General features: G+C 38.6%; 43 protein-coding genes, 2 pseudogenes and 1 riboswitch (1 of these 46 cut by a window edge). Of the genes and pseudogenes, 14 read left to right on the top strand and 31 right to left on the bottom strand.

The window, feature by feature from the left end; translation table 11 throughout:
* Positions 1 to 183: 183 nt before the first annotated feature.
* Positions 184 to 540, bottom strand: a complete 357-nt coding sequence (gene acpS, locus NC797_RS11890) for a holo-ACP synthase (RefSeq protein WP_272437001.1) — start codon at positions 538 to 540, stop codon at positions 184 to 186.
* A 199-nt stretch (positions 541 to 739) separates the two neighbouring features.
* Here acpS and NC797_RS11885 point away from each other — a divergent pair, with 199 nt between their 5' ends.
* Positions 740 to 1,501: a rhomboid family intramembrane serine protease gene (locus NC797_RS11885; RefSeq protein WP_272437000.1), complete on the top strand. Its 762-nt coding sequence runs from the start codon at positions 740 to 742 to the stop codon at positions 1,499 to 1,501.
* Between the two features lie 120 nt (positions 1,502 to 1,621).
* Here the strand turns inward: NC797_RS11885 and NC797_RS11880 are convergent, their stop codons facing one another.
* Entirely contained in the window at positions 1,622 to 3,094 is a 1,473-nt protein-coding gene (locus NC797_RS11880) for a degradosome RNA helicase CshA (protein WP_272436999.1), read from the bottom strand.
* 510 nt (positions 3,095 to 3,604) lie between these two features.
* On the opposite strand from NC797_RS11880, the gene NC797_RS11875 reads away from it, so the two are divergent.
* The gene (locus NC797_RS11875; RefSeq protein WP_272436998.1) at positions 3,605 to 4,528 is read left to right on the top strand and encodes a DMT family transporter; all 924 of its coding nucleotides are present in this window, start codon (positions 3,605 to 3,607) and stop codon (positions 4,526 to 4,528) included.
* 90 nt (positions 4,529 to 4,618) lie between these two features.
* Here the strand turns inward: NC797_RS11875 and NC797_RS11870 are convergent, their stop codons facing one another.
* From NC797_RS11870 to cax, 5 genes are all read right to left on the bottom strand, one after another.
* Positions 4,619 to 5,332, bottom strand: a complete 714-nt coding sequence (locus tag NC797_RS11870; protein ID WP_272436997.1) for an alpha/beta hydrolase — start codon at positions 5,330 to 5,332, stop codon at positions 4,619 to 4,621.
* An 83-nt stretch (positions 5,333 to 5,415) separates the two neighbouring features.
* Complete coding sequence (locus NC797_RS11865) at positions 5,416 to 5,976, bottom strand: YppG family protein (RefSeq protein ID WP_272436996.1); 561 nt, start codon at positions 5,974 to 5,976, stop codon at positions 5,416 to 5,418.
* A gap of 109 nt (positions 5,977 to 6,085) precedes the next feature.
* Entirely contained in the window at positions 6,086 to 6,376 is a 291-nt protein-coding gene (locus NC797_RS11860; RefSeq protein WP_272436995.1) for a glutaredoxin family protein, read from the bottom strand.
* A gap of 275 nt (positions 6,377 to 6,651) precedes the next feature.
* A complete protein-coding gene (locus NC797_RS11855) occupies positions 6,652 to 7,113 on the bottom strand; it encodes a MarR family winged helix-turn-helix transcriptional regulator (RefSeq protein WP_272436994.1) in 462 nt (153 codons plus the stop codon).
* Positions 7,114 to 7,301: 188 nt separating this feature from the next.
* Positions 7,302 to 8,354: a calcium/proton exchanger gene (cax, locus tag NC797_RS11850; RefSeq protein ID WP_272436993.1), complete on the bottom strand. Its 1,053-nt coding sequence runs from the start codon at positions 8,352 to 8,354 to the stop codon at positions 7,302 to 7,304.
* 924 nt (positions 8,355 to 9,278) lie between these two features.
* Here cax and NC797_RS11845 point away from each other — a divergent pair.
* From NC797_RS11845 to NC797_RS11835, 3 genes are read left to right on the top strand one after another with little or no spacing between them, the layout of a single operon-like run.
* Positions 9,279 to 9,809 carry a GNAT family N-acetyltransferase gene (locus NC797_RS11845; RefSeq protein WP_272436992.1) on the top strand — a complete coding sequence of 177 codons (531 nt, stop codon included), beginning with the start codon at positions 9,279 to 9,281 and terminating at the stop codon, positions 9,807 to 9,809.
* Between the two features lie 32 nt (positions 9,810 to 9,841).
* Positions 9,842 to 10,846 carry an LLM class flavin-dependent oxidoreductase gene (locus tag NC797_RS11840; RefSeq protein WP_272436991.1) on the top strand — a complete coding sequence of 335 codons (1,005 nt, stop codon included), beginning with the start codon at positions 9,842 to 9,844 and terminating at the stop codon, positions 10,844 to 10,846.
* A 2-nt stretch (positions 10,847 to 10,848) separates the two neighbouring features.
* Entirely contained in the window at positions 10,849 to 11,505 is a 657-nt protein-coding gene (locus NC797_RS11835) for a VOC family protein (protein WP_272436990.1), read from the top strand.
* A gap of 96 nt (positions 11,506 to 11,601) precedes the next feature.
* On the opposite strand, the gene NC797_RS11830 is transcribed toward NC797_RS11835, so the two are convergent.
* The 3 genes from NC797_RS11830 to NC797_RS11820 all read right to left on the bottom strand — a co-directional run bounded on the left by NC797_RS11830 (position 11,602) and on the right by NC797_RS11820 (position 13,853).
* Positions 11,602 to 12,276 (bottom strand): lysozyme family protein, encoded by a 675-nt coding sequence (locus tag NC797_RS11830; protein WP_272436989.1) that lies wholly within the window; start codon positions 12,274 to 12,276, stop codon positions 11,602 to 11,604.
* Between the two features lie 153 nt (positions 12,277 to 12,429).
* The gene (locus tag NC797_RS11825) at positions 12,430 to 12,750 is read right to left on the bottom strand and encodes a thioredoxin family protein (RefSeq protein ID WP_272436988.1); all 321 of its coding nucleotides are present in this window, start codon (positions 12,748 to 12,750) and stop codon (positions 12,430 to 12,432) included.
* A gap of 290 nt (positions 12,751 to 13,040) precedes the next feature.
* Positions 13,041 to 13,853, bottom strand: a complete 813-nt coding sequence (locus tag NC797_RS11820) for a DUF368 domain-containing protein (RefSeq protein ID WP_272436987.1) — start codon at positions 13,851 to 13,853, stop codon at positions 13,041 to 13,043.
* Positions 13,854 to 14,523: 670 nt separating this feature from the next.
* Here NC797_RS11820 and treP point away from each other — a divergent pair.
* Complete coding sequence (treP, locus tag NC797_RS11815; RefSeq protein WP_272436986.1) at positions 14,524 to 15,930, top strand: PTS system trehalose-specific EIIBC component; 1,407 nt, start codon at positions 14,524 to 14,526, stop codon at positions 15,928 to 15,930.
* A gap of 158 nt (positions 15,931 to 16,088) precedes the next feature.
* Here treP and NC797_RS11810 read toward each other — a convergent pair whose 3' ends face one another.
* Positions 16,089 to 17,267 carry a CapA family protein gene (locus NC797_RS11810; protein ID WP_272436985.1) on the bottom strand — a complete coding sequence of 393 codons (1,179 nt, stop codon included), beginning with the start codon at positions 17,265 to 17,267 and terminating at the stop codon, positions 16,089 to 16,091.
* 267 nt (positions 17,268 to 17,534) lie between these two features.
* Here NC797_RS11810 and NC797_RS11805 point away from each other — a divergent pair, with 267 nt between their 5' ends.
* Entirely contained in the window at positions 17,535 to 18,224 is a 690-nt protein-coding gene (locus NC797_RS11805) for an ABC transporter ATP-binding protein (RefSeq protein WP_272436984.1), read from the top strand.
* Positions 18,224 to 19,570, top strand: coding sequence for an ABC transporter permease (locus NC797_RS11800; RefSeq protein WP_272436983.1), 1,347 nt, complete (start codon positions 18,224 to 18,226; stop codon positions 19,568 to 19,570). The genes NC797_RS11805 and NC797_RS11800 overlap by 1 nt, the downstream gene beginning before the upstream one ends.
* A 124-nt stretch (positions 19,571 to 19,694) precedes the next feature.
* Here NC797_RS11800 and typA read toward each other — a convergent pair whose 3' ends face one another.
* The 3 genes from typA to NC797_RS11785 form a co-directional block, all read right to left on the bottom strand.
* Positions 19,695 to 21,521 carry a translational GTPase TypA gene (gene typA / locus NC797_RS11795; protein ID WP_272437008.1) on the bottom strand — a complete coding sequence of 609 codons (1,827 nt, stop codon included), beginning with the start codon at positions 21,519 to 21,521 and terminating at the stop codon, positions 19,695 to 19,697.
* Between the two features lie 132 nt (positions 21,522 to 21,653).
* Positions 21,654 to 22,982 (bottom strand): sensor histidine kinase, encoded by a 1,329-nt coding sequence (locus tag NC797_RS11790; RefSeq protein ID WP_272436982.1) that lies wholly within the window; start codon positions 22,980 to 22,982, stop codon positions 21,654 to 21,656.
* Positions 22,979 to 23,677, bottom strand: coding sequence for a response regulator transcription factor (locus NC797_RS11785; protein ID WP_272436981.1), 699 nt, complete (start codon positions 23,675 to 23,677; stop codon positions 22,979 to 22,981). The genes NC797_RS11790 and NC797_RS11785 overlap by 4 nt, the downstream gene beginning before the upstream one ends.
* 488 nt (positions 23,678 to 24,165) lie before the next feature.
* Here NC797_RS11785 and NC797_RS11780 point away from each other — a divergent pair, with 488 nt between their 5' ends.
* Positions 24,166 to 25,458 (top strand): S1C family serine protease, encoded by a 1,293-nt coding sequence (locus tag NC797_RS11780; RefSeq protein WP_272436980.1) that lies wholly within the window; start codon positions 24,166 to 24,168, stop codon positions 25,456 to 25,458.
* A 54-nt stretch (positions 25,459 to 25,512) separates the two neighbouring features.
* Here NC797_RS11780 and NC797_RS11775 read toward each other — a convergent pair whose 3' ends face one another.
* From NC797_RS11775 to NC797_RS11755, 5 genes are all read right to left on the bottom strand, one after another.
* Positions 25,513 to 25,755, bottom strand: a complete 243-nt coding sequence (locus NC797_RS11775; protein ID WP_272437007.1) for a zinc ribbon domain-containing protein — start codon at positions 25,753 to 25,755, stop codon at positions 25,513 to 25,515.
* 88 nt (positions 25,756 to 25,843) lie between these two features.
* Positions 25,844 to 26,545 carry a TraR/DksA C4-type zinc finger protein gene (locus NC797_RS11770; protein WP_272436979.1) on the bottom strand — a complete coding sequence of 234 codons (702 nt, stop codon included), beginning with the start codon at positions 26,543 to 26,545 and terminating at the stop codon, positions 25,844 to 25,846.
* 182 nt (positions 26,546 to 26,727) lie between these two features.
* Positions 26,728 to 27,171 (bottom strand): GNAT family N-acetyltransferase, encoded by a 444-nt coding sequence (locus NC797_RS11765; protein ID WP_272436978.1) that lies wholly within the window; start codon positions 27,169 to 27,171, stop codon positions 26,728 to 26,730.
* A gap of 184 nt (positions 27,172 to 27,355) precedes the next feature.
* On the bottom strand, positions 27,356 to 28,399 hold the full coding sequence (locus NC797_RS11760) for a ribonucleotide-diphosphate reductase subunit beta (protein ID WP_272437006.1): 1,044 nt from the start codon (positions 28,397 to 28,399) through the stop codon (positions 27,356 to 27,358).
* A gap of 63 nt (positions 28,400 to 28,462) precedes the next feature.
* Positions 28,463 to 30,727: a ribonucleoside-diphosphate reductase subunit alpha gene (locus NC797_RS11755; protein WP_417168710.1), complete on the bottom strand. Its 2,265-nt coding sequence runs from the start codon at positions 30,725 to 30,727 to the stop codon at positions 28,463 to 28,465.
* A gap of 342 nt (positions 30,728 to 31,069) precedes the next feature.
* A riboswitch (cobalamin riboswitch) is annotated at positions 31,070 to 31,270 on the bottom strand.
* A 356-nt stretch (positions 31,271 to 31,626) separates the two neighbouring features.
* Between NC797_RS11755 and NC797_RS11750 the strand changes: the two genes are divergently transcribed.
* Positions 31,627 to 32,505: an NAD(P)-dependent oxidoreductase gene (locus NC797_RS11750; protein WP_272436976.1), complete on the top strand. Its 879-nt coding sequence runs from the start codon at positions 31,627 to 31,629 to the stop codon at positions 32,503 to 32,505.
* A 35-nt stretch (positions 32,506 to 32,540) separates the two neighbouring features.
* Here NC797_RS11750 and NC797_RS11745 read toward each other — a convergent pair whose 3' ends face one another.
* Positions 32,541 to 32,843, bottom strand: a complete 303-nt coding sequence (locus NC797_RS11745; protein ID WP_272436975.1) for a hypothetical protein — start codon at positions 32,841 to 32,843, stop codon at positions 32,541 to 32,543.
* Positions 32,844 to 33,184: 341 nt separating this feature from the next.
* Here NC797_RS11745 and trhO point away from each other — a divergent pair, with 341 nt between their 5' ends.
* Positions 33,185 to 34,156: an oxygen-dependent tRNA uridine(34) hydroxylase TrhO gene (gene trhO / locus NC797_RS11740; RefSeq protein ID WP_272436974.1), complete on the top strand. Its 972-nt coding sequence runs from the start codon at positions 33,185 to 33,187 to the stop codon at positions 34,154 to 34,156.
* A 123-nt stretch (positions 34,157 to 34,279) separates the two neighbouring features.
* Complete coding sequence (locus NC797_RS11735; protein ID WP_272437005.1) at positions 34,280 to 34,759, top strand: glutathione peroxidase; 480 nt, start codon at positions 34,280 to 34,282, stop codon at positions 34,757 to 34,759.
* 108 nt (positions 34,760 to 34,867) lie between these two features.
* On the opposite strand, the gene NC797_RS11730 is transcribed toward NC797_RS11735, so the two are convergent.
* From NC797_RS11730 to NC797_RS11720, 3 genes are all read right to left on the bottom strand, one after another.
* The gene (locus tag NC797_RS11730) at positions 34,868 to 37,252 is read right to left on the bottom strand and encodes an immune inhibitor A domain-containing protein (RefSeq protein ID WP_272436973.1); all 2,385 of its coding nucleotides are present in this window, start codon (positions 37,250 to 37,252) and stop codon (positions 34,868 to 34,870) included.
* A gap of 368 nt (positions 37,253 to 37,620) precedes the next feature.
* Complete coding sequence (locus tag NC797_RS11725; RefSeq protein WP_272436972.1) at positions 37,621 to 37,941, bottom strand: DMT family transporter; 321 nt, start codon at positions 37,939 to 37,941, stop codon at positions 37,621 to 37,623.
* 92 nt (positions 37,942 to 38,033) lie between these two features.
* The gene (locus NC797_RS11720) at positions 38,034 to 38,600 is read right to left on the bottom strand and encodes a TetR/AcrR family transcriptional regulator (protein ID WP_272436971.1); all 567 of its coding nucleotides are present in this window, start codon (positions 38,598 to 38,600) and stop codon (positions 38,034 to 38,036) included.
* A 178-nt stretch (positions 38,601 to 38,778) separates the two neighbouring features.
* On the opposite strand from NC797_RS11720, the gene NC797_RS11715 reads away from it, so the two are divergent.
* Positions 38,779 to 39,318 carry an RNA polymerase sigma factor gene (locus tag NC797_RS11715; protein WP_272436970.1) on the top strand — a complete coding sequence of 180 codons (540 nt, stop codon included), beginning with the start codon at positions 38,779 to 38,781 and terminating at the stop codon, positions 39,316 to 39,318.
* Positions 39,291 to 40,499 carry a hypothetical protein gene (locus NC797_RS11710; protein ID WP_272436969.1) on the top strand — a complete coding sequence of 403 codons (1,209 nt, stop codon included), beginning with the start codon at positions 39,291 to 39,293 and terminating at the stop codon, positions 40,497 to 40,499. Before NC797_RS11715 ends, NC797_RS11710 begins: the two co-directional genes overlap by 28 nt.
* Positions 40,500 to 40,685: 186 nt before the next feature.
* Here the strand turns inward: NC797_RS11710 and NC797_RS11705 are convergent.
* The 8 genes and pseudogenes from NC797_RS11705 to NC797_RS11670 form a co-directional block, all read right to left on the bottom strand.
* Positions 40,686 to 40,856, bottom strand: a pseudogene (locus NC797_RS11705) (GNAT family N-acetyltransferase); the annotation flags it as partial.
* 138 nt (positions 40,857 to 40,994) lie between these two features.
* Positions 40,995 to 41,381: an aspartyl protease family protein gene (locus NC797_RS11700; protein WP_272436968.1), complete on the bottom strand. Its 387-nt coding sequence runs from the start codon at positions 41,379 to 41,381 to the stop codon at positions 40,995 to 40,997.
* Complete coding sequence (locus tag NC797_RS11695) at positions 41,378 to 41,641, bottom strand: hypothetical protein (protein WP_272436967.1); 264 nt, start codon at positions 41,639 to 41,641, stop codon at positions 41,378 to 41,380. The genes NC797_RS11700 and NC797_RS11695 overlap by 4 nt, the downstream gene beginning before the upstream one ends.
* 265 nt (positions 41,642 to 41,906) lie before the next feature.
* The gene (locus NC797_RS11690) at positions 41,907 to 42,164 is read right to left on the bottom strand and encodes a hypothetical protein (RefSeq protein WP_272436966.1); all 258 of its coding nucleotides are present in this window, start codon (positions 42,162 to 42,164) and stop codon (positions 41,907 to 41,909) included.
* Positions 42,165 to 42,498: 334 nt separating this feature from the next.
* Positions 42,499 to 42,768, bottom strand: coding sequence for a hypothetical protein (locus NC797_RS11685; protein ID WP_272436965.1), 270 nt, complete (start codon positions 42,766 to 42,768; stop codon positions 42,499 to 42,501).
* Positions 42,769 to 42,950: 182 nt separating this feature from the next.
* Positions 42,951 to 43,508 carry a GNAT family N-acetyltransferase gene (locus NC797_RS11680; protein WP_272436964.1) on the bottom strand — a complete coding sequence of 186 codons (558 nt, stop codon included), beginning with the start codon at positions 43,506 to 43,508 and terminating at the stop codon, positions 42,951 to 42,953.
* Positions 43,509 to 44,510: 1,002 nt separating this feature from the next.
* Positions 44,511 to 45,068 (bottom strand): AAA family ATPase, encoded by a 558-nt coding sequence (locus NC797_RS11675; RefSeq protein WP_272436963.1) that lies wholly within the window; start codon positions 45,066 to 45,068, stop codon positions 44,511 to 44,513.
* A gap of 105 nt (positions 45,069 to 45,173) precedes the next feature.
* Positions 45,174 to 45,318 (bottom strand): annotated as a pseudogene (locus NC797_RS11670) (DUF3885 domain-containing protein) (its annotated part continues 188 nt past the right edge of the window); the annotation flags it as partial.

Here is a 45,318-nt window from a genome sequence, read left to right as displayed (position 1 = left end):
AGGACATGATACGATAAACAAGTAGCAGCACCTCACTTTTTGGTTTGTTTTTTGTGGTAAATTAACAATACCTTATATTTGAGTGTGCTGCTATATTAAATTAGCTGAAATGTTTGGGAAAGATGGGGTTAAAAGCCCTCGCGATAGCGATTTTGTTCAATTTAGGTCATAAATTGCTGATTTCTATGAATCAATAACAACTTGTGCAACAGCATATTCCTTGCTATGAGAAATGGATACTGCGATTTTTTCATCCTCACTGTTCACTACTGTAATTATTGGTGCTCCTTTTTCATTAGGCAAAATTTCGATATCAATAAACCTTAATTTGCCTATTCCGGTTCCAACTGCTTTCGCATAAGCTTCCTTTGCAGTAAAGCGACCTGCGAGAAATTCTAATTTCCTGGTAGGTGAGGACAACTGATCAAAAAGCTCCCGTTCTTTTTCCGTTAAAACTCGTTCAAGGAAACGTGTATGCCTTTCCATATTTTGTTTTATTCTATCTAACTCAATAATGTCTATCCCAATTCCTTTTATCATAATCCGTATTTCCTACTTTCATCATTTTTTAAATAGTTTATAATAGAGGTTGTTTAAATGCGTGTTTAAAAATTACAAATAACAGAACGATCATATCCATTGTTGTTCTTATTATAACGAATCAATACCAAATAGAGAAAATAAACTGAATAAAGAGAATCATGAAGATTTGCGAATTGATTAAAAAAGGAGTATGGCTATGTTTTTTAGAACGGAAAGCTTTCAACAATTTGTGCGAACATACCCAATTGTGACGACACTTGTCTCGATTCATTTGTTTCTTTGGGTAATAATTGATTTATTCCAATTAAATATTGGCATGCAAATCTACCAGTGGGGAGCAGGCGTAAACCTCATGATCGATAATGGGGAATATTGGCGACTTATCACTCCTATTGTACTACACGCAGGACTTATGCACGCATTGTTCAATTCCTTTTCACTTGTTTTATTTGGTCCTGCTCTAGAACAAATGCTAGGTAAATTTAAATTTATTGTCGCTTATTTTTTCGCTGGTATAGTAGGTAATTTGTTTACCTATGTGATGGATCCAACTGCATTTTACCCCTACGTTGGAGCTTCAGGTGCCATTTACGGGTTATTTGGAATATATCTGTTTATGACCATTTTTCGAAAACATCTTATTGATCAGGCAAACGGACAGATTATATTAACGATTTTCATCATTGGGATGATCATGTCTTTTCTGCGTACTAATATTAATATTTATGCACACATTTTTGGGTTTATCGGCGGATTCGCCATTGCACCTGTTGTGTTACGAAATGCCCGTCCCTTTAACATATGGAGTAACAGAAGTGTTCACCAAGGCGGGGGCGTCAACTTTAATCCAAACCGTTGGAAAGGCAATCGTTGGAGAAACAAGCAGCGCCTAAACAAAGTTGTTTGGGTATTACTTGGCGCACTCGTTCTTTTGGGGCTTTTTAACCGATTGTTTTAATTAGATTCTCCACATATATAACAGAGAAAAGGAGCATGCTTGGTAAAATGCATGCTCCTCTTTATATCCTACTGAAAGAATCGATTGTTCACTATCAATTATACCGGTAGAAAAATTTGACTATGATTGATTTCCACGGTTTTTATTAAATGAACCTCTTTTATTTTGAAACTTTCTATTACGGGATGGCTTGTTATTGTTTCGAGAAAAGTTACGCTTATCATTTCCTCTATATGGCTTTTTCTTTCCCTTTTCTTTGTATGCTTGCTTGACACTAACTGGTGCGATGGATGTCAAACGAACAGGCGTGTTTTGTCTTTCCTTGGTCATCATTTTTAGAGCTGCAGAAACAATGGTAACGGAATCGTATTTACTTAACAACTCATTGGCTGTTTCACGATAGGATTTTAAGTCATTTTTTTCAATCGTTTCAACGAGCTTTTCTACTGTTACCTCTTGTTGTCCGCGGAGTGCTTCATCCGTACTCGGAACAGGCAGACGTTTCACTTTTCCTTTTGTAACCTTTTCAATTAGGTGAAGATGAGGAATTTCTCTAGGCGTAATAAATGATACCGCTTCTCCGCCTTTTCCAGCTCTTCCCGTACGACCTATTCGATGTACATAGCTTTCAGGATCTTGTGGAACATCAAAGTTGTAAACGTGTGTGACACCTGAGATGTCTAACCCTCTTGCAGCTACATCTGTTGCAACTAGAATTTCAATACGTCCGCCTTTAAACTTGTTTAACACAGACATTCTTTTTCCTTGTGTTAAATCTCCATGAATCCCTTCTGCACTAAAACCACGAGCTTGAAGTCCTTCAGAAATTTCATCTACTCGCTTCTTTGTACGGCCAAATATAATCGCAAGCTCTGGTCCGTGGATATCAAGTAAGTTCGTTAATGTGTCAAATTTTTGCTTTTCATGCACCTCAACAAAATACTGGTCAATGTTTGAGACTGTCATTTCTTTTGTCTTCACTTTTACTTCTTCAGGGTCTTTCATTAGCTTCGTACCAATTTCTCTAATTTCTTTTGGCATAGTTGCTGAAAAAAGTAAAGTTTGTCTTTGTTGTGGAATTGCTTTTAATATATCCCGGATGTCATCGATGAACCCCATGTTGAGCATTTCATCTGCTTCATCAAGAACTGCCGTATGCACATTACCTATTTGGATCGTTCTTCTACGAATGTGGTCTAATAGTCGTCCAGGAGTGGCAACAACAATATGTGGCCCATCTTTCAATGCTCTAATTTGACGATCCATATGTTGTCCGCCATATACCGGGAGTGTCCTTACCCCTTTAAATTGACCTAAACGATGCAATTCCTCCGATACTTGAATAGCCAACTCCCTTGTCGGCGCGACAACTAAACCTTGGATTTTTTTTAAGTCCTTGTCGATTTTTTCTATCATTGGAATACCAAAAGCAGCAGTCTTTCCAGTGCCTGTTTGTGCTTGCCCTATTACATCTTTCCCTTGCAAGCCTAAGGGAATCGTTTGTTCTTGAATCGGTGTCGCTTCTTCAAACCCCATCTTTTCTAAAGATTTCAGGATTGGATTTGAAATACCTAATGAATTAAATGTTGTCACTATCTTTTTCTACTCCTTTAACAAAAATATATATTTTGCCACGTTACATCATACCTCATTAAGAACCCGGCTTCACAAATATTTTTGGGCACTCTGGAACCTATTAAAACCGGCGAATATCACCGAGAACTAACATGAACTATTATTCATAACGTGATTTGAAAACTCGGCGTATTGCCAAGCCTATTACTGTAAGCCTTCGTCTGCAAGGATGACACAAGGCCCATTTACTTTGACTATCCATTCATTCAGATCGTTTCGAAAAACACAAGCTTCCCAAAAGTAAATATGGATTCGTTGTCTTTTCTAATTACTTTAATCCGATGAAAATCCACACTTTCTTAAAGTAAAAAAAAGCCTAGCTCCGAGCAGGAAGAGGCCTTTTCGCTACATTCAATGGATTAGTACATCTTACCATACTACTTGTTTAAATTCTACCGATATGGTTAGTGATTTTTAATTCATTGAATGATAAAATGGGTAAAAACCTGTTTGCAGGAGGAATATAAAATGAGAATACCTCCATTCAACCCCTACGCAGCTATTACAGTTGGGGTGATTTCGGTCTCCACCGCCGCGATTTTAGTGAAGCTTGCACCCGAAGCTCCTGCCTCTATTATTGCGAATTATCGATTGCTACTTGCAGTAATTATTATGATTCCCTTTATGGTGAAGACGAAACATGAATTTCGATTTATTACAAAAAACGACTGGATTTTATGTTCATTAGCAGGGGTATTTCTCGCATTTCATTTTATTTTTTGGTTTGAATCGTTAAATTATACATCTGTTGCAAGTTCCGTAGTGTTGGTAACACTTCAACCGATTTTCGCTTTTCTAGGCACCTTTCTTTTTTACCAAGAACGTTTTTCAGCGGGAACTTTAATCAGTATGATCATTGCATTAACTGGCAGTGTTATTATCAGTTGGGGAGATTTTAAAATAAGTGGTATAGCTTTTTACGGGGACATTCTTGCGATTATCGGTGCGATCATGGTCACTGGCTACTTTTTATTAGGACAAAACGCAAGAAAGCGACTTTCATTAATGACGTACACATTTGTCGTATATGGAGTCAGTTCGATTACCCTTATCGCTTATAATCTGATTCTAGGCAATGCTTTTTTTGGTTATCCAATCGGTAATTGGATGGTTTTTATTGGTTTAGCCATCATTCCCACTTTTTTGGGCCATACACTTTTTAATTGGGCATTAAAGTGGGTCAGTACGGCTACCATATCGATGGCAATCGTATTTGAGCCAATAGGCGCTTCACTACTTGCTTACTTGATATTAGGTGAAGCCATTTCTGCGACACAGTGGCTTGGAGGTTCTATCATCCTATTCGGGCTATCTTTGTTTATCGTCAGTACATCAAGGAAGTCTATTTTGACCATTTCAAATAAAAGCAAAAGATCAAATTCTGAATCTTAGCAGGCGAATGAAAAAAGCCTTATTTCCGTCATTGAGCAGACACAGATGCCGTTATTTCAGAATATCCATGCTTATCTTTGTGAAAAAATGTTAAACTTTGCTTCCCTTCTTTTCCTTTGTTAAGAACTCCAGCACCATCTGATTAAGAACATCTTTTTCCCTACTATGACAAATAAGATGTCTCGCTTGATCAAAAAACACAACTTTTTTATCATCTGCTGGTATTTGTTTTTCCAAATAACATGCTGTCTTATAAGGAACGATACAATCCCTCATTCCGTGTGCTATGAACACAGGACAGGTTATATTTGATAAATATTGGCCCGTGAATTTTACACACTTCCTAAACTCCATAGTTGCCTTAAATGGGACTTTACCACTTTTTCTTTTTTCTAGAAATCGATGAACAAATGTATAATCCACAACTTGTCCTTTTACCTTGTTAACCAGCCCTTCCCCTATCTCCATTAGCATCCGTTTAGGAGAAATGTATTTTCCAGATGCAGATAATAAGACCAACTTTTCAATGTCATAATTAGCAGCAAGATAGGTTGCAATCATACCACCCATGGAAAATCCGATAAGATAAACTTTATCACATTCCTTATATAGTTCAACCAGTGCATTTTCTGAGGCTTCTAACCACTGATCGCATGTTGTGTCATGTAAGGATAATGTAGTGCCATGCCCTGGTAGCTCTGGTGCAACGACTTTCCAATTTGAGTTGTTTTTCAAGTAATGTATAATTGGCTTTATTTCGTAAATGCCACCTGTAAATCCATGTAAGCATAAACACCCGATCATCATATTCACTCCTTAACATATAACCATTCCCATTTCGTTATAAAAAATCCTTGTCATAGCACTAGAACAAGGATTTTTTATCTTTACTTTGGTTTTATGAACGTTCCCAATCCTTTAACCATTGGTGAAACCTGTTTTACCGTGTCGGCAACTTTTCCAAAAGTAGATAACATTTTATCAATATCTAGTTGACCATCTTCATCATGAAAGTAATTCATGAACCCCTTTGGCATATTCCCTTGCTGCGGAAATGGAGCCGATTGATATGGTATCCACTGATCCATCCATCCATTATTTTTCGGACCCATACCTGGAGTGCCATAATTCGAAAGATAAGAAGGCTGAGACGGCTTCGAGTACTTTTGGAAAGGTGTAACAGGTATCGTTGGTGAATGGTTGAATGATGCATTTGAATAATACGGTTGCATCCCATTTTGTGATGGCACAGCTTTATTCGGTGGTGCCCCGCCTTTTGCTGGAAAAGGTCCCTGCATGAAAGGATTTCCATTAGATTGAGCAACACCATATGGTGGAATGATTCCTGGAGATGGACGCCGTCGATGATGTTGGTGTATAGGTGGTGAATACTGTATATGGCTTTGATAAGGATAAAACGGTTGGTGCGAAGGATTTTGACGGTTCATGGACATACACCTCTTTTTAAACTCATTTTTATTAGTAGCCTATGAAGGAGCACTGAAATGAGTTCATAAAAAAAATAACAGACAAGTGAGACTGATTCCCCCTCGTCTGTTAAAATCGCTTATAAAAATGATCATCGTTTATCTTTTCTCTGTCTACCCCTGTCAACATTCCCAACGCCTGCTTAATCTTGTATTTTTGATAACCCAAAATAACTTGATTGTTAATGAAGGTCGCAGGTGTGCCATAGATTTGATGCTGCTGCAATTCACGAACTACTTTCTTTTCCTCGGAAATATTTTTCTTTTCATACGGAACGTTGACATATTCCAACAAAGACAACACCTTTTCAGAATGTGAACAGTTGTCACTAACATAGACGACAACATGAGGTTTTTCCACTGCTGTTTGTCCCCCCAGAGATATTCTTAGTTAATCGAACCGAAAATGTATCGCACAAAATCGGTCACTAATTACTTTATACCCACTAACAAGGTTGTTCAAACATACATACAGAATTTCCTGCTTCTATTGTCCTATTTTTTAAATTAGCTGAAATAGATTCAAACAATACAACACTATAAAAAAAATAAGTGCTCTTTTTTTAAAGATCGTTAAATACGCAATTTTTTGTTTCTTCCTATTTGCAAGACCCAATTTCTTTTTACGCGTGTCCTTTAATCTTTTTCACTAGCATAAAAGCCTAACTTTTTAAGTAGCTTTATCGCCGATTCTTTTTCTTCTTTGTCTAAACCATCCGTAATTTCCTCAATCCTGCTCCAATGGTCTGGAAAAATGTCGTTCAAAAGTTCCTTCCCCTTATCTGTAATCGACGCATAGGTAATTCTTCTATCCTCTGGGCAAGGCTTTCTTTTTATATATTTCTTTTCTTCAAGTTTGTCAACTACATACGTAATACTGCCACTCGCAAGTAGAATTTTCTCACCAATTTTTTGCAATGGTTGATCTCCTCGGTGAAAAAGTAGTTCTAGCACCCCAAACTCTGTTGGATTCAGCCCTTTTTTTCGAATATCAGCTTCTACCTTATCTGTGATGGAACGGTATGCTTTTGATAACACGACAAACAATTTTAATGAAGGATCCTGTTTCTTTTCCAAGTACTGTTCTGTTTGATCCATTGTATCACCTCTCCGTACAGGTAAAAATCACTCATGATTCATCCTATTATAACATATAAAAACAAAGCACTGTACGGGCTGTAAAATAACGGATAATTTATCTTGTATGAACATACCTATAATAGAAAACATCACCATTTACAAAACACGATGACAGGCTATGCCTTGCCAACAGGGGTAAGCAACCACTATAGTAGGTAAAAGCCGACGACCATAATAGCGTATGTTGCAAGTAATGTAGCACCTTCAAACCAATTGGTGTCCCCATCGTTGGTCACTTGAATCGTCAATAAAACCCCTAAAACCATAGATACTAGCTCTGGCATTGAGAAGATAAGGGGCATGGACTCTTCGAATAGGTAAGATATCAATACAAGCAAAGGTGCGACAAACATAGCAATTTGCAAGGTGGAACCAACAGCTATTTCAACAGCGACACTCATGCGATTTTTGTATGCCATTATAATCGCTGCCCCATGCTCAGCTGCATTCCCCACAATAGCAACAATGATTACCCCGATAAATATCTCACTCCAACCAAATGTTTCACCAACTGTCTCAAACGTTTGGACAAGGCTTTCACTAATGTAGGCTACTGCAATGGTTGCTAGGAATAAAACAATCATCGCCTTCCCTTTACTCCATTCTGGTTTTTCATTCTGCTCTCCTTCCTCCACACTAGGATAAACACCGCGATGCGTTACTAATTTGAAAAAAAGTGCAGCAATGTATAGCAAAATCATAATAATCGCCACAGAAGTACTCAAAAACATTGCATCGTCTTCACTGAGTCGGTAAGAAAAGGCAATAGGGAAAATAAACGCAACGATAACAGCAAACATGAGTAATGCTGAATTATGCCTTGCATCGTATACATTGTATTTTTGTCGTTTAAACCGAACCCCCCCAACTAAAAAGGATAACCCCGCTACTAGAAGTAAGTTTCCTATTACAGAACCAGTCAAGGATGCAAGAACGACCTCCCTTAACCCTGCTCGTAATGCAAAAATTGCAATAATCATTTCAACAGCATTTCCGAACGTTGCATTCAAAAGCCCACCAACTGCTGGCCCTGAAATAATGGCCAAACTTTCCGTTGCTCGACCCATATAAGCAGCAAGGGCAACAATGGTTAAACAATAAAAGATAAACATCAAAATTTGTGACCAGGACATTAGACTGCCAATCACAGAAACAGGAACACCAACAAATACTAGTGTCGACATGATTTTATTGTACATTCCTCGCACTCCTCTCTTTAGATCATAGACCGTCTTAATTTTCGCTGATCCAGTTAAATTTATTCGAAAAATTTCACAGGTTTACATATTAGAGCGTGTTTAAAAAGTGCCAAACGATAAGCTGTGCACCTGGGCATGAGAACGCATATAGAGCCAAAAACCTGACAAACGCGCTCTCATTCGGGCGATGAAGACGTATTCGGGGCCAAAACCCTGACGAACGCGCTCTCATTCGGGCGATGAAGACGCATTCGGAGCCAATATCCTGACGAACGCGCTCTCATTCGGGCGATGAAGACGCATTCGGAGCCAAAATCCTGACGAACGCGCTCTCATTCGGGCGATGAAGACGCATTCGCGGCCAAAATCCTGACGAACGCGCTCTCATCGGGGCGATGAAGACGCATTCGGGGCCAAAAATCAGACAAACGCGCTCTCATTCGGGCGATGAAGACGCATTCGGGGCCAAAACCCTGACGAACGCGCTCTCATCGGGGCGATGAAGACGCATTCGGGGCCAAAAATCAGACAAACGCGCTCTCATTCGGGCGATGAAGACGCATTCGGAGCCAAAAACTTGACGAACGCGCTCTCATTCGGGCGATGAAGACGTATTCGGGGCCAAAAACCTGACAAACGCGCGTCCTGCCCCATCTGCTCGCTTTTAATTATCTGGCTTTTTATACGAAAACTAGTGACTTTAATTCTTTTTTCATTCATTGTGGTGGCTGATAAGCCATGGAGGTTTTTGAACTCGCACTAATAATTATAAAAGCATCTATTAGCTTTCTAAATAATGTATTTTACCTAATTTAGTTTAAATGCTAAAGGTGAATAGTTGCAATCTCCTGTCATTAATGGGGATAATAATATTAAGATATCGTTATCACAGAAGAGAAGAGAAGAGACGAGAGGAGAACAGCAATGGTTGAGCTAAAATATTTCGGGCCTTCGGATTATGAACAGCTGATTAATTGGATTGATACACCAGAACTTTTAGTTCAATGGGGAGGATCAACCTTTGATTTCCCTTTAACAGAGCAACAATTAGCCAACTATATTCAAAACGCAAACAATGATCACTCCGACAAACTAGTTTACAGCGTGATCCAAAGTGAAACAGGAAAAGTGGTAGGTCACATATCGCTGGGCCACATTGACAAAAAAAATAAGTCGGCGAGAATAGGAAAAGTATTAATTGGTGAGAAATTTGCAAGGGGACAAGGTACCGGCCAACTTATGTTGAAAGAAATATTAAAAATAGCGTTTGATGCACTTCACTTACATAGAGTAAGCCTTGGTGTATTTGATTTCAACAAACCGGCCATTATTTGTTATGAGAGGGTAGGATTTAAAAAAGAAGGATTGCTAAGACACGCAAAAAAATTTGGTGATACGTATTGGAATTTGTGGGAAATGAGCATGCTGGAAAACGAGTGGTTAGGTAAAAAATAGAGAGAATCCAACAGAAATTGAGGGGGCACACAATGAAATTGAGCATATTGGATCAATCACCCATTCTTACAGGGATGTCCCCGCGGGATGCTTTTGATCAAACAACAGAATTGATCCAAGCAATTGATGGGTTTGGGTTTCATCGTTTTTGGGTATCAGAGCATCATAGTACACAAAGTTTGGCTGGGTCAGCACCCGAAATTTTGGTTGCGCATCTCGCATCAAACAGTAAGCGAATTCGTGTTGGAACAGGTGGCATATTAATACCTCATTATAGCTCTTATAAAGTAGCAGAGGTTTTCCGTGTTTTAGAAACGCTCCATCCTAAGCGAATTGACCTAGGAATTGGCCGAGCACCTGGTGGGGCGCCTTCGGTTAACCTAGCTTTAAATGGTGGGAAATTCCCTGATGTGCAAAACTACCCTACACAAGTGGGAGATCTAATGGCTTATCTGCACGGCGAGGATCCACAAAATTTGGATATCCAAGCAACACCTATAGGAGAATCAGCACCGCCCATCTGGATGCTTGGTTCAAGTGGAACAAGTGCACGTTTAGCTGCAAGCTTAGGCACTTCTTATTCTTTTGCCCATTTTATTAATGGACACGGGGGGACAGGTGCAATGCGTCGTTATTTTGAACATTTCACACCTTCTATCCAGCAGGAAACCCCACAAGGAAATGTATCTGTTTTTGCTGTTTGTGGAGAAACAGAGGGAGATGCAGAATTACTTGCTTCGAGTCTGGACTTAGCAATTTTAAAGATCGAACAAGGTGGGAATCGAAGCCGTTTCCCAACAAAGGAAGAGGCGTCAAGCTACCCTTATTCTCTCTTTGAAAAGGAACGTGTCAAGGAAAATAGAAAGCGAATGATTGTAGGGAATCCAGAACAGGTAAAGCAAGAATTGGAAAATCTAGCGGAAAGCTATGGAGTGGATGAAATTATTCTGAATACCATTGTTCATCCATTTGAAGAAAGAATCAAGTCATATGAACGAATAGCAAAAATCTTTAAGCTAAACGAGAAAGAAGGATGAGAATGCTTGCCATTGATCATATTGTGATAGCCAGTAACGACCCCGAGAAGTCTGCTCACCATTTTGCTAATACATATGGATTATCAACAGTTTCTGGTGGCAACCATGATAGCTGGGGTACCTATAATCACTTATGCTTTCTGGGAAATGGTTGCTACTTGGAATGGCTCGGGATTTCAAATCAAGAAAAGGCTACGAATGCAGATAACCCGTTAATTCAACAGCTTTCTATCCACCTAAACCAAAGGGGGGAAGGGGTGTTCCAAGTTGCTCTGAGAACCGATTCAATCAACAGCTTCATACACCACTTTAGAGAGAACGACATCCCATTTCAAGGACCACTTGATGGAAGTCGAAAAAAGCCAGATGGATCAATACTCTCTTGGCGAATGCTCTTTCCAAGTGGGCAAGAAACATTGCCTTTCCTCATTGAATGGGGAGAAGGAAGCATGCCAACGAGTAAGGAGACGAATAATGAATTTCTGTCCTCGGTTAAAATTGGCGTAAACGATCGTGAAAAAACTGGAGAGAGGTTTAACCAGATTTATCGATTACAGGACAATCATGCTGAATGGAAGTTAACAAACAGCGAATTACTTTTAACAGATAAAAAGAACATGGAAATTAAAATTGGAGCTACTATCATCCAGGATTTTTAACATGGAAATGTATGCTCTACTTCTTCTAATAAAATAGAAATGACGTCTAGCTCGTCATCGCCCATGCTCGCACTAAGATAATAATCCACTACTTCCTTAGTCTTTCAAGGCTACAATTTGTTTATCTTTTTGTTTCGTAGCGGTCTTTGCAACAGGATAGTAGTCTAGAACAGATTCGACATACTTGATATCACCATAACAAGCATTATATTGTTTGGCCTCTTCTCTTTTACAGGTATATACATTTGTACCTGCAAGACGGTCATACATCATCACAGAAAACTCGATCGCTAATTCCTCCGTATATTTTCCGCCTCGTTCATTAACATAATCCACAAACCCCAGGCCAAAATTATAAGACTGTAAGGCGAGCTGTGTGTCCCCGTTTGCCTTGTCCAATACTTTCAAAAAATAATCCACACCTTGTTTAATCGATAGACTCGGGTTATCGATACAACCAACCTCACCACAATAACTTTCTGAGGCTTGCATTGGATCATTTCCTCTGCCGCCAGATTCTTGCATCATCAGTGCTAGTAGTAGTGCGGTATATTCCTCTTTCCCTTGTGATTTCAGTTCCTTTGCAATCATTGGCTCATAGCTCTTTACTTTGTTTGTTAGTCTCATGGACTGGTTATCATCCTCAGAATATTTCTCTAAATTACCAAGAATTAAGGCTATAGAAATGACTGTTACTGACACCAACACAATTGTAGTAACACCTTTTAGAAGTTTCCTTGCTTTTTTTCTATAAATTGATGTTTTTCGCAATACAATCTTCCTATCTATCATTAGTAGAGTTACTATCTATTACTATCTATTATTTTACCAGAAATACTTGCTTACATAACACCTTTAAATGGAACGGGGTTCATATTAAAAACGCCTCGCCACAGCTGTTCTGGTGACAAGGCTTCTTTTCATTTATCCTAACTGCTGCTGTAAGAATTCGCGAACTTGTTCTGGCGTTTTGGTGAAGGCACTGTGTTGATGTGCAAGTTTTTCTCCATTTTGAAAAATTAAAATGCTTGGAATACCCATTACTTCTTGTTCTTCCGCAACGTCTGGTATTTCATCACTATTTACTTCATACCATTCATATTGGCGATATTCCTCTAAAATATCCCCAATGAACATGTCCATTCTTTTACAATCTGGACACCAGTCAGCAAAAATCTTTACAACAACAGGCTTTTCCGAATGAATTGTTTTATAAAATGCATCCTTTGTTTGGATCTGTTTCATGTATCCTCATTCCTTTCTAAAGAAAGCATGTACGAACTGTAATAATAGTTCAAGCAATACGTTTTGCCTAATTAGTTAGTATTCAAAAAGTCGCCGAATTAGAAGCAAGCAGGTCGAGGCGGCGCAGTTTTGAGGAGCGCAGTGTAGACATAAACTACATGAGCACAAGGAAAGCTTCCCCGAATATACATCGCACGAAGGAAAAGCGGGTTTCTTTTCCAAGGACCGGAAAAACAAGTCAACGAAGAGATGCTCAGCTTATCATTTGGTGACTTTTTGAACATCCTCTATTAGTTATATTCCACTCGCCCTAGTACGACCGCTACAACCAAGCCAAGAGCAAAAGTTGCAATACTGGTCAACATTCCGCTTACATCTGTCGGCCATCCTGGAAATATGACTACGACTGAACCGACCACAAGTCCGATCACCACTGCATAGGTTCCAGTTGTAAAGCGTTCCATAAAAAAATGGATTACTTTGCTCATTACGATAATACCAACAATAATTCCAACACCAACAACAGCTATTATGTCCAACTTCAATTCGGAAATAGCATTTATAATGGTAGAGTAGACACCAATAATAAGTAAAATAAAGGAACCGCTAATTCCAGGAAGAATCATTGCGCTGCTTGCTATAAATCCTGAGAAAAAAAGAAAAATATACGTGCCCAGCGTCATTGTTAGCATTGGTTCAGATTCACCAGTTTGAAAGAACGCTAAGGATGCTACTAAAGCCGCACCAACAACAAACAGTAGTATATGTTGCATTTTAAATTTTTTCTTTGCCTCTGCTGTATGGAATAGGTAGGGCAACACCCCAATGATCAATCCTAGAAAAGCAAACTGTGTTGGATCAGGGTGATTTTCAAACAACCACTCAATAAGGTCGGCTAACACAAGAATAGCAGTGACAACCCCGACTCCCAGTGGAATTAAAAACCCAAGATGTCGCTTCCATTCCTTACTAAAAAAACCATTAATCGCTTCAATTAACCGATCATAAATACCTAGAACAACTGCTATTGTTCCACCACTAACTCCTGGAATGACATCACTTGCACCCATCAACATACCGCGATAAATATTTTTCCATTCCATTCATTTTGTCTCCTTTTAGAGGTTGTTCAAAAAGTCACCAAATGATAAGCGGCGCATCTCAGGCCCACACGATGTGGGTCATGCAGGTGTTGCCACAGGACGTGGCGGTCTTAGCCTGTATTCCTTAAATGGCTTGCTTTTCCGTTGCTCACGTATTAGAAGCATACGCTGCGCTACTCAAAACTACGCCGCCTCGACCTGCTTGCTTCTAATTTGCCGACTTTTTGAACTCGCACTTTTATCTCACGTATTACATTCGGAATGATACAAGGTTTATCATATCAAAAATAGAGATTGATTAGAACATCTAAATAAATGAACGAAGACAACTACTCATAACTTTGCTCGTTTTGTTAAAACTGAATAAGGAATAAAAGATATAAACATACTTAATTACTTTTTTCTAGCAGAAATATTTGCCACAATTTTTCTTATTGACTAACATGTATATACAAGATATGATTATTGGTGTTAGTTGTATATACAAATTTATTTGAAAGCGGTTATTATTTCCTTTTGTATCGTACAGCAATGCAGTCATACATTTCTTTTTGTCTAAATGAAAACGATTACCGCTCGGAAGTTGTTCAAAAATGTAGTTGATCGGCGGCACATAGTCGATTCTCTCATTTGACGCCTTTACGAACGTACAATTAAGGAGGCTATCACCATGAGTGTTAACAGAAAAGCTGCCGAGGAAATTCTTGAAGCAATCGGTGGCAAGGAAAATATTGGTGCGGCAACACATTGTGTTACGCGACTTCGTTTTGCTTTAAATGATGAGTCAAAGGTTGATAAGGAAGAACTCGAAAACATTGACTTGGTACGTGGTTCTTTTTCATCAAATGGTCAATTTCAAGTGATCATCGGTCAGGGAACAGTAGATAAGGTATATAAAGAACTAGTTGAAGTAGCTGGAATTGAACAATCATCAAAACAGGATATTAAAGACAACGCTGCAAAAAAAATGAATCCGATCCAACGGTTGGTTAAAGTACTAGCTGACATCTTTATCCCAATTCTGCCTGCCATCGTAACGGCTGGTTTGTTAATGGGTATAAATAACATCTTAACTGGGCCCGGAATCTTCTTTGATGAAAAATCTGTCATCGACGTTTATCCACAGTGGACAGATATCGCTGGAATTATTAATCTAATTGCGAATACAGCCTTCGTATTTTTACCAGGATTGATTGGTTGGGCAGCAGCAAAGCGATTTGGTGGCAGCGAATTACTCGGAATGGTTCTAGGACTTATGCTTGTTCACCCCGATTTACTGAACGCTTGGGGATATGGGAGTGCTGAAGAAATACCAGCCTGGAATTTATTTGGACTAGAAGTTCAAAAAATCGGTTACCAAGGTCAGGTATTACCAGTGTTAGTCGCAACGTATTTCTTAGCAAAAGTAGAAATTTTCCTCAGAAAACGTATTCCAGATTCCTTTCAATTGTTGTTGGTCGCACCAATTGCTTTACTACTAGTGGGCTTTGCTTCATTCGTGGCTATTGGACCAATTACATTCACAATCGGAAACTGGATTACAGATGGGGTAGTTGGCATTTTTGAAGCTGTACCGGCTATTGGTGGACTCGTTTATGGTGCACTATATGCGCCAATTGTTGTGACTGGTATGCACCATACATTCCTAGCAGTTGACTTACAGTTAATTGCCTCTACTGGCGGAACATTCTTATGGCCAATCCTAGCATTGTCAAACATTGCTCAAGGGTCTGCTGCTTTAGGCTATATGTTTGTAACAAGGAATGAAAAATTAAAAGGTCTTGCAATGACTTCCACTATTTCAGCGTATTTAGGTATAACAGAACCTGCAATGTTTGGTGTGAATCTGAGGTTCCGTTACCCGTTCATAGCTGCTATAATCGGTTCAGCAATTGCAGCTATGTTTATTACTATTAATGGAGTGAAAGCACCGTCCATTGGGGTTGGAGGAATACCCGGTATATTTTCGATCTTTGCACAGGATTGGGGAGCATTTTTAATTGGTATGGCAATTGCCATTATCGTACCATTCATCCTCACCTATATTTTTGGAAAAACACGTAAAAATGAAGCTTGAATAAGAAATGCGATACCCGATAGTTGGGTATCGCATTTCTATTTTTATTGATGCGTCAGAGTAACAGAGGGAAGAAAAGCACTAGAATAATGAATTCACGAGCTTTCGTTTTTCTTTATCTTTTGAATTTCCTCTTAAACACACGATCATCAAATAACCTAATCACTTTCGATAAAAGAAAGCTCTGGCAGCCACTGGGACATGTGCTTCCTGATGTCTTCGTAATGTTTTGAGGCATTTGGAAGTTCTTCGTTTGTTAGTTCGAACATTGGGGTGACCTCAAAGTCACTTTCATTATTATACTGTACAAAGGTTGGTAGAAAACGCGGATCCTTAATCTGGATCGATTGTTCATCACCAACAATCGTTTTTTCAATGGTAATTGTTATTGCTCCACCAATTCGGTTGAAAAATTCATCCTGTCCAGAAAGGAAATTACCTAATGAATAAGCTACAAACGTACGATTGCCATTCTTCCCTTCCACCCATTCTACAGGCTGTAAAACGTGTGGATGATGCCCAATCACAACCTGTACCCCGTTGTCAGCTGCTAACTGGACAAGGTCTTTTTGCTCTTGGTTAGGTAGTCGTTCATATTCTTGTCCAAAATGTAAGCTGAGTACGATCACATCTGATAATTGCTTTGCCTCCTTGATATCCTGTACGATCTTACCTTGATCGATAAGGTTTACGAGATAACTTTTACCATCTGGAACGACAATACCATTTGTTCCATATGTAAAACTCAAAAATGCAACATCTATTCCTTCTGCTGTCTCGAATACGCGAATTCGACTGCTATCCACTTTATCTTTGTATGCGCCTGTGTACATCATGTCTATCGATTCCCAATACTGTATCGCGTTCTGGATTGCCTGTTCACCGCGATCCATCGTATGATTATTGGCTATGGAAACAACATCTACACCCGCTTCTTTTAACGCATCCCCTACTTGAAAAGGACTATTAAATCTTGGATAACCCGATAAACCGATCGCTTTTCCACCGATCATTGTTTCTTGATTGGCAACAGTGATCGTGGAATCCTCTAGATACGGTTGAACTCGTTCTAACATTGGGAAGAAATCAAACCCATCATTTGATTTTGCATCTTCATAGACAGAATCATGAATCAAGATATCACCGATTGCAGTAAGACGAACACTTTTGGTTATCGGTTTAGGTACTTCAGGTGCAGTCTCTCCTTTGGGTGTTCCTTCCACTTCCTCATTTGCCGTTTTCTCCTCAATTTGATTAACTTTGTTTTTCTCTTGACTACAACCAAAAAATAAAAGCAAACCAAGAAAGGTAACCACTATTAAACAGAGCTGTTTCAAATAGATCGAACCCCCTTTTTGGGATTTTCCTTTTTCGACATTAATCTTCATTTTAGTATATCAAAAAACAATTATTTAAAATACACGCACTTAATGTACAGATTATCATGCTAGTAGCTTATTCCGAGGGATTACGTATTTTTATCTTTCCGAAATTCCAGTTAAATATTTTTATATATATTTGTAATTTCTCCCTCACTTCATTCGTCTACTTAGGTAGGTTAGGAAATGATTCATTTTTCTTTTTAATTTAAAAGGAGGAGTAACATGATTAACGTAAAAAATCTTAGTCATGATTTTGTAATGGGAAAACGCGGACAACAATCTACTTTACCCGTATTACGAAATATATCGTTCGAAGTCAATAAAGGGGAAATCGTAGCATTAGCAGGGAGAAGTGGGTCAGGAAAATCAACACTACTTAATCTTATCAGTGGGTTTATCCGAACTACCCAAGGAGAAATTTGGGTGAACGATACAAAAGTAACAGATTTAACCGAATCAGAGTTTGCAGACTTTCGGCTTCAGCATATCGGGTTCATTTTTCAAAATTTCCAATTAATACCTAGTATGACAGCCTATCAGAATGTAGAATTACCTTTAATATTAAATGGAGAATCCGCTTCTGTAAGAAAGAAAAGAACAGAAGAGACGTTACAAAAAGTCGGTTTATTGGAGTACAGGGATCATTACCCAAGTGAATTATCTGGTGGCCAGCAGCAACGGACAAGTATTGCTCGATCACTCATCTTGAACCCACCACTGATCCTTGCAGATGAACCAACAGGAAGTTTAGATAGTGAAACCGAACAAGAATTGCTACAGTTTATACTTCAATTAAACAAAGAACTTGGCATTACCTTTTTAATTATTACCCATGACGATGAAGTAGCACGTATCGGGAATCGAACCGTCCATATTGCAGATGGCTCGTTGACGCAAGGAGGGACAATATAATGAAATTTAAAGATCAATTTCGTTTTGTACGGCAAAACATGAAAAAGAATAAAGTCCGTGTTTTTATGACTGTACTTGCCACTGCCATTGGTTGTGCTTTTTTAATTGTGCTTGCTTCTGTTGGCTTCGGTCTCCAACAATCGATTGTAAAAGATATGCTTGAACAACGTGCTGTAACTCAGATCGACATTTATGGAAAGGAAGAAGATAAAGGGAGCTTTAGCCAGATTAAAAATGAAGATGTTGACTATTTTGAATCAATCGACAACGTAAAAGCAGTGACGAGAAGGCAGAGACTGAATCAGGAGCCAGTATATAAAATAGGCGATTATAACACAGGGGCAAGTACTTATGTTGCATATTTTCCAGCTGAAATGAAAGCTGGCTTGGAGTTGTCCGCAGGCAGACTGCCCGAAAAAGCAAACGAAATTGTAGTCGGATATAATTTCGTCGAATCACTCTATTCCACTACTGCACCACCAAACGATATAAGAGATGAAAGTGGTAACATAAAGGAAGAATATAAATATAACGATGATCTCGTAGGGAAAAACATAGACATGAAAGTTACACAATTAAAAGAAGGGAAGGAAGAAAGCTCAACCATTACTCTTCAAATTGTCGGGATTACGAAGAAACCTACAAGAGAATGGGCTCGGGATCAAACTGTTTTCATTTCCGAATCGGTTATGAAAGAAATTGAGGCATTTACTGGTACACCAAGGGGGATGGTCAAGCCGCCAAACGATGATATTCAGATGCCTGAGCAAGATCCAAACGCTTATGATGAAGTAAAAATATACGCAAATAATTTGGAGGCAGTAGATGGGATCATAAACCAACTGGATCTGAACGATTATGCCTCCTATTCTGTCGTAAGCGAGATGAAACAGATCAACACAGTCTTTACCATCGCTAAGTCGGGACTCATTTTTATCGGTACGATCGCCCTTCTTATCGCATCTATCGGTATATACAATACAATGACAATGGCTGTTACCGAAAGAGCACCAGACATCGGAATTATGAAGGCAATTGGAGCCAATCCCAGAGTGATCAAACGCATCTTCTTGCTTGAAAGTAGCTATATTGGATTGATTGGTGCCTTGATTGGAACTGTCGTTGCCTATCTTATTAGTATTGCAGTTAACATTGCAATTCCATTCATTATTGAAAGTGCTTTTGGTGAGGAACTACCTGAAACGTTACAATTTTCAGCCATTCCATTGTCGCTCGTACTGATTGCTGTCGGGATTTGCCTTGTGGTAACAATTTTATCTGGACTAAGACCTGCCAGAAAAGCAACAAAAATGGACGTGTTAAAAGCAATGCGTCGAGAGATTTAATCACTTATTTTGCTCCTTTAAAAAGCAGTGCAACCATAATGGTGCACTGCTTTATTATTCCGACCTATTTTTAGACTGTTCAGTGGGGCGTGACCATCAACAAGCTTCCTGCCCCGCAATTTTTTTAAACTGTTTTTCGTTTTCCCGCTTTTTCTCGTTCATTTTTGTTCAGGATTTTTTTACGTAAACGAATCGATTCTGGTGTAACTTCACAATACTCATCATCATCCAAATATTCGATTGCTTCTTCTAGTGTTAGTTTACGCGTTTTTCTAATGGTTGCTGTTTGATCCTTTGTTGCAGAGCGGACGTTTGTTAAATGCTTTTCTTTAGTAATATTAACTGTTAAATCGTTGTCGCGGTTATGTTCACCAACAATCATACCTGCATATACTTCTGTTCCTGGATCCACAAAAATAATACCCCGGTCCTCAAGACCCATGATTCCGTATGTCGAAGCCTTCCCTGCTTCTAATGCAACAAGTACACCTTGTCGTCTGCCACCTACTTGGCCTGAAACTACTGGCGCATAACCATCAAAGGTGTGATTAATAATGCCATACCCTCTTGTTTGAGTCATGAATTCTGTTGAGTAACCAATTAATCCTCGAGAAGGAACCTTAAATTCCATTCTGACCTGTCCGTTTCCTTGGTTCACCATATCGATCATTTCACCTTTTCTGGAACCAAGTGACTCCATTACGGCTCCTGTATGGTCATCAGGTACGTCCACTTGAACGCGTTCAATCGGCTCACAACGAACTCCATCTATTTCTTTGATGATAACCTGTGGCTTTGAAAGCTGCAGTTCATAGCCTTCCCGTCTCATGTTCTCAACTAAGATGGACAAGTGTAGCTCCCCACGACCTGAAACGATCCAAGCATCAGGAGAACTAGTTGGGTCTACCCGTAAACTTACGTCCGTTTCTAATTGCGTTAGTAAGCGTTCTTCGATACGTCGGGAAGTAATATATTTACCCTCTTTCCCAGCAAATGGACTATTATTCACAACAAATGTCATTTGAAGGGTAGGCTCATCAATTCTAGGAATGGGCATTGCCTCTTGGTGATCTATTGGGCAAACCGTTTCCCCAACGTTAATATCTTCCAAACCAGCAATAGCAATAATATCTCCTGCTTTTGCCTCTTTGATTTCTATTCGTTTTAAGCCGATAAAACCAAATAATTTGGTTACACGAAACGTCTTAACCGAACCATCCTTTTTCATTAGAGCTACTTGTTGGCCTACTTTAATTGAGCCTCGGAAAATACGGCCAATACCAACACGACCCAAATACTCATTATAATCTAAAAGCGTTACTTGGAATTGTAACGGATCCTCTGAATTATCTTCAGGAGCTGGAATATTATCTAAGATCGTAGAGAAAATCGGCTCCATCGTTTCTTCTTGTTCATCAGGCTCATTACTTGAAGTTCCATTTAGTGCAGAAGCATATACGACTGGAAATTCTAATTGTTCATCGTCAGCCCCTAGCTCAATAAATAAATCCAGCACCTCATCAATCACTTCTGTCGGACGTGCATTTGGACGGTCAATTTTGTTTAAAACAACTACTGGAGTGAGCTTTTGTTCTAATGCTTTTTTCAAAACAAAACGTGTCTGAGGCATACATCCCTCGTAAGCATCCACGACGAGTAGAACACCATCCACCATTTTCATAATACGTTCCACTTCTCCACCAAAATCAGCGTGTCCTGGTGTATCCAAAATGTTAATGCGAGTATCTTTATAATTAATTGCTGTATTTTTCGCTAAAATTGTAATGCCACGTTCTTTTTCTAAGTCATTTGAATCCATTGCACGTTCATCCACTTGCTCATTCTCACGGAACGTACCTGAATATTTTAGTAACTGGTCAACCAATGTTGTTTTTCCATGGTCAACGTGCGCAATAATGGCAATATTGCGAAGGTCTTCTCTTATTTGCACCGTTTGCATATTTATATACTCTCCTCTTGTATCGAATTCAACTGTCCAGTTCCGATCACAACTTACCAATTATAACATAAGGTCATCTAATTACCTAATTTTTATTTTCCATTAGATTGTTTACTGGTAAAATTATCCTACTGGTAAAATGATGATAAATTTTGCACCGCCAAGTTCCGATTGACCAACATGAATGGATCCACCTGACCGTTCCACAATTGCACGGGAGATAGCAAGTCCTAGCCCTGTCTCTCCACCCTCTCCTTTTACAAACCGATGAAACAATTTGGGCATAAGGTCTTTTTCTATACCTGTACCATCGTCTTCTATTAAAATCGTCACATTGCTATTTAAATGAGTGACTACGATGTTTACCTTTGCTGACGCATGACGGATTGCATTTAATGTAATATTTAACATTGCTTGTAGTAATTTTTCCTCGTCTGCTCGAAGCGTTACTTGATCTACATCATACGTTATCGAAATATTTCTTTCATTTGCCAATGGTAAAGCACGATCAATTGTTTTTATTATTATATCCCGACTGTCAACCTTTGTTTCATGGTAAATTCCTTCATCACTATCTAGTTTTGCCAATAGAATCATTTCATTAATAATTTTTTTCAAACGCGTGATTTCTGCAACCATTACTTCTAATCCACGTTTCGATTCTTCTTCGTTAAAAATCCCATCCCGAATACCCTCAGCATAGCCCTGAATGGTCATTAATGGCGTCTTCAGTTCATGACTAGCATTCTGAAAAAAATGTCGTTGGGATTGAATGTAGTGCTGTAGCTCGTTTGCCATATCCAACACACTTTGCTCTACTTCTTTAATTTCACCGCTTGCCTGAATGGTTTGTACATCCTCAAACTGTCTCTTTTCAATCTTTTTTAACTGCTGCTTCAAACTTGTTAATGGGGTAACAAGTCGTTTCGTTAGCCAGTAGCTCAACAATATGGCAATCCCTACACCAATTACAAATACAATAAGAATACGACTAATAAAGGTTTTCTGTACCGCTTGTAGATCGTTCAACGGGGTCAACATAATCAAATGAATCCATGGTTGTTGGGAAGAGAGTGGTAACTCTGAGACAACAAATTTACCTCCACCACCTTCCCATAAATCATCCATCTGACCGTTTACGTCATTGGTGTTCACCCAATTTTCAACCAAATCCAACGATAATGTAGTAAATAATATTTGATTTTTCCTTTGATCATATAGAAACACCTGCAATTCCTGGTCTTGTAAGAGCTGGGACAATCTTTGAACGTTCGCGAGTGATGATTCTTGATTCAGTAAGTTGACAATCAAGTCACCTTTTGCTTGAAGCTGCCGTTGTTCGTCCTGGACTAACAAATCCAATATTAACGAATATACTAAAAAGGCCGTTAATGACATGATAACAATTAATAACGTCGTAAACGCCGCATTTAATTGATACTGTAATTTCATTTGTCATCCTCTTCGCTTCGTAGTCGATACCCATATCCCCATACAGTCTCTATAGGCAAATTTTCTAACTTTTTTCTTAATCGTTTGATCAAATCATCTACCGCTCGATCACTTCCAAAGTAATCGAACCCCCAAATTCTCGTTAATAATTCTTCTCTTGAGAAAGCGCGGTTTACATTTTGAGTTAAAATGGACAAAAGCTCGAACTCCTTCGTTGAGGTCTCTACCTCCTGGTTTTCCCAAAATATACGGCGTTCTTTTGGGTAAATGGTTAATCGACCAGCTTTCAGTGTTTCCTCGTTTACGTGATCCACCTCACTACGATGTTGCACGTCCCACCGTTTTAAATGGCGCTTAACTCGTGCAACAAGCTCTCTCGGACTAAATGGCTTTGTTAAATAATCATCACTACCTAATTCTAGTCCAAGGATCTTGTCTAATTCTTCATCCTTTGCAGATATGATAATAATAGGAACATCACTCGTTTGCCTGATCTGCTTACAAAATTCATATCCATCTATTCCAGGAAGCATGATGTCAAGAATCCACATGTCTGGTGATTGAGATTGAGTTAATTCCATTGCCTTTTCGGCTGACTCAGCGGTTTTGACATCATACCCTTCTTTTTTTAAGTATGCCGTTACAATATCACGAATGTTGGGATCATCCTCGACAACCATAATTTGATGAGTCATAGTCTAAAACTCCTTTTTATTGGCTATACCTTAAATAATGCATTCTAGTGCGTGTTCAAAAAGTCGGCAAATTAGAAGCAAGCAGGTCGAGGCGGCGTAGTTTTGAGGAGCGCAGTGTAGACATAACCTACATGAGCACCGGAAAAACAAGCCAACGAAGAGATGCGCCGCTTATCATTTGGTGACTTTTTGAACAACCTCTTCTATTGTTATTTTCCCATACTCATAGCAAAAAGGGAACTTGGTAGCAATTTTGAGAAAATCAGGCAACTTACATAAGAGGAATCAATTCCATACTTTTTCCACATTTTTGCCTTAATCTTGCCAAACCTCCTGTTTACAATAATAACTGTAAGAATAACCATTAGCTGAATTCCCCCAGTGATGGTCAAATGGCAGATTTCCTGTTTAAAGTAAGGGTTGAAAAGGGAATCTGCCAATTATAAGACTATAATAAAATATTTTAAAATAATGAAAGGTGGGATACCATGAACTATCAGGACGATCAACACCGTACAAATAATTTTACAAACCAGCAGGAATACGATGGAGAGATGAGGAATTTTGAACAAACAAATCTAACTCCTCCAAAGCAAAAAAAACATTACTTAGGGATGATTTTTAGTGGTATTGTTGGTGGTGTCATTGTTGCATTAGTCGGCGTGTTTTTAGTTACAGCAAACATCGTCCCAATCACTAATAATAGTACTAATTCAACTGAAGATGTCAATGGTTTAACTGGACAAACGACTTCAGATAGCAGTTCTAGCACAGATGCAGTTCCTACTGTAGCTGGTCAAGAAGATAATGCATCGATTTCAGCCGCTATCCAACAATCGAGTCCAGCTGTTGTAGGTGTGAAAAATATTCAGGAATCCAACCTATTTACTAGCTCTCAGCAAGGTGGAACAGGATCTGGCGTGATTTATAAAAAGAAAGACGGGAAAGCATACATTGTGACAAATAACCATGTAGTAGATGGTGCAGCGGAATTAGAAGTTGTCTTAAACGATGGGGAGCAGGTGAATGCGAAGATTTTAGGAACAGATGCATTGACGGATTTGGCAGTTCTAGAAATTGATGGGTCAAACGTAGATGCAAAATCTGTTGCTACCTTTGGATCTTCAAGTGATTTATATGTCGGAGAATCCGTTATTGCAATCGGAAACCCCTTGGGACTTGAGTTTGCTGGTTCTGTAACAAAAGGTATTGTTAGCGGCCTCGAACGTTCGGTTGAAATAGACAGTAATGGAGATGGACAACCAGATTGGACAACAAATGTTATCCAGACAGATGCTGCAATTAACCCAGGGAACAGTGGGGGCGCTCTTGTTAATGCAAAAGGAGAAGTAGTTGGAATAAACTCAATGAAAATTGCACAGGAAGCTGTCGAAGGGATCGGCTTTTCAATCCCCGTTGACACAGCTAAGCCTATTATTCAACAGTTAGAGACAGATGGTAAAATATCTAGACCTTTAATCGGCATACAGGCCGTATCCCTTTCACAAGTACCAGCTCAAGGAAGGGAGCAAACATTAGCTTTACCGAATGATGTAACAGAAGGTGTTGCAATTGCTAATATTGAAGATGGTTCCCCTGCAAGTGAAGCTGGATTACAACGCTATGATGTGATTACAAAAATTAATGACAGTTCAATCACGTCTATGATAGACCTTAGAAATTACCTATACAAGGAAACAGAAGTTGGAGAAGAAATAGATATTACTTATTATAGGGAAGGTAAAGAGAGTACCACTACTTTAACCTTATCGGAAAAATAACAAATCAAAAACCCGTTTGGCTCTCGAGACCAAACGGGTTTTTGATTTGTTAAATTACCCAAAGAAAAAGTCAAAAATATTTCCTGCAGTTGAAGCCTTCTTATTGTAAAACTCCGAATAACCACAGTTTTTACAATATACGACCAGAAACTTATTATTTTGGACATCGAACATTTTGGAAAGTCCTGTTCCAGTCATTGCTACTTCCTTTTGATCTGCATCGGTACTACCACATTTAATACAACCTCTCTGTTCTGACAACTCACCGCCCCCTTTCCTGTATATACGAAATCTCATCCCAATTGTTTCACATTTCTCAAACATTTTCGAATGATTATGAGCACAACAGCGTAAGGAGCCATTCAAAAAATGAATGGCTCCTTTTTTAATCATAAAGAATAGAGCCAACCCCGTTTTCATCGAGATCATCCTCATATTCTTCATGGCTTTTATTGACCCCGATATAGTTCCCTTCCATATCGGTTAACAAAAATCCTTCCACGAGTTCGGCACTTCCTACTAGCTCATCAGAATTAAAAAACATGTCGTCATAATCCTTCGCTGTGTCATAAAAATCGGATGGACTGTTTGATGTTCCCCATGAGCTCACACGCTGCCACGCATCCTCAGGATCAAAAATGGTCGATTCCTCTTCGTCCACTTCCGTTTCCATTTCATTTACACTTGGATGAATGACATCCTCTTCAACAGGGCGACCAAATGGTAAACTTTGCGTCGTATGATCAATGCAAAAGCGTGTAGTAGGCATGGCTTCAAGACGTTCGTATGGGATATCTTTTCCACATTCTTCACATTTTCCATACGTACCTTTATCCATAGCTTTTAATGCAAGTTCGATATCCTTCATTTCATTTTCTTGATGTTCATTTAATGCAATATCTTTCTCTCGCTCATATAATGCTGTTCCATGGTCCGCAGGGTGGTTGTCATAGTTTGACAATTCTCCAATGGACTCTTTAATCAATTCGTACTTCAGACCGAAATGATCCTCGAGATGAGCTGCTAAGGCTTTTCTCCGTTCAAGTAGTTCGTTTTTACATAGGTTTGTTTGCTCATCTGTAAGCATAATAAAATCGCCTCCTGACATATGTCTTCTGTGGGGCATTCTTAGTATATGCTTATTTCCTTAGCCAAACGGATTAGATATTGGAAATATAGGAAGCGGACTCATTTCAGCAAGCTGAAATATCGGGGAATCAGATAAAGTCTTGACTCCATCTGATCTAAAACCCTAGAACCATTTAAAGATCAAGTCCTAAGCAACATATCTACGTGTGGAATGTCATCTTCCAAATATATGTCAGATATTTCTTTAAACCCAAAAGAACCATAAAATTGACGTAAATATTCCTGTCCCTGAATCTTTATCGCAGGTTCCTTCCATTCCTCTAGGATCACGGCAATCGATCTTTCAAGTAACTCTTTTGCATAGCCATTTTTGCGATACGTTTGATTTACTAAAACACGTCCAATGGATGCTTCTTTATATTTTACGTTCCTCGGAAGCAGCCTTGCATATGCAATAATTTCTCCATCATTCTCAAGATAGAGGTGAGTAGACACCTGGTCATAATTATCTATTTCACCATATGGACAATTTTGTTCCACTACAAATACATCTACTCTCGCTTTTAAAATTGCATATAATTCCTGAACCGTCAACACATCAAAAAGTTTCTTTTTCCACTGCATCGTAATTCCCCTTCGTCTAATACTATTTGTGATTACAAGTATACCGTTAACGAACAGTATTGGGCAATTACTATGGTAAAGCTAAGATACCCAAAAGCGAACTCGTTTCAACAAGCTGAAACATCGGGGAATCAGATGGAGTTTCGACTCCACCTGGTCTAAAAACCCTAAAACCATTTAAAGATTAAAGGTCTTCAAAGCCGTTATCTGTATAGTTGACTTTCGTATATTGCCTGGATTTTTGTTCAAAGAAATCTGATTTTCCCAAGTCGACATCTTCATATGCTTTGATCCAGCGAAGTGGATTTTTCTCAACCTCAGGATATGGTTTATCATAGCCTAGTTGCTTACAGCGTACATTGGCATAAAAACGGATGTAGTTCTCAACATCTTCAAGCAAGATTCCGTCAATCTTGTTCCCAATAATGTGCCGAGCCCATTCTATTTCCAATTCAGCTGCTTGTTTGAAGGTAGTTTGAACAAAATCGCTAAGCTGTTCCGTGTGGTATTCAGGATATTCAGCTAACACTTCTTTAAAAATTTTGACGAACAAATCCACATGCAGTTGTTCGTCACGATTTATATAATTGATCATCGTCGAGGAGGAGACCATTTTCTGATTTCGTGCAAGGTGATAGAAGAAGGCAAATCCCGAATAAAAAAACAATCCCTCCAAAATCACATCGAAAACGACTGATTTTAACAACGTTTCTACAGTTGGATCCTCTACAAAAGCCTGATACCCATCTGTGACAAATGCATTGCGTTTTTCTAAAATTGGCTCCGTCCGCCAAAATTCAAACACCTCATCCTGCTTCTGTTTGGATACTAGGCTAGACAAAACGTAAGAGTACGAATGATTATGGATTACCTCCTGCTGGGCCAAAATAATCATAAGTGCATTCAAGCTAGAGTCTGTTAAATAGTCCGCAACCTTCCCTGCATAATCTGTTTGAATACTATCAAGCAATGCTAGTAGCCCAATAATTTTCAAGAACGCATCCTGTTCCTCCTCGGACAATTGCGGAAATTGCTTCAGGTCTTGTGCCATATTAATTTCAAACGGTGTCCAAAAATTACTGAGCATTTTTTTATATTTTGGATATGCCCAAGAAAAACGAACATCATCCCAATTTAAGATGTTGGAGCTTTCACCGTTTATGATTCGAGTCGAACGATTTGGAGCTGTATTATCCATAAGTTTACGATTCGTTAAATCTGTAGTCATGGTCATCTTTTTTCTCCTTTCATTTAGCTTGAAGGGGCAGGGTTCATGTCCCTGTATCCCCGTTTAGCTTGAGCATGATTCACATTCGAGTAGATCTGAGGATGTTGATCGTAAATAATAGGTTGTTTTAAGACCTTGCTTCCACGCCTGCACATGCATACTTAGTAATTCTTTTGCCTGAACTGTATTTGAAACATATAAATTAAATGAAATGCCCTGATCAATATGCTTTTGTCGTGCCGCATTCTGCTTGATGCTCCAATGCTGGTCAATAAAATAAGCGGATTTATAATACCATGTTGTTTCGGCATTTAAGTCAGGAGCTGTAACAGGAATTTTGTAATCCTTTTTCTCTTCTGCGTAAAACTTTTGAAAAATCGGATCGATACTCGCTGTGCTCCCTGCGATAAGGGACGTCGATGAATTTGGCGCAACCGCCATCAAGTAACTATTACGAATTCCGAATTGCTGAACATCCTGCTTCAATCGATTCCACGGCAAAGGAGATTGACTGTTATTTGTGTAACCTTTATTGTCAAAATACTTTCCAGTTTCCCAATCGGATCCTTGGTAAGCAAAACATGCTCCTTTCTCCTTAGCTAAATCCATACTTGCATGAATTGTCAAAAATGCTATCTTTTCATAAAGCCGATCCGCATAGTCAACCGCATTATTGCTTTCCCATTTGATTTGCTTTTGTGCAAGTAAATGGTGCCAGCCAAATGTTCCTAATCCAATTGCCCGGTATTTTTGATTTGTTAATTGTGCCTGTAACACAGGAATTGTATTCAAGTCGATCACATTGTCTAACATTCGTACTTGTATCGGAATCAATCGCTCCAAAACCTCAGAAGGGACAGCTTTTCCTAGGTTAATGGAGGAAAGATTACACACAACAAAATCACCAGGTTGTTTTTCGATTAAAATTTTGCCATCCTTCGTTACTTGTTCCGTCATAACAGTAGCACTTTGATTTTGTGTTATTTCTGTACACAGATTACTTGAATAGATCATGCCTAAGTGGCTATTTGGATTTTGACGGTTTACCTCGTCTCGGTAAAACATAAACGGTCCACCTGTTTCGAGCTGGCTTTTTAACACACGCTTTATAATATCAATAGCGGGAACTTCTTGCTTATTCAAATCTGGGTGGTTCACACATTCTAAATATTTGTCGCGAAACGTCCCATCCCCTTTTATCTCATCATAATAATCTTCAAGCGAGTAGCCCATTACCTTGCGAACTTGATGTGGGTCAAATAAATACCAACTTTCTCTTGCTTCCACTTTTTCCATAAACAAATCAGGAAGGCATATACCTGTAAATAAATCATGTGTACGATACCGTTCGTCTCCATTATTTAATTTTGCATCCAAGAAAGAGAATATATCTTGATGCCAAATATCTAGATAGACACATATGGCACCTTTTCGTTGACCTAGTTGGTCTACGCTCACTGCGGTGTTATTTAATTGCTTCATCCATGGTAATACACCAGATGAGGCTCCACTAAAGCCTTTAATCGCACTTCCCCTGCTTCTGATTTTCCCAAGATAAACACCAATTCCACCGCCATTTTTCGAAAGGTTGGCAATATCTGTGTTGCTATCAAAAATACTTTGTAGACTGTCATCAACCGTATCGATAAAACAGCTTGAGAGCTGACCATAGCTTTTCCCAGCGTTTGCAAGTGTTGGCGTTGCAACTGTCATATATAAATTACTTAAAGCCCAATATGCCTCCTTCACTAGGTCCACCCTTTTGTCTTCAGGCTCATCTTGCATTAATGTCATCGCAATTACCATAAAGCGTTCCTGTGGTAGCTCGTACACACTACCATTGTAATCCGTTGCCAAATAACGATCAGCTAATGTACGCAGGCCAATATATGTAAACAGTAAATCTTTTTCCGGATCGATCACCTTGCCTAGCTCTACGATTTCTTGTTTACTATATGCTTCTAAAAGCGATGGACTGTAAATGCCAAGCTTTGTTAAAGCATCGATCAAGTGATCAAAGGAGCCATATTTGTCTTGTCGGCTATATTCCCTGTGTTGAGCACTTTTAGAATAAAGGATATCAAGGTAAAGAGTGGAGGCAACGTATGTCCAATCTGGTTCGCTTTCATCAAGGTTTGCAAGTGCCTCTAATAGTAATTGATGTACCCACTCTTCATCCGAAAGCCACGGTTTTTGCTGTAATAATGTTTCACCATATGTAACCACCCTAGCGATATCTAAATGTGGAAAATTGCTCATCAAGCTATTGAATAGATCTTGTTTCCAGTCAACCTTTTTGTCTATTTTTGTCTCTAACAATGAGATCATTCCTTCCTTTTTTATGTCATTACAATTCAACAAAAAAATTCTAAGCGGACTGAGAGGCCCTTATTTTCAAGAAAAGCCTCGATTCCATGGTTTAGCGGACTCACAGGACGCTATTTACTGTAAAAGGGCTATTAATGGCCCGATTTTTAGCTATTAGCGGCCTCTCAGTCCACGAAACCTACCAAAACCATGGATTTTTGCCAAATAGCGGCTTCTGAGACCGTTCATACAAACCAAAAAACCGCTCATGGGTGACATGAACGGTGAGAACGACAGAAACATATAAAAAGGACGACTCCCTTTTTTACTCCATCGTCTCATCTTCTCAGTCCCCGAAGAAGTGAAACACGGCAAGCTTAGGCAGGTCTCCTGACTCGTGTATCTTCCTACTTGAGTTCCTTCCCAAATCGCAGCCTTTCATAGCATTTCGATTCAGTGGGCTTACTCGTTCGTCCACACATACAGTTGCGGGGGCAGTCCCAGATTCACACTGGGTTCCCTTTCAAGGCCAAAAAAATGGCCACCTAAATTTGCATGATTGCACTATATATAGTATTCATTTTATAAAAACAACAATATCTTGTATACTTTGACATTAACACAGAAAAATTTATCTGGCAATGATTTTTTTGGCATATTTCTTCATCTGTATCGGAAAGGTAAACGATACATTTCCTAAGTGCATGTTCAAAAAGTCACCAAATTAGAAGCAAGCAGGTCGAGGCGGCGCAGTTTTGAGTAGCGCAGCGTATGCTTTTAATACGTGAGCAACGGAGAAACAAGCCAACGAAGAGATGCGCCGCTTATCATTTGGTGACTTTTTAACAACCTTTTTAAACAGGAATTTACCTTATCCGTGTCGAAATAATTTCAAGGAACATTTAGAAAGGGTGATACGTATGGTTACAAAGGAAAATACGACAATTGGTTTTATCGGAACAGGTGTAATGGGTAAAAGTATGGCTAAAAATTTATTAGATGCTGGTTACAAGCTGAACACGTTTACTCGGACGAAAGAAAAGGCCGATGCGCTTGTAGCATTAGGTGCAACATGGAAGGACACAGTTGCAGAGCTTGCCGTTTCATCTAATGTCATTATTACAATGGTTGGCTATCCTTCAGATGTAGAAGACATCTACTTTGGGGAGAATGGAATTTTAGCGAATGCACAAGCAGAATCTTTTGTGATTGACATGACCACTTCTAAGCCTGCACTAGCAGAAAAAATTTATCAGGAAGGGTTATCCAGGAAGCTTTTTGCACTTGATGCACCAGTTTCTGGCGGTGATATCGGCGCTCGCGATGGCAAACTAGCTATCATGGTTGGAGGATCACAGGTTGCGTTTGACTCCATTTCACCCATATTTAACGTTATGGGACAAAACGTTGTGTTTCAAGGCCCGGCTGGTTCCGGACAACACACAAAAATGAGCAATCAAATTGTTGTTGCTGCAAATATGCTCGGTGTGTGTGAAGCACTCATTTATGCGGAAAATGCAGGTCTAGACTCAGAACGGGTTTTACAAAGTATATCTACTGGTGCTGCTGGAAGCTGGGCACTTACGAATCTTGCTCCACGAATGATAGAAGGAGATTTCCGTCCAGGATTCTATGTAAAACATTTTATAAAAGACATGACGATCGCCCTTGAGTCTGCGAAGGAAATGGGAATCATGACACCTGGATTAGAATTGACACTAGACCTATACAAACAGCTTGCCGAAAAAGGGGAAGAAAACAGCGGAACCCACGCACTGGTTAAGCTGTATGAAGTATAGTATAAAAAGTTTTAGGATAAAAGGCTAGGTGTTCCCTATTCTTTTAACTTTTTCTCATACTCCTCTGCCACAACAAATGCTAAATGATCATTCTCGAACAGTTGCAACACATCTAACACAGTTTGTACGGGAATTTCGTCTGACTCATTTTTGGGAATCGTTAATTCAAAGGCCTCTCCAAGCTGTTGGTTTTTTCCTTGATCTGGATAAGCCTGCTTATACAATTCCCTTGGATCTAAATCGTTGTTTACACACCATTGTGAAAAAACGAGGATCATCGTATTCTCATCTTTTTTGTAGTTATCTAAAATGTACTGCTCTTTTTCTTTCTGATTCATTATTCCACCTCTTTTCTTAACATAAATACCCACATGAAGGATAAGGCTAGCTTTAAAAAAAGGCGTACCTCTAATTGAGATACACCCTTTATAGTTGTCCATAATAAACGAGTTACGTTGGCAGCCTGTGAACACGGTTGCCTTCAAAGATTCTAAATTTAACATCTTGATTTTCATGTTACTACTTCTTATCGTTTAAAACAAGCATTGGATCGTTTTTGATTTATTGTAAAACGACGAGTACCATGATAAAATAAATGTTTGCAAGAGACAATGTACTAATAAATATCCCAACCTAACATTTATATCTTGCAAATATAAATTTGATAGGTGGTAGAAGAATGGAAAAGGAAAAATACCAAGTATTGTTGTATTACAAATATGTATTAATTGACGATCCGGAGACTTTTGCGGCTGAGCATCTACAGTTCTGTAATCAATTAGAACTGAAAGGCAGAATTTTAGTTGCGCAAGAAGGCGTGAACGGAACTGTGTCTGGAACCGTAGATCAAACGAACAAATATATGGAAGAAATGCATAAAGATCCACGTTTTAAAGATATGGTATTTAAAGTAGATGCGTCGGATGGTCATGCATTCAAAAAAATGCACGTGAGACCACGCTCGGAGTTAGTAACCCTTCGATTAGAAGACGATATCAATCCAAAAGAGGTTACAGGTAAATATCTTAGTCCGAAAGAATTTTACGAGGCGATGCAAGATGAAAACACAGTTGTTCTCGATGCCCGCAATGAGTACGAATATGAATTAGGTCATTTTAGAGGGGCCATTCGTCCTGAAATTGACACATTCCGCGAACTACCTTCATGGGTTGAAGAAAACAAGGATCAACTTGAAGGTAAGAAGGTGCTTACCTATTGTACAGGTGGTATTCGTTGCGAAAAATTTTCAGGCTGGCTAATTAAAAATGGTTTTGACGATGTTGGACAGTTACACGGCGGAATTGTTACCTATGGCAAGGATCCAGAAATACAAGGCGAGCTTTGGGATGGACAGCTCTACGTGTTTGATGAGCGTATTGCAGTCCCTGTAAACAAAAAAGAACATGTCATAGTTGGGAAGGATTACTTTGACGGTAAGCCATGCGAGCGTTACGTGAACTGTGCAAGGCCAGAATGCAATAAACAAATTCTTTGCTCTGAAGAAAATGAGCACAAATATATGCGTGGTTGTACCCACGAATGTCGTATTTCTCCGAGAAATATGTATGTCCAAGAGCATAACCTTTCCCAAGAGGAAATCGAAGCAAGACTTAAGAGAATTGAGACAGAAGATGGCGTAGTACAACAGTGATAAACGCGCGGCCTTTCATAGGCCGTTTTTTCTATGGATAATGTCGTCCAAACGGCTCATTACCATTTAAAGGAGTTTGAGAGTAAAATGGACATGTATAGTCAGAATGGAGGTCATGGATCGATGTCAGTTTACCCGTTTTCCGTCGCAACAATTAACGGAGAAGAGCAATCTTTATCTGATTACAGAGAGAAGGTATTACTCATTGTTAATACAGCCAGTAAGTGCGGATTCACTCCACAGTATGAAGGATTACAGCGCTTGTATGATACATATAAGGATCAGGGATTTGTTGTACTCGCCTTTCCAAGCAACCAGTTCATGAACCAAGAGCCAGGATCAGAAGAGGAAATCCAAACCTTTTGCCAAAAAGAATATAAGGTAACCTTTCCCATGTTCAATAAAATCAACGTTCGCGGGAAGGAAGTACACCCACTGTTCGACTATTTAACCAAACAAGCTCCTGGTTTGATGTCAAATCAAATAAAATGGAATTTCACAAAATTTCTAGTGAACAGAGAAGGTTATGTTATCAAACGCTTCGCACCAAGAATAAAGCCTGATAATATCGAACACGACATAAAGCTAGCACTTGGTAAGTAAAGTCAAACTGTTAAATGGAACTATTTATCGATCATCCAATTGTTCACTTATCTTATCGAATGTACTAGAACAAAAGAGCCTCTCCATTGGAAAGGCTCTTTTCGTCCATTATTTATATAGTAATACTTTTCCCACTGTACCATCTGCACTTTGCCCCACTACTCGGAATTTCAATCCGAAGTTTGGAACGTTACGTCCAGCGTCAACAAGTTCTGGATTGCTCCAGTCTGCACTGTCATCAAATAACGGTGTTCTGTTTTGGTTATTATCTTTTAATGTAACACCTAACAAGTCTGTATAGTCTAAGAACATCTTGCTTGTTTTGTCCAAACCAAATGCAGCATCGTTTAATTGGTAACGAGTCGCCCCAATTGAGCCATCGCTCCAGTAATTTGCCTTTTGATCGGCATCAACAATTCCTAGGAAGCCCTTACCAGGATGGACACCAGTCCAGTTGTTGTCATATGCTTTATCCACATACCAAACAACAAGACCTGGATCAAAGCTCATTAAACTGGCACCGCGACGAATGTTTGCTAATCCTTCATCGACACCATTCTGGGATCTCCATTCAAGCAAATAGTACTGCTCGGAATAGAACGACCCAGTGTCTTTATCAAATCCAGCAAATGCAAATGCGGAATCACCTTCTGCATCGTCAAAAAGAACTTCTGCACCATCGGCAACAACCGAAATATCATCTACATAAAAACCTGGAAGAACAGCGGCTCCGTCCGTCCAATAGTTAAATTCAAGTTCCACTGTTTCTCCAGCATATGCGGAAAGATCAAAGGTGGCATCCTTCCAACCGTTAGAAGAACCAGTAATACCATTGCCAGGATTTTGTTTATAAGGATCATCTGTTGTTGTAATATTTCCCTCAATAGATTCCCCGTTAACTTTAACAGAAGCATAATCCCAACCTGTTTCAATATCATACCATGTTTTAAAGTTTAGTTGTGCACTCGAGGCATTCGTAAGATCTACAGTAGTGATCATGGAATTATCCAAGTTATTTCCACTACCACTAAAGTATTCGTAATCCCCACTAAACGGCTCATTAACTACATTTTGTTTATCAGGTAAGTTTACCCTTACTGCATCGTTATTCGTACCTTTTGTTACAGCTTCATCAAGTAAAACCTCAGTACCTTCACTCGTGATGTCGCTAGCATTTATAGTCGATCCACTTAACCAATTACCACCTTGGATCGTTTGAAGAATCTGCTTGGAATAAGGACTAATTCCAGTTGGTTCCGTTCCAGGTACCGCACCCGCCCAGCTTCCACTAGACATAATCGACCAATAAGAAATTGGTTCTCCTGCTCCAGTATATTGTGTGTCGTATTCATCTGGGAGTCCAAGATCATGACCAAATTCATGCGCAAACACTCCAGCTGCTCCATCCTCAGGCTCAATCGTGTAATCATATCCAACTAGCTGACCACCCCAGTAAGGGACATCTGTTTCTGTTCCTTCGATCGGTGTTGGTCCTTCTAAGCTCCAGCTATGAGACCAAATCGCATCTCCGCCAAGCTCCCCACCACCTGCTTCTTCTCCTACACCAGAATGGATCACCATTACATGATCAATAATACCATCCGGTTCGTTTACATCACCATTACCATTTAAGTCATACGGATCTTCTTGGTCATAAGCATTCAAATTAACATCATCTGCCGCCGCAGCATTCAACGCTTCTAAAACTAGATCACGAGGATTTGCATCACTACCATCTGGTGTCGGATAATTACCACCATAATAAGCAGCCGGATTTTTAGCAGTGTACCAACCAGCTACCGAACCATCCACAGTATAGCTGCCACCTGACTGCTCTTCAAAATATTGCTTCATAGAAGTTAGATTTTCTCCGTTCGGTCCAGTATAGCCGTCTTTACCAAAAATCATATTTTGATAGTGCTCATTAGAATAAGCACCTTCTCCATCATAGTACATATCCGTGTACTGGGAGTCTATGTCACCGCGTGGCTTGTCTGGAAAGTCAATTAATAACACGAGCACGTTATCTTTTTGAACTTCACCATTCCATGCTTCTTCCTCCACTGAGGAAACTTCAGAATTCTTTGTTTGACCGAATTTATTCCCACTACCATTTTTTAGTCCAGCGTTTTCGATCAATTGATCCATATATTTTTTATTTTCTTTCTCAAAATCTGTTTGCTGTTCTTTTTTACTAACTGAACTTTCAGACTTTGTTTTCAAAAACTGATTTAATGCTTCTTCTGATTCTGTAGGGCTAGCGTTTTTGTCTAATTTCCCTTGACGTTTGAGCATCTCAATGAGCCTCTCATCGTTTGCAATACCTAAGTCTAGAGGCGCTCCTTGGTAGGTGTTTGACACACTACTTACTACTTCTTGTCTTGCTTGCTCAGCATTTGCCTTTTGCACTGGTGAAAGTCCTAGTGCTAGTGTACTTAAACCTAGTGTTACAGCAATTGCTGTTGAGGCTAACTTCCCTTTTTTCTTTTTCATCAACTAAATTCCCCCTCCTAGATTAATAGACAGTTAATTGAATTACACTTTCTTATATTCTAGGAAAACACCAAAAATTCCTTTACAAATTTTTGAATATTTCAAAATGGGTAAATAGAATCAATTTCAAAATAGGTAATTTAACCCACGTTCGACAATTAGCGCAATAATCGAGCTTTAACACGAGACAAAAGTACTAGTATTGAAATTGTATAGTTATCACAATGATACTGTTCTTCTCATCTCCATCTATCTACGTTCGTTTACACCAAAAAGACTACTGCCATTAGGTAAGGAGCTGAAAAACGGGAGTATCTAAACTAGTCTACACCAGTCAAATGTGAAAAATAAATTACGGCTGTCAAACCTTAAGACCAATTTGGCATGTTAAGAATTGCTACTCCAATAATGATGGCTGTTAATCCTATCAAGGTTTGGAACGAAAAAGATTCCTTCCAAAAAATAAACCCAATGATAGCGGTTAATGCTGTTCCAGTGCCCGCCCAAATAGCGTAACTCAAGCCAATGGGCAGAACTCTAAGTGTGAGAGACAGAAAGTAAAAAGATGCACCGTAGCCTACAATTGAGCCTACTGAAGGAAGTAATCTTGTGAATCCTTCCGACAATTTCAGCATCGAACTACCGATGATCTCACTCACAATAGCCAATCCCAACAATAAATACGCCATGGTCCGATACCTCCTTAAGAACAATTTAGAACAAATAAACTGTATATGTTTTTTTAGTTTTCAAATCCAAAAAGAAAGATAAAAAGCATGATTCACCTTTTATCATCTGGAATAATTCCATAAAGTAATATGTCAACTGTTTGAGAAAGTGCTTCTCTCACAGTGATATTATTTTTGTAGAAAAAGGTTTGATCCAATGTTGTGTTAATCGCTTCAATAAGCACCTTCATAATGACAGTGATAGAATAACCGGTAACTACTTCACCAGTTTTTATGCCTTCCTCGATCAATAATCGGATATCAGCCCAATCCTCTTCAAGAGAAGTTTCGATTTGAACCCATTGATCTGGATAATACCGTTTCATTTCATCTAAAACTGGTCGATTGTATATTTGGTAATACTCTGGAAGTACTTGCATTAATTCTTTCATTTTCACAATAAATGAAAGTTCATCATCCGCAATAATATCATTCGTTTTTTGGTCGGCCTCGTCTAATATTTGCTCAACTATTGTTTTGATGATTTGTTCCTTGGAATCAAAATGTTCATAAATCGTTTTCTTACTAATACCAAGACGGTGTGTCACATCATCGATCGTAAACCGCATTCCTCTTTCTTGAATTTCCTCTACAACTGCTTTTAGTATTCTTTCCTTCATATGATGTCTCCTAAACATACGGAAACTTTTAAAGTTTTTTCCGTTTACTACATTCTACCTCCCTTTTGATCATACGTCAACTAAGGCACCTACTCTCAAAATTTTTTTACTTTTTCACTTCGTTTACTGTAAGATATTATAAACAATCAACGTCTAATAAGTAGAGAGGGGGAAGCAAATGGGTGACTTTTCAGAAGTAGAATACTGGTTTACTCAGCATGGTAATGATATTTATAACTTTCTTGTCTACTTTACTGATAAACAAGAAGTTGATGACTTGATGCAGGAAACCTTTATAAAGGCAATGACATCTCGCCATACTTTCCAGCAACAATCCCATGAGAAAACATGGCTGATCTCGATTGCACGAAGGGTTGCCATCGACAACTACCGAAAAAAGAAGATTGTTAACCTTCCCCTTACTTTGTATCAAGCCTTATTTGTAGATGATAAATCAAATCCTGAGACTACATTACTCGAAAACGAACGAGATCGTGATCTATACAATCAAGTAAATACATTGCCAAAAAATCAACGTGATGTTGTTATACTTCGGGGTGTTATGGAGCTTAGCACTAAGGAATGTAGTGAAGTCCTAAGTTGGTCAGAAGCTAAAGTAAATACTACCTATCATCGCGCAAAATTAGTACTGAGAAAACAAATTCAAATAAAATGGGAGGAGGTTGAATCATGTCATGCCAAAAAAAAGACCAAATAGATGAAGAGTTAGGGAAACTACCTACGTTTAAGATGGATTCGAAACAACAGGAAGACATACTTGAAAAGGTAAAATTAAAGTCTCCAAAACGACAAGGGCTACGGTTCTTACCGATTGGACTTTCTACTATTGCGTTTATCGCATTTGTAGTTATAGGTAGCCAATTTTTAAATAACGAAATACGCCAAACCGAAGTTTCTACAACTGAGTTAAACGATCCTGCATTAAAAAAAGAACTAACCAAATACTTTAAAGGGGTTAAGTCGCTTGATATTGGATTACCAATTACTATTCTTAAAATTCCAGAATCGATGGAAAAGGGCGCTGTTGCGGCTTATTTAATGGAAGCAGCCATATACGTTAATTCGGAAGGAAATTGGATCAATCCCGTGGAACAACCAGAAATGATGACGGAAACGGATTTTGAACTAAGTCCAGTGCAAAAGCAGCAGCTAAAAAACAACTACTCTGAAGACGGACTTGCTTCTGAGGCGAAAGGGACATTGGTGTTACTTAACGAGATTAAAAATCTAAATACTAATGAAGTAATTGATAAACAAGTGGAAGAATGGATCAATCGACTCAATAATACCTCTCCGAATAAATCTTTCGATGAGACTTATAAAATCTATGCGTCCGTGTCACAGGAGTTAATCGGGGCTGCAGGTGTACTCAGAGAAACTCTTACTGAAGGAAAACAGCCGGTTGACAAACTGTTACCTAAGGCTATTTCAACTTCGGATTTTCAAAATATTAAATGGGAAAAGAGCTCTATCTTTAAAATTCCCGTTACCTTTGGTGATGGTACAAAAGGGGAGTATGCATTATATGGTCAAGAGGACAAGTATGGAATGCTCGTAGGTTCAGGCACTGAAGGAGAGGCTGTCATTAAACCGATTCAAGCAAATTCACCAGATAAATATATGCTCTTCTTTAATGGCGAACAAATAGCTTCTGCTGGAATTACAATAGCAGCAATGCATAAGGAAACAGGTGAAATTGAGCAAGTCCTAGTAAAAGAGGGACAAAAAGTATGGCTTACACACTTAAGCGGTCCCTACTTAGGGTATGATGCTAACGCTGTTACTTTAATGGAGTTTTCTAAGCCCGGTCTTTGGGCGATTAATTTTTATTTAGATGGTACATTTTACGGTCAAACCATTATAGAGGTAGAGAATTGATTTATTTTCTACCTCTCCCCCTGAATGGCTTTGAAAAGTATCTAAAATTTAACGATTCATAACAACGTTCCAATCCAGACGTCGATTATCGATGAGGCGCGTGTGTATGATTTTCGGCCGTGTTCGGGTTCTCATAACGTCGATGAGCGCGCGTAGGCATGGTTTTCGGCCGTATACGGGTTCTCATAACGCATCTTCGCTTTGTTCATTTTGAGCGAACGGCAACCAAGGCTTTAATTCATTAACTGAGGCTCTAATTGCATCATACACAGCTTTACCATCCCCAGGCTTCGGCATTCTAATAAGCAATCGTTCCGTTTCAAATTCATGAGGAAAGTCAAACAATATTGGATTCATAAAAAAACCCCTTTGAAAAATTAATAGAAAATAGCCTATGACTTCTTCAAGATAAGCCCCCGTTAATTTAAGTGAGGTTCTTCACAAATCCAGCCTTAGTTGTATATAAAAATGCCATCACAATTATCTCAAGAAAATTTATTTTATTTTTACTTTCATGTCTTTAAAGTCTATTATTAAGTTAGATTTCGTCATAAAATCGACTCCTAGTATACCGTTAAAACCGTATGTTTCTTTTGTGATACCTAGCTGGAGTTGAAATGAATCCATTTTATAGTGATCTATTTCTAAATCATATACAGTTTGTTCATAGCAAAGTTCACTTTCGCCACCAACACCATACATCCTTTTAGGTCTACCATTTTTACGGTCTATGGTAAGTCCCACTTCTTCGACTTCATCAGTATCAAAAATAGTTGTTGAGCACCCTGTATCCAAAAGAACATGTTCCAATAGTATTGTATTTCCTTTATATACAAGAGAAATAGAGACTAATGGTAAACCTCCGTGCATTTGAATTTTCATTGGAGTCGTCTCCTAACTCCAATAAAATTTTGTTCCTCAACTTCAAGCGTATCTTTGTCAGTATGGAAAATATAGTATTCACGTGAAGGTTCGGCTAGATGTAGCTTTTTGTATTCTTTCCATGCGGTAGTTGAATCGGGGAAGTTTGAGATCACTGATAGTTCGTCAGGATATCGAAAGGAATTTTCTGAGTATGCAGAAATTGCTTCAACAAGGACCCACTGCTCTGGATATTGTTTACGAACCTGCTCCCATTTCATCTTTAACACCTCCATTTATTCTTTATAGTTAGTATATCACCTTTTATTTAATAGAGTTAATCTTTGCAATATAAAAAATTTATGGCAGCTAGGACAGTTCTCTTGTTTCCTTTATAGGAATGGAAGCTAAAGCTCCATCTAAGCACATTATATTTCAGCTGGTGGTGGACAGGGTTCCTCTGGTCCTATTACCTTTGTAGAAAGAATGTTCATTACCATTGTTAAAGGAATGCCCCCGTTTGTTGAATAAGCAAGGTGCTTCGATTTATTTCAGAATCTCTATATTTTTTACTTCGAAATCATCAGGGTCCCAACTCTCTGCACTTGTTGTATCAATAAAGGTTACTTTTACATTTTGCCCTACTTCAAGCTCTGATGTGTCCTCTACTTTTAACGGTAAGTCATCAATATACACCATTTCTCCAGTAATCTTTGTTATTTCTCCAGTCTTAGTTACCTCTTCGGAATAGTTAGAACATGCAGCTAATACTAAAACCGACAAAAGCGCATAAATTATTCTCATGTTTCCCCCCAATTCACTCTTATTTTTGCAAGTGCTTGTAATTCTTTGTACTCCATACCTTTTACATCTTCAACATTTGTCATAATAGTTTTCATCATTTTAATTTTCACCTTTTTAGTTTTATTTTTGTTTTGCGGCGTAGAGCCCACAAACCTGCCCTTTAACACAATAAGGACTGTATATCCCTTGTTGAAGATAAGCCACCCTTTAGTTCAACAAACCTTTAGGCAACCGTAAGTCCCAACAAATGATCAGAAAACAAAATAAACTCTTCAAGATGAATTGGTGAGTTTGGAGAAGCTAAAGGTTTTATCTTTACATTCTTCAGATAAATTCAGGCTGAAGTATTTAATATTCTTTTATCTTTTATGTCTATTTCTGGATATAGCTCATACTCTTGAATGGCACGACCTATTAATGGTTCTTCTTCCAAGTTTTCCGCTAATTCCATTTCGAAGTCAGCTTCAATAATTGCAGAATGTGTAACATAGATGAGTTTCTTTTTTTCAGGATATTTCTCTCTAAGTTTTTTTATCTTTAATTGTAGTTCAACAATGGTTAGTTTTTTATAGTCAATTGCTTTTAGTAAATCTTTTCCTTGCATAAGGTGTGCCTCCTAAAATTTCTCTCAAAGTTTATGTGGTTATAGTAACTGCTGTAACTTAAAGACAATGGTTCACACAATAAATCTAAAATATAAGATATCCAATAATTTTTGAAGATTATAAGGGAATGTCAACTACATTGATGACATTCCACTAACATGCATTAAAGCCACCCGTTTGTTTAATAAGGGGAATTATTACTTTTCCAATCTTCAGCTAACATTCCGTAAACAATGTGGTCAACATAATGGTCATATAACCATTCAGCTTGTCTAATACAACCTTCATTAACAAACCCCAATCTTTCAGGAATTGACCTACTCCTTTTATTTTCCACAGCAGCACTAATATCAACCTTATTAAGCTCCAACTCATTAAAAGCATAATCCGTTAGTGCTCTTGCTACCCTTACCATAATACCATTACCTTGATAATCCTTTCCTAACCAATAACCTATATATGCTATTTTATTAGCCCAATCAATTTTGTTATAACTCGCCGTACCAACAATTTCTCCTTTAAAGAGAATAAAAGTTGTTATGCTTTTATTTTCTGCATAACTTTTTAAGCAAGATTTAATAAACTCTTTTGTATCTTCAACGCTTGTTGTCATATCTAACCAAGGAAGCCATTCACGAAGATATTCTCTGGAATTATCAGTTAGTTCAAAAACTCTTTCTGCATCCTTTAACTCAACTAGCTTTAGTGATATTTCTTCATCAATTTTATATACAAACATTTTTCTCCCCCCCAAAAAAAATTATCTGACTTGTTTTCTATATTTTTAATGTAAATACCTTCTTAAAATTACTGCTGTGATAGTAATAAAAGCGTCCCCACTTATTGTAGAATCGTTAGCAATAGGTAAGCATTTGAAGTTATCTCCAGCTTTTCCCATGCTCCACACGGAATGTGACAGTTTCCCGTCGTTCCGCGTTCTATCTAATGCTATGTACTTTAGACTATAAGTTCCTCGTTACCCTTAAACAAGATGGTGCCTACCACTCTACTTGTTAAGAGCTCGCACTGCGAAAAACCTCGCATTCCTACCCGATCGGTGCGATGAACGCTTGGAAAATAATCATTCCATTTCGCTAGACTTGGGGCTGTTCCTCCACTCCTATTACAGGAGCTTCGTCAGTCGTACCCCTACCTTCGCAAGAATAAATGCATTTCAGCTTTCGCCTTATAGCAAACGTTTCGGATAACAGTCCTTGTTTCAACGTTTCCTGCTTCCCAAGTACCTTACAACGTAGCTATCCATTCTAGACGTAGGTGCTTCCTTTAAGCCTGTGAGCTTGATACCGCCTTTGTTCGGTATAGTGTATTTCAGAGGGTGCATTTTTACTCTACACCACTCACCCCAACGTTGGTTGGGACATAGCTTTACACTATGTTCTAACTTTAGACCTGTACATTCGGAAGTTCGTCAGTTCTCTCTATTGGAACATTCTCACTTTATCTAGTTTTTAAGCCATGCGGCATATCAGTTAGCGTACCTTTTCCATTAGAATGGCTTTAGCTTTCCTTCTGCCGAATCTACCTGTGCTTCGAACCCCGTAATCTGTCAATTACGACACACGCAGGAGTATTGATGGGATTGTTTCAGGAAACATGGTTCCATCATTCCAATCCTCCGTTGTAAAGTTAAAGTCTATCTAGTAAACTTCCTGTATTTCACGCTGCAAAAGCGCTTATAACAGAACTTGTCGCGCGCACCCGTTTGTTGAAGAAGATAAAACTATAACCTGAACCGATTTTTTACCATTTTTGCAACTTCTTCAGCATTAAGTTTTGTATTATCTATTCTCAAATAATTATTCTTTTTAATTTCACCTTCTTCTGAATTTAATCTAAGAGTATCCATAGTGCTCAATAAATTTTCTTCAGATTGTTTTATATTTCTTTTGGTAGGTTTTTGCTCCAACCTATTCGGTGTTTTATTTCGTCTAAGCCTTTCTTCTACATTAGCTTTTAACTCTACGAAATATAATTCAGCTCCTTGAGAACTAAAGATGTTACACATTTTTTCAACGTTTTCCCAATCATCTTTTTGATTAAACGCCCATACAAAAGTAAATATCATTCCATACTTATCAGTTTTTGAGAAGGATTTAAATATCTCCTCTCGAAACAAGGTTGATAACCTCCACATTTCTGGGCTAAATTCAAAAAATGGCTCCAACAAATCAATTGTCATATGATTGTGAAATAGCTTTAGGTCAGTAATTTTTGATAGCTCTTGTCCTACTGTCATTTTTCCAACTGCTTGTGGACCAAATATTAAAACAAATTTCAATATTACTCACTCCTGATATTTGTACATTTCTTCTTCAATATTGCTGCTTCTTTACTTAAATAGAAAGGAGCTAAATCTCCTTCTTGAAGAAATGCCCCCGTTACTTTAATAATCTTTTTTGAAGACTTTATCAATTTTATCTCGGTCATAATCTAATATCCAATCATTGTACTCTTCGTAAATCTCTCGTATTGTATCTGGTGAAGTAGCCAGCAAGTCACAACCCCTATCATCATAAACGTGAAATATA

The organism is Terrihalobacillus insolitus, assembly GCF_028416575.1.
Taxonomy (GTDB): domain Bacteria; phylum Bacillota; class Bacilli; order Bacillales; family Amphibacillaceae; genus Terrihalobacillus; species Terrihalobacillus insolitus.
This window is presented reverse-complemented; position numbering and strand designations above follow the sequence as displayed.

What these genes read in the sequence shown, in the direction of transcription:
- acpS (WP_272437001.1), bottom strand. Translation starts at nt 540, where the DNA reads ATGATAAAAGGAATTGGGATAGACATTATTGAGTTAGATAGAATAAAA.
- NC797_RS11885 (WP_272437000.1), top strand. Translation starts at nt 740, where the DNA reads ATGTTTTTTAGAACGGAAAGCTTTCAACAATTTGTGCGAACATACCCA.
- NC797_RS11875 (WP_272436998.1), top strand. Translation starts at nt 3,605, where the DNA reads ATGAGAATACCTCCATTCAACCCCTACGCAGCTATTACAGTTGGGGTG.
- NC797_RS11870 (WP_272436997.1), bottom strand. Translation starts at nt 5,332, where the DNA reads ATGATCGGGTGTTTATGCTTACATGGATTTACAGGTGGCATTTACGAA.
- NC797_RS11865 (WP_272436996.1), bottom strand. Translation starts at nt 5,976, where the DNA reads ATGAACCGTCAAAATCCTTCGCACCAACCGTTTTATCCTTATCAAAGC.
- NC797_RS11855 (WP_272436994.1), bottom strand. Translation starts at nt 7,113, where the DNA reads ATGGATCAAACAGAACAGTACTTGGAAAAGAAACAGGATCCTTCATTA.
- cax (WP_272436993.1), bottom strand. Translation starts at nt 8,354, where the DNA reads ATGTACAATAAAATCATGTCGACACTAGTATTTGTTGGTGTTCCTGTT.
- NC797_RS11845 (WP_272436992.1), top strand. Translation starts at nt 9,279, where the DNA reads ATGGTTGAGCTAAAATATTTCGGGCCTTCGGATTATGAACAGCTGATT.
- NC797_RS11840 (WP_272436991.1), top strand. Translation starts at nt 9,842, where the DNA reads ATGAAATTGAGCATATTGGATCAATCACCCATTCTTACAGGGATGTCC.
- NC797_RS11835 (WP_272436990.1), top strand. Translation starts at nt 10,849, where the DNA reads ATGCTTGCCATTGATCATATTGTGATAGCCAGTAACGACCCCGAGAAG.
- NC797_RS11825 (WP_272436988.1), bottom strand. Translation starts at nt 12,750, where the DNA reads ATGAAACAGATCCAAACAAAGGATGCATTTTATAAAACAATTCATTCG.
- NC797_RS11820 (WP_272436987.1), bottom strand. Translation starts at nt 13,853, where the DNA reads ATGGAATGGAAAAATATTTATCGCGGTATGTTGATGGGTGCAAGTGAT.
- treP (WP_272436986.1), top strand. Translation starts at nt 14,524, where the DNA reads ATGAGTGTTAACAGAAAAGCTGCCGAGGAAATTCTTGAAGCAATCGGT.
- NC797_RS11805 (WP_272436984.1), top strand. Translation starts at nt 17,535, where the DNA reads ATGATTAACGTAAAAAATCTTAGTCATGATTTTGTAATGGGAAAACGC.
- NC797_RS11800 (WP_272436983.1), top strand. Translation starts at nt 18,224, where the DNA reads ATGAAATTTAAAGATCAATTTCGTTTTGTACGGCAAAACATGAAAAAG.
- NC797_RS11790 (WP_272436982.1), bottom strand. Translation starts at nt 22,982, where the DNA reads ATGAAATTACAGTATCAATTAAATGCGGCGTTTACGACGTTATTAATT.
- NC797_RS11785 (WP_272436981.1), bottom strand. Translation starts at nt 23,677, where the DNA reads ATGACTCATCAAATTATGGTTGTCGAGGATGATCCCAACATTCGTGAT.
- NC797_RS11780 (WP_272436980.1), top strand. Translation starts at nt 24,166, where the DNA reads ATGAACTATCAGGACGATCAACACCGTACAAATAATTTTACAAACCAG.
- NC797_RS11775 (WP_272437007.1), bottom strand. Translation starts at nt 25,755, where the DNA reads ATGAGATTTCGTATATACAGGAAAGGGGGCGGTGAGTTGTCAGAACAG.
- NC797_RS11770 (WP_272436979.1), bottom strand. Translation starts at nt 26,545, where the DNA reads ATGCTTACAGATGAGCAAACAAACCTATGTAAAAACGAACTACTTGAA.
- NC797_RS11765 (WP_272436978.1), bottom strand. Translation starts at nt 27,171, where the DNA reads ATGCAGTGGAAAAAGAAACTTTTTGATGTGTTGACGGTTCAGGAATTA.
- NC797_RS11760 (WP_272437006.1), bottom strand. Translation starts at nt 28,399, where the DNA reads ATGACTACAGATTTAACGAATCGTAAACTTATGGATAATACAGCTCCA.
- NC797_RS11755 (WP_417168710.1), bottom strand. Translation starts at nt 30,727, where the DNA reads ATGATCTCATTGTTAGAGACAAAAATAGACAAAAAGGTTGACTGGAAA.
- NC797_RS11750 (WP_272436976.1), top strand. Translation starts at nt 31,627, where the DNA reads ATGGTTACAAAGGAAAATACGACAATTGGTTTTATCGGAACAGGTGTA.
- NC797_RS11745 (WP_272436975.1), bottom strand. Translation starts at nt 32,843, where the DNA reads ATGAATCAGAAAGAAAAAGAGCAGTACATTTTAGATAACTACAAAAAA.
- trhO (WP_272436974.1), top strand. Translation starts at nt 33,185, where the DNA reads ATGGAAAAGGAAAAATACCAAGTATTGTTGTATTACAAATATGTATTA.
- NC797_RS11735 (WP_272437005.1), top strand. Translation starts at nt 34,280, where the DNA reads ATGTCAGTTTACCCGTTTTCCGTCGCAACAATTAACGGAGAAGAGCAA.
- NC797_RS11730 (WP_272436973.1), bottom strand. Translation starts at nt 37,252, where the DNA reads ATGAAAAAGAAAAAAGGGAAGTTAGCCTCAACAGCAATTGCTGTAACA.
- NC797_RS11725 (WP_272436972.1), bottom strand. Translation starts at nt 37,941, where the DNA reads ATGGCGTATTTATTGTTGGGATTGGCTATTGTGAGTGAGATCATCGGT.
- NC797_RS11720 (WP_272436971.1), bottom strand. Translation starts at nt 38,600, where the DNA reads ATGAAGGAAAGAATACTAAAAGCAGTTGTAGAGGAAATTCAAGAAAGA.
- NC797_RS11715 (WP_272436970.1), top strand. Translation starts at nt 38,779, where the DNA reads ATGGGTGACTTTTCAGAAGTAGAATACTGGTTTACTCAGCATGGTAAT.
- NC797_RS11710 (WP_272436969.1), top strand. Translation starts at nt 39,291, where the DNA reads ATGTCATGCCAAAAAAAAGACCAAATAGATGAAGAGTTAGGGAAACTA.
- NC797_RS11700 (WP_272436968.1), bottom strand. Translation starts at nt 41,381, where the DNA reads ATGAAAATTCAAATGCACGGAGGTTTACCATTAGTCTCTATTTCTCTT.
- NC797_RS11695 (WP_272436967.1), bottom strand. Translation starts at nt 41,641, where the DNA reads ATGAAATGGGAGCAGGTTCGTAAACAATATCCAGAGCAGTGGGTCCTT.
- NC797_RS11690 (WP_272436966.1), bottom strand. Translation starts at nt 42,164, where the DNA reads ATGAGAATAATTTATGCGCTTTTGTCGGTTTTAGTATTAGCTGCATGT.
- NC797_RS11685 (WP_272436965.1), bottom strand. Translation starts at nt 42,768, where the DNA reads ATGCAAGGAAAAGATTTACTAAAAGCAATTGACTATAAAAAACTAACC.
- NC797_RS11680 (WP_272436964.1), bottom strand. Translation starts at nt 43,508, where the DNA reads ATGTTTGTATATAAAATTGATGAAGAAATATCACTAAAGCTAGTTGAG.